The following is a 51872-nucleotide window of genomic DNA, read 5'->3' on the forward strand; positions in this document are numbered from 1 at the left end:
TACTCGCCGGGGCGAACGTCAGCTACCTGGAGGCCTACCCGCTCAACGAGCATTCGATGTACGGGGCGGTGCCGCTGGAGGAGATCAAGGGACGGCTGCTGCAACTGCGCCGCGAGGGCCTGCTGCACAAGGTCAAGATGCTGACCTTGACCAACTGCACCTTCGACGGGATCATCTACGACCCGCGCCGGGTGATGGAAGAATGCCTGGCCATCAAGCCGGATTTGGTGTTCCTCTGGGACGAGGCCTGGTTCGCCTTCGCAGGATTCCACCCGGTGTACCGCCAGCGCACCGCCATGACCGTGGCGGCCGTGCTCGAAAAGCAGCTGCAGACCGCGGATTACCACCAGCGCTACGCCGCGCAGCGTGCGGCCCTTCCATCACCGGGCACCGTGGAGCACCCGGAGAATGACCAGGCCTGGCTGGACACCCGGTTGATTCCGGATCCGGAGCAGGTCCGTTTGCGGGTGTACTCCACCCAGTCCACGCATAAGACCCTGACCTCGTTGCGCCAGGGCTCGATGATCCACATCTACGACCAGGACTTCGCGGTGCGCAACCTCAACGCCTTCCGCGAGGCCTACATGACCCACACCTCCACCTCGCCGAACTACCAGATCCTCGCTTCGCTGGATATCGGCCGCCGCCAGGCCGAGCTGGAAGGCTACGCGCTGGTGCAGCGCCAGGTCGATTTGGCGCAGTCGATTTCGCGGGCCATGGCGCGCAACGAGCTGCTGGGCAAGTATTTCAAGATCCTGCACTCGACGGACCTGATCCCGCAGAAGTACCGCCGGTCCACCACGCAGAACCCGGTGCGCGACGGCCTGGCAGCCTGGGACGAAGCCTGGGCAGAAGACGAGTTCGTGGTGGACCCCTCACGCCTGACCTTGGACATCAGCCGCACGGGCGTGGACGGGGACACATTCAAGCACGAGTACCTGATGGATGGGCATTCGATCCAGGTCAACAAGACCAGCCGCACCTCGGTGCTGCTGATGACCAATATCGGCACCACCCGTTCGGCCGTGGCGCACCTGATCGAGGTGCTGGTGAAGATCGCGGAGGAACTGGACCGCAAACGCCGCCTGGATGGGAGAGTGCTGGCGCTGGGCAAGAAGCCTGCGGCCGAACAGATTCCGTTGCCGGACTTCAGTGCCTTCGCTCCTGAATTCGCAGGAGGCGGTGGAAGCGGGGACATGCGCTCGGCCTACTACCTGACCTACCAGGACCCGGCGACGCATTTCCTGTCCTCCGCGCAGATCCGCACCCAGCTGGTGAACGGAGAACGCGTGGTGTCGGCGGTATTCGTCACCCCGTACCCGCCGGGATTCCCGGTGCTGGTCCCCGGCCAGGTCATTACCCTGTGCATTCTGGATTACATGGACCGATTGGACACCCGCGAAATCCACGGTTACCACCAGGATCTGGGCTACCAGGTGTTCACCTGCGAAGCCCTGGAACAGATCGCGGCGCAGCAGCCCTGAACGGGTTGAGCGGCTTGCCTTGAACGCAGCTTGCGAACCCACCCGGCATCCCCGGGTGGGTTCCGGCTTCCGCGGCGAAGAACGCTGCACGCAGGAACAGTTGCCGTCACGACCCGAAAGGCCCTGATTCGCGCACCGAATGCGCAAATCAGGGCCTGAATCGTAAGCAGCCCTAAGGCTGTATTTTCCGTCCGGCCAGATGCGCCGAGATCGCCTCGAACGCACGAATGGTCGGGAACAGCTTGGAAGCATCCTGCGGCAGCGGCCAGCTGGAAAGCTTGACCGCGACCAGCTTGGTCGCCGGATCCATATAGATCATCTGGCCATGGATGCCCAGGGCCACCGCGGCCCCGGTGGCAGGGTTCGGGAACCAGATCTGGTTCCGGTAGTGCCCGCCGGGCATCATGTTGTCGCCCGGGGACTGGGCGAACGCCTGGACCAGCGCGGGATCGGTGGCGAAGGTGTCGGCGATCCATGCCTCGGAGAGAACCTGCTTGCCGGTCAGCGCACGCCCGCCATTGACATAGAGATGGCCGAAACGCGCCAAATCGCGCAGGCAGGCGTTGAATCCGCCGTCGAACATTCCGGTGCCGAATTGGTCAACGCCCATCACCAGATCCTGCTGGGCACCGAGCTTGGACCAGACATAGTCCGAAAGCAGTTCCTGCAGCGGGGCGCCGCCGGCGGCTTCCAGCACCCAGCCCAGGGCGTCGGTCTCGCAGGAACGGTATTCGAAGACCCCGCCGTGCGGTCCCTTGGCCTGCAGGGTCAGCAAGAACTCGTACATCCCGATAGGCCCGACGCCGCCACGCGACGGGGCCCAGCCGATGGCCTCCTCCAGCTGGCGCACCTCGGCATTGGGATCCAGATACTCTTCGGAGAATTTGATCCCGGAGCGCATATCCAGCAGGTCGCGCACCCGGGCGCCGGCATAGCCGCTGCGTTCCAACGCCGGCACGTAGGTGGCTACCGCCTGCTCGGCATCAAGCATTCCGGCGTCCACCAGCGCCCCGGCCAGGGAACCCACCAGGGTCTTGCTGACCGACATCAGCAGATGATCGGTCAGCGACGTCATGGTGTTGTAGTACTTCTCCCAGAGGATCCGTCCATTGTGCATGACCAGCACGGCGTCGGTATTGGTCGCGTGCATTACCCCGCGCACGGTCAGCGCCGGGTCGGTAATGCTCGCCTTGGCCACTTCCAGTTTGCCCAGCTTCTCCTCGGCCAGGTGCAGCCTGACGATCGGGCCATCGCCGCGCGAAACCTTCACGGTGGGATGGATCCTGGCGATGTTCTGGAATGAGCGCTTGATATTCTGCGGGTACTGCCAGGTGGCGATGTTCAGCGCCTTGCTGGGAGGACCTGCCAAGTTGGCCGCCATGTGCCCGGCGGCATCAGTCGCTTCAGTTGCCATGCTCTGATGGCGGAACGTCAATTCCCTTGTATTGGGATCGGATGCAGGAGATGAAGTGCTTGGCATCGATGCTGAGCTTGGTTTTCTTCTTGCCTTCGTACTGCAGCTTGGCCTTGGTGACCAGGACCCCAAGATCGGCTCCCTTCCATCGGTAATCCTCTACGCCGTAGATGCGCAGGAAGAATGCTTCCTTGTGGGTCTGCAGCTGGTGCCAGTCCAATGCGGAACGGGAAAATTGCAGCTTGCCGCGCGAGTCGAGGTAATAGTTTCCGGTGCGTGGGGCATGGGTGATGTACTGCAGGATGTCATCGGTTTCCTTGATGATCATGTGGCTCCAGACATCAGCCCCGCTCATCTCTTCCCAGCGAGCATTGATCTCGTCAACGTCCAGCTCGAATTCCACATCAAGGAATTCAAGCAGGTGGAAGAGGAACAGCGGCACGTCGGCATAGGCTCCGGCGGTGACGTTGGTGATGGCGCTGGCCCCGGAGATGCGCGGGTTCAGTTCGCCCAGGTACACCTCGTCGGTGTCGGTGTCCACCAGCACGTCCACCTCGAAGAAGCCGCGGTAGCCGGTGTCCTTCAGACCGTTGCCCACCTTGCGGACCAGATCGATGGCGCGCGAACGCTGCGAGTCGGTGACCACATCCGGGTGCATCTCATTGCCGCACCAGCCGCCCTTGTACGGAGTCAGTTCCTTGTAGCCGGCCAGTTCGGTCAGGATCGGCCCCACCACCGTGCCGCATTCGGTCAGCACTGCCTCAACGGCTACCGGCTGGTTGTTGATGCGCTTCATGATCTTGAGCTGTTCGCCGATGATGTTCTTGGCATGCGCCTTGAACTGCGCCTTCGAGTCGATGAAGAAGGTCGTCTTGCCCGAATCCCCGTAGGGGGTCTGGACCACCAGGTCCTTGCCCAGGCCGGCTTCCCCGGCCAGTTCCATGAGCTCGTCGTAGTTATCGGCGGTGCCCAGCACGTTGGGCACCGATGGTGCGCCGGCGGCATTGCCCAGCTTGGTGGTAACGATCTTCGAGTCCAGTTCGGTGCGCAAGGCGGCCGAGGGCAGGATCAGGTCGTAGCCCAGTTCCTCGCAGATTGATTCGGTTTCCTCGTCGAAGAAGACCATCGCGATCTTCGGCCGGGGACCGCCCGGGGTGCACTGGGAATCGATGTATTCGCGGACCTCGGAGTTCTCCAGCAGCCAGTTGTTGATCTCTTCGGCGCTCTGGAAATCGACATAGGGCTTCTCGGCGGGGGTGAAGACCCGCGGGTGGTGGCCGTCCCAGCCGTCGTAGTAGGTGATGTAGCTGAATTTGCGGACCCATCGGTCAAGGCCCAGCAGATTGACCGGGGTGGCGCCGAGGAAGAAGATCGGAGTGGTATTGGTGCGGAAGAAATGGCGAACTTCGCTCATGTTCTTCAGCTTGCGGTCCATGCGCAGGACCTTGGCCGGGAGATTCTCGGGTTCGGACTCGTTGTAGGCCGCGTCGACGGCGACGTTGGCGCTGAGCTGATCGGTAACAACGCGCGCCTTGTGGCGCAGCTTGTCCAGATCGCTGGGTTTGGGTATGCGGTGGCGAGAAGCCGGGGCGTGGGCTTCAAGAATGTTGGCCATGATGTGGAGATGTCCTTTGAAACTGTCCGAAGAAGGGCGGTTGCACGGCACAATGCGTGACAGTTTCATGCTCAGCGCTCATCGTAAGCACCGGCACACGTTCTGCTTAACGCGTGGTGAACATTGAGCCCGCCCCCGCCGATGCGGCCTGTGACTTGGCATGCAACGGCAGGTTCGGGCTCAAAGCTAGGTAAAGGTTACTCCTTATTGCGGTAACTGGCGGCTGCTAGCCAGACACCGTCGATGCGAAATCCAGCTGCTGGAATTCGAATCCGGCCTGCTGCAAGACTTCGCTGGTGACCTTGCGGCCGGTCAACGCGACCCGGGCATTGGATCCCATGACCGCGGCGCCGATCTTGGGCAGCACCGACCCGGTGGGCAGGCCAGGCAGCCCAGCGATGGATCGCAAGGCGGCCATGACCTCGGCATTGCGCAGCGGTTTCGGGCTGGCGGCATGCACCAGGCCGGCAGGGATGGAAGGCTCTTCGAAGCCGAGCAGGCAGCGGATCAAGCGCAGCCAGTCTTCCAGCCCGATCCAGCTGAACCACTGCTTGCCGTCTCCCAGCGGACCGCCCATGCCGGTATTCACCAGCAGGTTCAGCGGGCCAAGCAGGGGAGCGTCGGGGTGCATCACCAGCGAGGTGCGCAAGAGATAGCGCTGCTCGGCGTTGACCGCGGCCTCGGCGAAGGCCTGCTCCCATGCCGAAGCGACCCCGGTCATTTCCGGCAGGGCGCGCTGGTCGCTGGGAACGGGGCTGGACTCGGTCAGCTCTTCCTCGCCGGCGTCACCGAAGATGGCGGTGGTGCTGGCCTGGATCCAGGTGGCCAGCTGGGGCGCCGAGGCTGCGGCTTCGGCCAGGGTCTTGGTGGAGGCCACGCGCGAGTCGGTGAGCGCTGCGATGTTCTCCGGGGTGTTGCGCTTATCGACGCGCTCGCCAGCCAGATTGACCAGGTGCACCGGATTCTTGCTGGACAGCGCGCGGGCCCAGGGCCCCTGGTGCACGCCATCCCAGCTGTACTGCTCGGCAGGGAAATCATTTTCCGGGTTGCGGGTCAGCACCGATACGGAAATGCCGCGGCAGACCAGATCGGCGACGAGGTTGCGGCCAAGGAATCCGCGACCGCCGGAGATCACCACATGGGCATCGCGCTTGCGGTGCGCACCCGGGGCGATGATCCGGTACAGGCGGGCCGCCGCGATGGCGAAGTCCTTGCACAGGGCGTTGGCCACGGTGAATTTGAAAGCGGTGGTGCCCGGGCCGTTGAGCTCAGCGGTGAAGTGCAGTACGGATCCGTGCTCATGGGGCTCTACCTGCCAGCGCAAGACCATTTCACCGGCCGGCTGCGGTTGGGTGAACTCCACCATGAGGGTGTCCTGGTTGCGCCGGGTGATGGAGCCCGAAGGCGCGGTGCTGCGGTGCAACGGGCCGAAGAACTTGCCCGGCGGCAACAGATCCACCTTGGTGCCCACGCCGCGCTGGTCGTCATGCACGATGAAGCCGTCGAAGCTCTTCATCCACTGGCCGGTCTGCGACAGGTTGCCCACGATCGAGTAGACGGCCTGCGGGCCAGCGGCCAGGAACTGCGACTCGGTGCGCTGCCAGTGCGTGAATTTACTCGTGGTGCTCATCTTGGAATAGTTCCTTCCAGCTCGGTTTCTCGGGCATAGCTCTAGGCTACTGTGCCCGGTGCACTTCGGCAGGATAGACATCGAAGCCTGCCTGAACTGTTACACCAGGGTCCTGGAACGGGAAAAGCTCCCTTGGTCCATGCGGACCAAGGGAGCTTCGGATCGGGGCGTTGGCTAGGCAGTAACCTTGGCGCCGACTTCCTGTTCCATTTCGGTGAACTCGCCATCGATGGTCGGGTTCGGGCGGTAGGTTGCCCGGGAAACCAGCCATGCGACAACCAGTGCGGCGAGGAAGCCCGGGACGATCTCGTACATGGCCGAGGCCAGCACGTCCACGTTGCCCCAGATAAACACCACGACGGCGCCGGTGACCATGCCGGCGAAACCGCCCACGGCGGTCAGCTTGCGCCAGTACAGGGCCAGCAGGACAACCGGGCCGAAGGCGGCACCGAAGCCCGCCCACGCGAAGGAGACCAGCTCAAGGATGGAGGAGTTCGGGTTCAGCGCCAGCAGGGCGGCGACGACGGCCACCAGCAGTACGCCGGAGCGGCCCAGCATGACCAGGGCCTTGGGCGAAGCCTTGCGGCCGGTGATGTTGTACAGGTCCTCCACCAGTGCCGAGGAGCAGACGATCAGCTGCGAGGACATGGTGGACATGATGGCCGCCAGCACAGCGGCGAGCACCAGTCCGGCGATCAGCGGGTGGAAGAAGATCTGGCTCAGCAGCAGGAAGACAGTTTCGCTGCTGGCCTTGTCCAGCGGCTGATCGGCGAAGTACGCGACGCCGATGAACGCGGTGGCGATGGCGCCCAGGGTGGTCAGGAACATCCAGCCAATGCCGATGCGCCGTGCGGTCTTCGCTTCGCCCGGGGTGCGCAGCGCCATGAAGCGCACGATGATGTGCGGCTGGCCGAAGTAGCCCAGGCCCCACGCTGCGGTGGAGAAGATGGCCACGGCGGCCAGGATCGCGCTGTTGTCGCTGAAGGAGGAGAACAGGTTGAACGCTTCGGGATTGACTTCGGTGACCTTCGAGGTGATGTCCCCGATGCTGCCGATCTGGATGACTGCCACAATTGGCACGGCAATCAGTGCGGCGAACATCAGCACGCCCTGGACCATATCGGTCAAGGATGCTCCGAGGAAGCCGCCGAACAGGGTGTAGAGCAAGGTGATTCCTGCCACGAAGAACATGCCCGCAAGGTACTGCCAGCCGAAGGAAGCCTCGAAGAACTTGCCTGCAGCCACCATTCCCGAGGATACGTAGAAGGTGAAGAACACCAGGATGATCACCGATGCGCCGATGCGCAGCAGGTGGCTGTTGTCCTTCAGGCGCTTTTCGAAGAAGCTCGGGATGGTGATGGCGTTCTGCGAGATCGCGGTGTAGGAACGCAGCCGCGGGGCGACGAACTTCCAGTTCAGCCACGCGCCGATGAGCAGACCGATGCCGATCCATGCTTCGTGCAAGCCACCGAGGTAGATGGCGCCGGGCAGGCCCATGAGCAGCCAGCCGGACATGTCGGATGCGCCTGCGGAAAGGGCTGCGACCCACGGCTTCAGGCCGCGGTCGGCCAGCATGTAATCGTCAATGTTGTTGGTGCGGCGATATGCAATATAGCCGATGCCAAGCATGGCGGCCATGTAAATTGCGATCGCAATCATCTGGAAAGTCTGGTCGGACATTTTTCCTCATTACCGTTTGTGCCTGGGGCTTTTCTCAGCCGCCATAGGCGCGGATTTCTGTGGTGCGAGTCACCACTATGGCACTAATTCTCCGGTTTGTCGCCGGGTGCCATTTGGTCTGTGATCATTCTGTTATCTAGTCGACCGTATCGAAGTCTGCAGGGGTAGCCAAAATCGCGGAGTTGCTTGCATCACTCATTCCGGGCTGCGCGTGCAGCGATTTCCGCACCGCGCGGATGGCCGGGGATTGGGTGGAGGAATGCCGCATGGCGGTGAAGATGGTGCGCTCGGGAGAGCCGGGAAGATCCACCGTGCGCAGGCTGCTGCGCTGGTCGCGCAGGACCAGCTCGGGGAGCATCGCCACAGCGTTGCCTGAGGCGACTAACTGCACGTGAGCCTGCAAATCAGCGGTTTCGTAGCGCAGGTCTGGCTCGAACCCCGCAAGCCGGCAAGCCTGCAAAGCCCAGTGCCGGCTGGCGGCACCCGCCGGTTCCACCACCCAGGGCAGGGAGTTGGCATGCTCCAGGGTGTGTACCCGGTCGAATTCGGCGTTCCCGGCCGCACCTCGTGCCGGCAAGGCCAGGCGGATCGGATCGTGAGTCAGAACACGCCGATCGAGGTTGTCGTAGTGCGGCGCGGAATGCCCCGAGTACTGCTCCGCGACCACCAAATCGAAACTTCGGCTGCTGGTTTCATTCAACGCGTCCGCCGGTTCCTGCTGGCTCATTTCCACCCGCAGGTTGGGGTGCTTGGTGCGCAGTTCGCGCAGTACCGGTGGCATGAGGCGGAGCATGGCCGTCTGGAAAACCGCTAGTCGGACGGTTCCAGAGACGGTGGACATGGCCGCGGACAAATCCGCTTCGGCGCGTTCCATGGAATCGAGCAGTTCTTCGGTATGGGCCACCAGGATCTGGGCCTGAGGGGTGAGCTTGAGGGTGCGCCCGGTGCGCCGCAGCAGCTCCACTCCGGTTTCGGATTCCAGCTGGCTCAGTTGCTGCGATACGGAGGAGGGGGAGTAGCTCAGTGCATCGGCCACCTCGGCAATGGTTCCGCGGATATGCAATTCGCGAAGCAAGCGCAATCTTCTCAGTTCAAGCACGGTTTTCCCGCCATTCAGCTAGTGGGGACTCTCGGAGTCTAGACACTTCGGCAAAACCGAACGAACATCTTCGGTTTTGTTCACTTTTGCTTAAGACAATATAGGTTCATACTCGATCTTGCACACAGCTTTTCTTGGCGGTTCTCTGGCAACAGCAGACCACCGGATTAGCCATAACGACATCAGCGTTCGGTGCCGAACCACAAGTACGAATTGCATCGAAGGGACCACCAGTGTCTTTCACCTCCACCCAGCACGTAGTGCCAGCCGCACTAGATGCCGACGGCAACCCGCTCACCTCGCCGGCCGAACTCGCTGACGACGTCATCAAACTGGTGCGCCGCTGGCTCACCGAAGCTTCCGAATACCCTGTAGATGCTGCCGCTGCCCGTCTGGCCGGTGTGCTCAAGGACCCCAAGGGCCTGGACTTCACCGTAGGCTTCGTCGATGGCGTGATCCGCCCCGAAGACCTGAAGGTCGCAGCAGCCAACCTCAAGGCGCTGGCTCCCATGGTGCCAAGCTTCCTGCCCTGGTACATGCGCAAGGCCGTCGCAGTAGGCGGCGCCATGGCCCCAGTCGTGCCGCAGGTAGTAGTTCCCATCGCCCGCAAGGTCTTGCGCGAGATGGTAGGCCACCTGATCATTGACGCCTCGGATGCCAAGCTCGGCGGCGCGATCTCCAAGATCAAGCGCGAGGGCGTGGACCTGAACGTCAACCTGCTCGGCGAGGCCATCCTCGGCGAAGGCGAAGCAGCCCGCCGACTGGATGGCACCACCAAGCTGCTGGAACGCAACGACGTGGACTACGTGTCGATCAAGGTCTCCTCCACCGTCGCCCCGCACAACCACTGGGCGTTCGATGAAGCCGTGGAGCACATCGTGGAAAAGCTGCAGCCGCTGTACGAGCTGGCTGCCAACAGCCCGAAGAAGAAATTCATCAACCTGGACATGGAAGAGTACAAGGACCTGGAGCTGACCATCGCGGTCTTCACCAAGATCCTTTCCAAGCCGGAATTCAAGGACCTGCCCGCCGGCATCGTGCTGCAGGCCTACCTGCCAGATGCCCTGGGTGCAATGATCCAGCTCCAGGAATTCTCCGCGGCCCGCGTGGCCGAAGGCGGCGCACCCATAAAGGTCCGCGTGGTCAAGGGCGCCAACCTGCCAATGGAAACCATGGAAGCCGACATCCACGGCTGGCCGCTGGCCACCTGGCACACCAAGCAGGACTCTGACACCAGCTACAAGTCCGTGCTGGAATACGCGCTGCGCCCCGAACACGTGAAGAACATCCGCATCGGCATCGCCGGGCACAACCTCTTTGACGTTGCACTGGCTTGGCTGCTGGCCAAGTCGCGCAATGCCACCGACGGCATCGAATTCGAAATGCTGCTGGGCATGGCTACCGGCCAGGCCGAAGCGGTGCGCAAGGACGTCGGCTCGCTGCTGCTCTACACCCCGGTGGTGCACCCGCAGGAATTCGACGTGGCCATCGCCTACCTGATCCGCCGCCTCGAAGAGGGCGCCAGCCAGGAAAACTTCATGTCCGCAGTCTTCGAGCTGGCCAAGAACGAGGCCTTGTTCGAACGCGAGAAGAACCGCTTCCTCGCTTCCCTGGAAGCCATGTCCAATGTGGTCCCTGCCCCGCACCGCGTGCAGAACCGCCAGGTCCAGGATCCGGCGCTGAGCACCCGCGTGGCCGGTTTCGCCGATGGCTCCACCGAATTCTTCAACACCCCGGATACCGACCCGGACCTGAACCAGAACCGTGCCTGGGGACGCGAGATCCTGGCCAAGATGCAGGAATCGCCGCTGGGCAAGGAACTGGTCAAGAACAACACCCTGAACAGCGCCGGCGAACTCGACGAGTCCATCGCCATGGGCGTGGATGCCGCCGCCGGCTGGCAGCAGCTGGGCTCGGCCCAGCGCGCGCAGATCCTGCACCGTGCCGGCCTGCTCTTCGAGGAGCGCCGCGCCACCTTGCTCGAAGTCCTGGGCTCCGAATGCGGCAAGACCATTGACCAGGGCGATGTAGAAATTTCCGAGGCCATCGACTTCGCGCACTACTACGCGGAACTGGGCCGCGAACTGGATGCCGTGGATGGCGCGAAGTTCGTCCCGTCGAAGCTGACCGTGGTCACCCCGCCATGGAACTTCCCGATGGCGATCCCAGCCGGTTCCACCCTCTCGGCGCTGGCCGCCGGTTCCTCAGTGATCATCAAGCCTGCCAGCCAGGCCGCCCGCGTGGGCGCTGTCATGGTGCAGTGCCTGTGGGATGCCGGCGTGCCCAAGGACGTGCTGCAGCTGGTCTTCGTGGGCGATCGCTCCCTGGGCCAGCAGCTGGTCTCCGATGAGCGCGTGGACCGCCTGATCCTCACCGGCGGCTACGAGACCGCGGAACTGTTCCGCTCCTTCCGCAAGGACCTGCCGCTGCTGGCCGAGACCTCCGGCAAGAATGCCATCATCGTCACCCCGAACGCCGACCTGGATCTGGCTGCGCGCGACGTCGTGCAGTCGGCCTTCGGCCACGCCGGCCAGAAGTGCTCGGCAGCCTCGCTGGTGGTGCTGGTGGGCTCGGTGGCTGAATCCCGCCGCTTCAACAACCAGCTGATCGATGCGGTGAAGTCGCTGAAGGTCGGCTACCCGTGGAACCCCGAATCCCAGATGGGTCCATTGATCGGCGAGCCGGGCGAAAAGCTCAAGCGCGGCCTGACCACCCTGGGCGCCGGCGAGCGTTGGGCCATCGAGCCGAAGCAGCTCGATGACTCGGGCAAGCTCTACTCGCCGGGCGTGCGCTACGATGTGGCCCGCGGCAGCGAATACCACAAGACCGAATACTTCGGCCCGATTCTCGGCGTGATGACCGCCAAGACCCTGGAAGAAGCCGTGGAGATCGTCAACGAGGTGGACTACGGCCTGACCTCGGGCCTGCATTCGCTGGATTCGGCAGAGATGGGCTACTGGCTGGAGAACATCCAGGCGGGCAACATCTACGCCAACCGCGGCATCACCGGTGCCATCGTGCAGCGCCAGCCATTTGGCGGCTGGAAGAAGTCGGCCATCGGCGCAGGCACCAAGGCCGGCGGTCCGAACTACCTGATCGGCATGGGCTCCTGGGTGGATGCCCCAGCCACGCAGGGCGCAGCGCTCTCGGCATTCGACGAGCGCCTGCTGAACACCGCAGAACTGGATTCGGAGCAGGCGCAGTGGCTGGGCTCGGCACTGGCCAGCGACAAGCTGTGGTGGAACAACGAGTTCAACCAGGCCAAGGACCGCTCGGGTCTGGTCGCCGAACGCAACATCTTCCGGTACCGCGCCGTTGACGTGACGGTGCGCTTCGAAGAAGCCACCAGCGGCCACGGACTGGCCGAGGCGCTGCGCGTCATTGCCGCCGGTGTCACCGCAGGTTCCCGCGTGATCTTCTCCGCTGACGTGCAGCTGCCCTTGGGCGTGCGCAACCTGTTGGCCGAGAACTCGGTCACCGTGGTGCGCGAAGACGCTGCGGCATTCGCCGCCCGTGCTGCGAAGCTGGCTGCGAAGACCGGTCCGGAGTCCGCTGCCCGCATCCGCCTGATCGGCGGCTCGATGAAGGCTGTCGCCGAGGCAGCCAACGGCAAGCCGGATGTGGCCATCTACGCATCGCCGGTGACCGCTGCCGGACGGGTGGAGATGCTTCCGTTCCTGCATGAGCAGGCCGTATCCATCACCGCGCACCGCTTCGGCACCCCGAATCACCTCAGTGATTCGCTGATCTAGCAGGCAAGCGCATAAAGCAGTGGCCAGCATCCATTTATTTGGATGCTGGCCACTGCTTTATGCCGGAAATCTCTTTACTTCTTTCGTACCTTGAACTTGGCGACCAGAAGATCCGCGGTGGCGGAGAGGATCGCCGGAAGAATGTAGCGCGCCAAGGTCACCAGGGTAAAGGCGAGTACGGATCCGCTGGCCGAACCAGCCACGGACAGGGCCGCAAATCCCAGGCCCACCGCCGAGAGCAGGCCGACGATCCAGCCAGCGAGCTTGCGGGGACGCAAGACGAACCAGCCAACCAGCGAAAGCACCGGCAGGAGCAGGCCCCAGACGGTGAAGTAGCCGGTGTACATTCCTTGCAGATCCAGCGCGGAGACCAGGAACCAATCGCCATATTCCACGGTGTCCAGTACCGGCAGCTTCAGCAAGATGTCCAGGACCAGCGACAGCAGGACCAGCAGCATCGCGAAGACCTTGGTGTCCTTGCGCGCTTCGAGCAACCAGAAGCTGCCGATGGCCACGAGCCTGATCACCCACAAGGCGATCAGGGAGAGCAGGCTGCCGCCGGTGACATAGTCGGCGGTGGACAGCAGCGTGGATCCGGTGATGCCGGCGATCAGCACCAGCCAAACAATGATCAGGCGGGCCGGCAGATGCAACAGTGGTTTTTCTTCGCTCACTTAGCCAAGTCTAATGAAGCTGGCTGTGCATCGACTTGGTTTCACCCTAATGGAGTACCGATTAGTAGGCCAATACAGGGCTAGGATGACTTGCATGGCGCGTTCATTCACTCTGATCCAGTTGCGGTATTTCATTGAAGTTGCGCGGTTCGAAAACATGCGTGCCGCAGCAGCGTCCTTGAATGTCTCGCAATCGACATTGTCTGCCGCGATCAACCATTTGGAACGCGATTTAGGCGTGCAGCTGTTCCTGCGGTTACCAAACCGTGCGTTGAACCTGTCCGAGGACGGGAAGCGACTTGTGGCAGGTGCCCGGAACCTTTTGGAAAATGCGGAGATCTTGCACTCGTCATTGAGCGGAGCGAGCCATGAACTTAGCGGAAGACTGCGCGTCGGAATTTTCGCGCCGTTGGCACCCTTCGTTGCACCGAGGTTGTTCGCAGCATTCAAATCCGCATTCCCCGGTATCGAATTGCAATTTATCGAAGGCGAGCAACAACAAGTTCTAGATGCCTTGCGCAAGGGCGAATGCGAAATAGCGCTCATGTATGACCTCGGCGTCGGAGCAGAATTCTCGATGGAGCAGGTAGACCGGTTAGGTGCGCACGTCATCGTGGCCCACGAACATCCGCTGGCGCAAGGCAACGGAACTGTATCGCTAGAGGACCTCGTTGACGAGCCGCTAGTTCTGCTCGATCAAGAACATTCAAGAGAGTACTTTCTCAAGCTCTTCTCCTCGTTGGGACTCCAACCCAATGTGGCCCATTGGGTTTCAGGATACGAGACCGTCCGTTCCTACGTGGCCATGGGGTTGGGATATTCGGTTCTGAACCGGCGTTTGTCGCATGACCTGACCTACACCGGCAAAGCCGTAGTGCCCCTGCAAATCAGTGATCCGGTCATTCCCATTTCAATTGTGGTCGCCTATCCGAAGGAGATGCAGATGACGCGGAAAGCTCGGGCGTTCGCAGACCTTGCGGGCGAGATCCTGAACGACGGGTAACTTCTGATCGCTTTTAGCGATCACGCCAATAAAACTTTTGCGTTGGACGACATGACGTGGATCACAGATGGTTGAGTACTAAGAGGCCGGACTGCTCGTCCGCTCCTTCCACAGCAGCTTCCTGAGAATTCGGCGGAGCTTAGCCCGAAAGAAGGCAGACTCGTGACCCTGAATAGCATTGATGCCGGCGCGGTGCCGTCGACGACGAAATCCGACATGAAACAGAAGCGTCGCGTGCTGGCCGGTGGCAGCATCGGACAGTTCATCGAATTCTACGACTTCACGCTCTACGGGTTATCGGCAGTCACGCTGTCCGCACTCTTCTTCCCATCAGACAGCCCGCTGGCAGGCCTGCTCGCGACGTTCGCGACGTTCGGTGTCGCCTTCTTCGTCCGGCCGCTTGGCGGAATGTTCTTCGGCGTGCTGGGAGACAAACTCGGTCGCCGTAAGGTCTTGTTCATCACCTTGATGACTATCGGACTGGCAACATTCGCTATCGGACTGTTGCCGACCTTCGCGCAAATTGGAGCTCTGGCTCCAGCACTTCTGGTGTTGTGCCGACTCGTCCAGGGATTCTCGGCCGGCGGCGAATCTGTCGGTGCACCTGCCTTCGTCTTCGAACATGCGCCAATTGATAGACGAGGCTTCTGGCTGAACATCACTCTGGCAGCTACAGCATTGCCGTCGGTGATAGGTGGAACCCTGATCCTGGTGCTGTCCACGACGATGGACTCCGAAGATTTTGCATCCTATGGCTGGCGTATACCATTCCTGCTCGCCCTCCCGCTCGCACTCTTCGGCCTTTGGATTCGCTCCAAGACCGAAGAGTCGGAAGCATTCCAGCAGGTGCTCAAGAAAAACGAGCACAAGGAGTACAGCCCTTTGCGCCAGACGTTCGCAGAGAACAAGCTCCGGATGCTTCAGGTCATCTTCGTCATGGCGCTGACAGCCATGGGGTTCTACTTCCTCTCCGGATACTTCGTTTCCTATGTCCAGGTAACCGGAAACCTGAGCCTGGAAATGTCGCTAGTGGCAAATGCCGTAGCCATGGCCAGCTACGCGATCCTGCTTCCTATTGGCGGACGGTTCAGCGACCGCTTCGGACGCAAGCCGATGCTCATCGCAGGTTCCGCAGCGCTGATGATACTCAGCATTCCATGCTTCATGCTGGTAACCAGCGGTTCACTCGCCTTGGCAATCATAGGGCAACTGCTCTTCGTGGTTCCCATGTGTATTTATGGCGGCGGTTGCTACACCTTCTTCGTGGAAATATTCACCACCAGAACTCGGTACACTTCCTCAGCCATCAGCTACAACGTTGCCTACGCAATCTTTGGCGGCACTGCTCCATTCGTCGGGACGTGGCTGGTCTCGGGCACCGGTATTGCGATGATCCCAGGCGTGTACATGGCCACAGCCGCACTTATCGTGCTGTGTCTGCTGGTCTTCACCCCAGTGCCGGAAACCCATCCGCTTTATGCCAAGTCTTCGCCAGCCACCGGCCAGTAAAAGCGCCGTACTCTAACTTCACAGAAAGGAATTCACCATGCACAACGAATTTCTCGTTGACTTCCACCACGTTGCCGAATTCGGCGCAACGGATAAAAACGGTGTCGACCGGCAAGCAGCCACACCCGAGGACAAACTCAGTCGAGATTGGTTCGCGCGATTCACCAGGAACCACGGCTGGGAACTTCGCGTCGACACTATCGGCAACATGTTTGCATTGATCGAACTTACGCCAGGGGCCCCCTACATACTGCTGGGATCGCATATGGATTCGCAACCACTGGGTGGACGCTTCGATGGTGCCTACGGTGTCCTCGCAGGCCTGCATGCTGCCAAAGCCATTGAGTCAAGGTTGAAAGCGGAATTACAGCAGCCAGCCTTCAACATAGGGGTAGCCAATTGGTTCAATGAAGAAGGCGGCCGGTTCGCCCCGTCCATCATGGGCTCTTCTGTGTTCGAGGGCTCCATGGACGAACAACAGATGCTGCAAACCCGGGATTTGGCGGGGATCAGCGTCGCAGAAGCCCTGGAATCTATTGGATACCTCGGCCACGATCAACGTCCTGACGTGGCAGGCTACGCGGAGATCCACATCGAACAGGGACGCATCCTGGAACGAGAGTCGATCAACATCGGAGCTGTCGATTTTTCCTGGCACACGCAGAAGCTGGACGTCGAAGTGCTTGGGGAACAATCCCATACCGGTGCAACGGCCATGGCCGATCGTCATGACGCACTTGTCGCTGCGAGCAAGGTGATACTGAAAGTCCACGACGTCGTAGGACACTTTGCTGAGGGCAGCATCGTGTCGTCGGTCGGGCAAATGACGTTGGAACCGAATTCTCCGATTGTCGTAGCTCGTCGGGTGCACTTGGTTGCTGACCTTCGCGCCGAGATGAAAACGGACGTATTGCGAGCGCGACAAATTCTAATTGGGCAAATTGCGGAGATTGCCCGTGAACACGACATTCGGATCAACGTCAATGATTTCGACGTGCGCGAGATTCAGTACTATCCGGAGTCTGGCCTTGAATTAATCGAGAAAATAACCGCCAATCTGGGCAAGAGCGTTCGTCGTATACGCACGATGGCTGGGCATGACTCGGTAGCGATGAACCGAATGGTGCCGACGGTCATGCTCTTCATTCCCTCAATCGACGGCGTCAGCCATTGCGAACGAGAATTCTCTACTGACGAGGACATGATCCACGGGTTGGAAGTCCTCACTGAGATTGGCTGGGAAATGATCTTTGGCGCCCTAGATGAGAATGCAGCGTTGGCTGGCAACGAGAGCAAAGCAATCCATGGGATTTCCGCATGATGGATGATCTAGCCTTCCTCAGCGCAACAGAGCAGTTATCAGCTTTCCACAGTGGAGAAATCTCTCCTGCAGAGGTCCTTGAAGCACAGTTTGAATTGATCAATGCCGACAGGGACCGTGGGGTCGAAAGAATCAACGCGCTGACCGAGACGATGGAAACCGAAGCATATGCTGAAGCTGCCAGAAACACGGAGGCGTACGCCAAAGCCCGTCGCGCAAATGAAGTGCAACAGTTGCCGGCATTGTTAGGCATCAGTGTCGTCGCGAAGGAAAAACACGGGCTAGCCGGGCACAGCCTTTCGATGGGACTGCTCTCGCAGAAACAGTCTGTTGCCGAGGTCGACCATCCGATCATCGAACGGCTCCGAACTGCCGGAGCCATTATCCACGGCCGAGCGACGAGTCCTGAGTTCAGCTGCGCCACTGTAACGCACTCTCCTATCTGGGGAGTTACCCGCAACCCTTGGAACCCCCAAATGTCACCGGGCGGATCCTCCGGGGGATCGGGTGCAGCGTTGGCAGCCGGATTTACCACGTTGGCTACCGCCTCGGACATTGCAGGATCAACTCGAATTCCGGCTGCCTTCACCGGAACCGTTGGGTACAAGGCCCCATACGGAAGGATCCCCGGGGCTGGGGAATTGGCCGCTGATCGTTACCGCGGCGATGGGCCGATGGGACGAACCGTCGCGGATGTTCTGCTTATGTCATCAATCATCAGCGGTACGCACCCGGCTGATTCGAACTCTTGGGGATCGACAAATCCCAGCCAAGAATTTGAAGAAGCGTCTCTCGCCGACTTGAAGATCGGGGTCTCCCTGGAGCTGGGCAATTACCCCGTAAGCCAAATGGTTGCCGCAGCGTTCGCCTCGACGATCCAGCGGCTGCGGGATCTGGGAGCGAATATTGTGGAAGTCGACCTGCCCTGGACAACAGACCAGGTCAGGGAAACAAGCTTCGCCCATTTCGGACAAATTCTTGCCCCGGCGATGACCCAGATCATCGGGAACTCTAAAAATCCGAGAGCTGCTTATACCGATCAATTCATTGCCGACGCGCTGGCTCAGGCGGAATCAGTGTCATTGGTCGATTCCCTTCGCTTGGACGCACTGTTCAATCAGCAATTGAACACGGCTATGTCAGGCGTGGATGTCTTGCTTTGCCCGACGAACGCAGTCGATTGGCTGCAGGCCGACGGAGACTACCTGGACGGGATCAGCGTGGCAGGACGGAAGCTTAAGCACTATTGGGAGGGCCATATGACCAGTCCTTTCAACATCGCCAATCATCGACCGGTGATGAATCTTCCGTGCGGTGTGGGTGAGGCCAACGTTCCGATTGGACTGCAGATTGTCGGTCAGCCATGGGATGAAAGGACCGTATTCCAGGCTGCGCTCGCTATGGAACGAGTCATCCAGTTTACCAGTGGTAATCCATACCCAGCACTGGCAGGAACACCGACCGGCTAACATCAGGGAATATGCGGGGACCAGTCCAGAATGGACTGGACCCCGCCTATTCTTGCAGGCTCAGACCTCGAGTTTCAGTGCCTTGCGCAAGGTCAGCGCGCCACCGGTGTGCATCACTGCCCTGCCGTAGATCTTCTCGGCAAACAGCAGCACGAGCCAGCAGGCAGCCAGGAGAATTGCCAGCGAAAGAATCGGCTCCCAGAAAGCTACCTCGCCGGAGAGCAGGCGGCTAGGCATCGCCGCCGAGGAGACGATAGGAATGTACGAAGCGACCACCAGGAAGCTGCCCTTGGCATACAACCCGATGAACAGCACCGCCATCAGGAGGCCCACCACGGGCCCGCTGGATTGCTGCAGATCCTCGGTACGGGTAGCCAAGGAGCCCAACGCTGCCCAGATCCCGGCCAGAAGCAGGAAACCGCCGAAGAAGAACACCACGAACCACCCGGCCACCTGGGTGACAACTCCGAGGAACGGGATCTGGATCGGGGAAATGTAGGCAGCCAGCAAGCCAATGCTGAGGAAGGCCAGGAGCTGGATCATTGCGAGAACGACATTCCCGATGATTTTTCCTGCCAGCAGCTGGCGCAGCCGGATGGTGCTGGCCAGGATCTCGACCACGCGGTTCTGCTTCTCCTCGATGACCGAATTGGCGATGGGCATGCCGAAGAGGAATGCGGCCATGTAGAAGAGGAATGAGAAGACCAGCGCCATGGCACTGGCCATCGCGGCCCGTTCGGAATCGCCATGGAGCTGATCGAGAATGAGGTCCTCGTTATCGGGCAGGCCAGCTGATTCCAGTCCGGCCTCGGCCAGCAGCTGATCGGTCTTCACGGTTTTCATTGCTTCGCGGACCAGAGAACTGAGCTCTTGGTCGACCGCGTTGAAACCGGTCAGCGTGAATTCCTGCGCATCGGCCGAACCGGACAAGGTCGCGTTCAGCCGCTCAGCGGATAGCTGCTGCTCCGCCTGTTCAGGAGCGAGCCTGGAAATGCTCAATTCCACGTCTTCGGGGCGATCCTGGATCACCTGCTCCAGCACCCGGAAACTGGCATCGTCGGTGGCCGCCACGGCGAAATTCGACGTGCGATTGGCGAGGAAACCGGTAAGGGCGACCGATCCGATGATGAATAGCAAGGTCACGATGGTGCTGATGATGAAAGCTTTGTCGCGCAGCTTGGTTTCGACTTCGCGCAAGGCGACAATGAGCCATGGAGCCGTGGTGGTGTTCACTTGATGATCTCCCGGTAGATGTCGGCCAGCGAAGGGCGATGGATTGCGAACTCTGCGACGGGCCCGCGGCTCATGGCGGTGGCGAGCACGCGTTGAGCATCGGATTCGGAGTCGAAATTCACCAATGCGTCATGGCCTGAAATATCGATAACGGTGACCCCCGGTTCATTGCGCAGCCAGCCCGTGTCGGAGCCCAGGGACAACCGGTGCCGGGATGCCTGCGTCGCACGGAGCCAGGCTGCCGATGAATTGGCCAGGATCCTGCCGTCCTGGATGATCACCAGATGGTCCACCAGCACATCGAGCAGATCCAGCTGATGCGAAGAGAAGAGCACCGGTACGCCACGCGCTGCATAGTCGCGCAGGATGGAGCTCATTGCGTCCACCGCGATCGGGTCAAGTCCGCTGAAAGGTTCGTCGAGGATGAGCACGTCGGGTTCGTGCAGCAGTGCTGCGGTGACTTGAACGCGTTGCTGGTTGCCTAGGGACAGGGATTCGAGTTTCGACTTGGCGCGGTCAGCCAATCCGAAACGGGCCAGCAGTTCCATGGCCCGTTTGCGTGCTCCGGAGCGGGACAGGCCATGGAGCTGTCCGAGGTAGACCAGCTGGTCTATGACCGGCTGCTTGGGATACAGGCCGCGTTCCTCGGGCATGTAGCCGAAGTTGGGGCGGGTGGCTCCATTGAGCGGTTGGCCGTTGAGCGAAACAGAACCGGAATCGGCGCTGAGCAATCCCATGATGATGCGCATGGTGGTGGTCTTGCCGGCACCGTTGGCACCGACGAATCCGGTGAGCGCGCCGCCAGGTACGGTGAAGCTGATGTCATCGAGCACCAAATTCTGTGCAAATGACCGTGACACATGGTTTAGCTCAAGCATGTTTTCCTCTGCCAAGTATTGTTTCTACTCATCAGCTTAGGAAACGAAGCAGCATTTGCGCTCCGTCTGGAGAATGAAACTATTGGATGAGTCCGGCGCGGTGGGCGAATAGCACGCCCTGCACCCGGTCGCGCAGGTGCAGCTTCGCCAACAGGTTCGACAGGTGGGTTTTCACCGTGGCTTCCGACAGGGAGAGCACTGCGGCGATTTCCTGGTTGTTCTTGCCCTGGGCCAGTTCGCAGAGTACCTGGCGTTCGCGTTCGGTGAGTTTTTCCAGCTGCTGGGCCTCGGTAGTTGCCGTTGCCGAATCCGCGGCAGGGACGGCGCCGGTGCCACGCTGGATGAGCTTGAGCGTGACTTCGGGGGAGAGCAGCCCGTGGCCGGCGGCCACCTGGTGCACGGCGGCAACCAGCATTTCAGGCTCTGCATTCTTCAGCAGGAACCCGCTGGCCCCGGCATCCATGGCCTCGAAGAGGTAGTCGTCGCGGTTGAAGGTGGTCAGCACAATGACCTTGGTCTGGGTGGTGGTGGCGATGAGCTTCGTGGCTTCGATGCCGTCCATCCGCGGCATTTGGATATCCATCAGCGCCACCGTGGGGTTCAGCTCGCGAACCATTTCCAGGCCCGCTTGGCCGTTGCCTGCCGTGCCGATGACCTGGATCTGCGGATCGGTTTGCAAGATCAGTTTCAGCGACGAGAGGATCAGCGACTGGTCATCGCAGATCACCACGGTAATTTTGCTCATGTTGCCAGTCTAGTTGCCGCGTCGGAAACCACGCGCAACCGGGCCCGGGTACGCCAGCCGTGCGGAATGCGCGGGCCGATTTCCACTAGCCCGTGATGCAGCTTGGCGCGTTCGCGAATGCCACGCAGGCCGTAGCCGCCACCGGCGGAATCCGGCCGGGGACGGCCGCTGTCGGTGACCTCGACTTCTATCCATGCGCCATCGGCATCGGTTCCCGAACGCAGCGACAAGGTAGCTGTGCGGGCCGTGGAATGCGCACGGACATTGGCCAAGGCTTCGCCGCTGATGCGGTAGAGCGCGAGCGACAGGCCTGCCGGCAGAGCGGAAATGAAGCCGGGCTGGTGTTCATCGCGGGAGATCTGGATGCTCAGTCCCTGGCGTTCATTGGCTGCGATCAGCTCATCGAGCTGCGCCATGGAGGGTTCGGGGTTCCGTGCCCCCTCAGCGCTGTTCGGCGAATCCTCCGGTCCGCGATGTTCGCGCAATACGCCCAGCAGTGCCCGCGTTTCGCTGACTGCACTGCGTGCCGAGGACTCGATGCCGCGCATCAGTTCGATGGACTGCTGGGGATCGCGCTCATGCACCATGCGGGCGGCCGAAGCCTGGATTCCCACCGAGGCAATGTGGTGGGCAATGACATCGTGCAGCTCGCGGGCGATGCGCAGCCGTTCCTCGTTGACCGCACGGTCTGCCAGCTGCTGGGACTGGTCGGCAATGCGCTGGGCCTGGGTTTCCACTATTTGGCTGGCGTAGGCATTGGTCCAGCTGACCATGCCCAGGAAGATCGCGCCGCCGAAGTACAGCAGGTTCATCAGCAGGTTGTAGAAGATGAAGGCCGTTGACGTCGGCAGCACGCCTGCTGGATCCTCGACCATGGAAGTTCCGGTGGCCGTGAGCAAGTCGGAAGTGAAGAAGGTGACGATCACCCAGGTGGCCATGAACAGCAGCACCACGCTCATCGCTATCCACAGTCCCCGGCGGTTCTTCGACCACGTGACCGCGGTGTAGATGCCGATGAAATAGGCCAGCTGCGCGCAGAGCTCCATGCCGACTTGGTAGGTATTTTCGCTTCCGGCGCCCACGAAGGCAGCCGAACCGATGAGCATCATGGTGATGGGCCAGCGCCGGCGGAACATCAGCGGCACGATCAGGGACACAAGCACGAGATAGGCGAGAAGGGGATCGGGCGCGTTTTCTTGCTCGGTCAGGGAGAGCAGGAGTTCGTGCATGGCCAGCGCCAGCAGGAGGAAGCCCGAAGCGACGATAATGTCGCGGCGCAAGCTCTTCTTATCCGGAGACGGACGTTCCCAATCCATCGGAGGCAGCGTTGGGAGCCTCCGGTGTACTAGCTCAGGGAGTCGGTACATGGTGTTCCTTGATCATCTCGTTGGCCAGGCATTGGAAACGACTTTACCGGTCTGCGGTTTTCCGGGCATGAGCCTGGAGGCTTACCCCTGGCGTTGACCCGGGAGGAAATGCGCTAGGCAGAAAGGTTACTAGGCAGTAATGTGATGGTATGCACATGATTTTCCGAATCCTCATGGTTTACCTCAACAGCAAGAAGGCTTCCAAGCTGTCCATGTTCGACACCAGCTCAGTGGGCATGCGTGCCACGCTGACCGATATCGACTTTGCCGGCCACATCAACAACGGCATGTACTTCTCGATCTTCGATCTCGGACGCTTCGACTTGATGTTCCGTTCCGGTGTCTGGGACATCATGTCCAGGAATAAATGGGTTCCGGTCGTGCAGACCGAGACCATCACCTTCCGCAAGTCGGTGCGCCTGGGAACCAAGTTCTCCCAGGAAACCCGGCTGATCGGCATGGACGACAAGTGCATCTTCTTCGAGCAGCGCATCGTCGTGAAGGGCGAAATCTACGCTCGCGCCTATGTCGCCACCCGGATGACCTCGAAAAAGGGTGCGGTTTCCAACGAGGAAATCCTGGCAGCAGTCGGCTTGGAACTGCCAGCAGACATGGTGCTGCCCGAGTGGCTGCACCAGTGGCGCCAGGACGGAGCGCTGCCCAGCACCCGCAAGCCGGCCCCGCACAATTGGATCCGCTGAATCAATTCACTCGCGCAATTCCTGCTGGACCGTGCCGGGGGACTCAATGTGCGGGATTCGGCGAAGCCTTGGCCGCATCAATGAACATGGCGATCAGCTCGGGATCCTTGACTCCGCGCGATGATTCGACGCCCGAGGAGACATCGGCGCCGAAAGCGCTGGACGCAGCCAAGGCATCAGCGACATTCTGCGGGGACAGTCCGCCGGCCACCAGCCAGCGCCGACCAGCGGCCAGATCCTTCACTGCCGCATAATCCCAGCTTTCGCCGCTGCCGGGGACCGAGGCGTCAATGAGCAGCAGATCTTCGCCCCAATCGGCAAACTGCTCCTCCGGGTCATCGCGCCGCACCGCGCGGATGACCTTGAACCCGGCCTCATGGGCGGTGCTGACATCCGTTGCCGTGCGCTGCCCGTGCAGCTGCACCCAGCTCACGCCGGCGTCCGCAGCACGCTGAAGCACCGTCTGGATCTCTTCGCCGCGGAATACCGCCACGGTGGCAATGCCTGCAGGAACTGCCTTCACCAATGCGGCGGCGCGCTGCGCAGAAATTTCCCGGGCACTGGGCGTGAGCACGAACCCGATGGCGTCAGCGCCATGGGCCGCAGCGGTTTGCACGTCCTGGGCCGTGGACAAGCCGCACACTTTTACGAAGGGCTTTGCTGCACTCACTTGGCGTTCTCCTTGGCCATATGGATTGGGGTGTAACCGCCAGGCGCGTTGGCGCGGATGGCCAACAAGTCGCGGGCGTGATTCCACAGCCGCTTGTCCTCCCCGGTGACGGGCACCCAGGGCTTGACCGGAACAGCGGTGCCGGTTTCATCGCGGGTCACCATCACGGTCAGGCAGTAGGTCGTCAGCTGCATTTCCAGGGTCTTCGGATCGCCAGAGCGCACATGCACCGCAACGTGCATCCCCTTGTTCCCGGTGTAGACCAGTCGGGCCTCGACCTCCACCAGGTGGCCGATCAGCAGCGGGCGGTAGAAACGCACGCCGCCGGAGAACACCGCAACGGTTTCCTGCTGGCAGTAGCGGGCCGCGCACAGCTCAGCGGCATCGTCAATCCACTTCATCACGATGCCGCCGTGGACCTTGCCGCCCCAGTTCACATCGGTGGGCGCCGCCAGGAAGCGCAGCGTCACGCGTTCGGCGGTTCCCTCATCGGTGTATACCTGTTCATTCATGGACGCGACGATCTGCTCGCGGATCTCAATGCGCGCCAGCGCATTCTCGCGCATGGCGATTTCCCTGGCCGTCCCCGGGGTGAATGCCGGAACCGGGGTTGGCTTGCCATTCTCGCCGACGGCTACGAAGATCACCAGGCAGCTGCTGGACTTCACCGGACGCAATTCGCGCGGATCGCTGAAGGACACCTCGGTATGGATGTGCATGGAGCTGGTTCCGGTGTACACCACCGAAGCGGTCACTTCCACCAGATCTCCGGAGTGGATCGGGTCTTCGAAGTGGATATTGCCTACATAGGCGGTGACGCAATAGCTGGAGGACCATCCCACCGCCGCAGCGTAGGCGGCCTTGTCGACCCACTCCAGAACGGTGCCCGCAGGAACAATCCCGGTGACATCGACGTCGGTCGGTGCCGCGAGGAATCGCAAGGTGACAGAATGCGGACGTTGTTTCAGCTCCGGGGTGCTCATGCACTCCAGTTTCGCGCACAACGCGCATCACGGGCAATGTATGACGCTTCACGGCCCAGCCTTGCCGGCAAGCCCCACGGCGCGGAACTGCCGGTGGGCTCTGCCCTAGGATAGGAGGGTGCGTAGGGTCTTTGGAATATTTTCGGCTGCAACAGCCATCGTGGTGGCACTGAGCCTCAGTGCCGCGGCTGGAACCGCCGGCTTGGTGATCGTCGTGGGCCAAGGCCTGGATGAACTCATGGCCCATCGGCCGCTGGGCACCCAATGGTATGCCAGCGCCTTCGGCGAACTGCTAATCATGGCGGTTGCCACCTTCTTGATCCCGGTGGTGATCTCGCGCAACAGCCTCGACCTGATCGAGTACCACCGCATGAAGCTGCTCAAGCACTATCTGTCCATCGGCCCGCTGGCGGTGCGCGCCTCCGGCGACGGGGAGCTGCTGCATGCGGCGATGGACTCGGTGGAGCGGTCCGTGAAATACCGTTCCAGCTTCATCGGCCCGGCCATCTCCGCGGTAGCCACCCCGGTATTGATCCTGTGCTTCATCGCCTTTGCCATCGATCCGCTCAGCGCACTGGTGCTGCTGGTTCCCACCGCGCTGGTCCCGGTCATCGTCCTGGGCTTCCAGCGGCGCTTCGGCTCCTCGAACGGCGAGTACCGCCGAGCCCAGGGCATCCTTTCGGCGACCTTCCTGGACGCACTGCGCTCGCTGGGCATGCTCAGGCTCAACGGCGGCAGCCGGTGGATGGGATCGCGCATCGAGCAGGCCACCGAACGCGTACGCCAGCAAGTGATGAAGCTGCTGGCCCGCAACCAGTTGATCTTGCTGGTCATCGATTCCAGCTTCGCCGTGCTGCTGCTCGCCAGTGCCGCCCTGCTGGCCTGGTGGCGCGCCAGCTCCGGGGCCATCACCCCGGGTTCTGCCCTGTCGCTGGTGATCCTGAGCTTCCTGATGCTCGCCCCGGTCAACTACGTCGGCAGCTTCTTCTACATCGGGATGACCGGCAAGGCTGCCGAGAAGAAACTGGCCGAAGTCGCCGACATCCCCATGCACCGTTCCATGGCCAATCCGCTGCACGTGGACCTGCGCCACCGCGATCTGATCCTGGAAGAAGTCAGCGCCAGCTACGACAGCGGGCACCACGCGCTGGACAAAATTTCCTGGCATTTCCCGGCCGGTTCGCGTACTGCCATCATCGGCCCCTCGGGCAGCGGCAAGACGACGCTGCTGCGCGTGCTCCAGGGCCAGCTCGAAGCTTCCTCCGGCACCATCCGCGATGCCCGGCAAGCCATGGGCCCGGCAACCTTGAAGGCCAATACCGCCGTAGTGGAACAGCACGCCACGCTCTTCGGCATGAGCCTGCGCGAGAACCTCCTGCTCGGTGCGCCCCAGGCTGCCGACGGCGAACTGCTCCTGGCGCTGCGCCAGGTCGGCATGGGAGCGTGGTTCGAGGCGCAACCCGGGGGATTGGCCCAACGCCTGGGCGAGGGCGGGGCACGGCTTTCTGGCGGCCAGGCCCAACGCCTGTCGCTGGCCCGCGCCCTGCTGGCGCAGCGTCCCGTGCTGCTGCTCGATGAGCCCACCAGTGCCTTGGACGTCCAGACCGAAGCGGACGTGCTCGGGACCCTGCGCTCCTTGGACCGCAGCACCACGGTCATCACCGTCACCCACCGGCTGGGGTTGCTGGCCGACTACGACTACGTGCTGGTCATGGACCACGGGCAGCTCATCCAGGCCGGACGCCGTGACGAGCTGCTGGCCGCCGACGGCTATCTCAAGGAAGCCATGGACGGATTCCGCCAACGCGCTGATGCGCTGCATGCCAGCGGCCGGAGCCAGCTGGGGGAGGGGAACTAATGCGCACGCAGAAAATCTCCACGATCAAAACCGTCGCCTGGCTGATTGGCAGCACCAAGGACCTGCTCCCGCCGTTGCTGCTGGCCTGCGTGCTGGCCTGCGCCACTCGCCTCGCTTCGCTGGGGATCTACGCCGTGGCCGGGTTCGGCCTGGCCAAGGCCCTGCACCTGGGCGGTGCGCAGCTGCCTATGGACCTTGGCTGGGGACCGCTGATCGCTGTGGTCATCCTGCTGGGGCTGGTCAAGGGCGCGGTGCGCTACCTGGAGCAGTATGTAGGGCACCGTGTGGCCTTCCTGTCCCTGGCGCGGCTGCGCAACCGCATGTACCAGGCATTTGAACGCCAAGCGCCCTTCGCCGCGGACAGCAAGAATTCCGGCGGTATGCTCGCCAAGGCCACCAGCGACATCGACAAGGTCGAAGTGTTCTTCGCCCACACCCTGCCCCCGGCCGTGGCGGCAGTGGCAGTCAGCGGCCTGGCAACCTGGGGAACCTGGGCGGTATTCGGCATGCAACCGGCCCTCGTGCTGCTCGCCGGCTATGTGCTGATCGGGCTGGCCATCCCGGCCCTTGGCGTCGGCGCCCTGCGCCGTACCGCGCGGGCCACCGCCAGTGCTCGCGGCACCCAGAACCAGCTGCTGGCCGACGCGCTTGCCGGCATCGACGTGATTCACGGATTCAATGCCGGCAAACCCGTCATGGCGCGGATGCGCGAAAGCCTGCACGAAAGCCGGCAAGCGGCGCGCTCGGCCGGAACCGTGAGCGCGGTACGGGCCACGCTGACCCAGCTGGTGGTCTGGGGCAGCCTGCTCGCGCTCTTTGTCCTGCTGGGAACCGCCGGGCAGTTCGGCACGCTGATCGTGCTGTGCTGTGCCCTGGTCCCTTCCTATGAAGCGGTGCGCGCGGTAGACGGGTTCATCCTGGGCCTGCAGGATTCGCTGGCCAGCGCTCGCCGGCTGTACGCCACCGCGATAACCAGCCATCCGGTTTCCGAACCCGCCAACCCGGTTCCCCTTCCTGCTTCCGGCACCTTGCGCGTGGCGGATCTGTCGGTTGCCTTCGAGGGCCATCGGGTAGTTCGCGGCGTGGACTTCGAACTGGAACCAGGCTCCCTGCTCGCATTGGTGGGCGAAAGCGGCTCCGGCAAATCGTCGGTCGCAGCAGCCCTGGTGCGCTCGGTGGAAGCTGCCGGCACCGCCAGCTTCGGCGATGTGCCGCTGGAGGCCGCCAGCTTGGCGCAGCTGCGCACCCGGATCATCCTGGTCTCACAAGAGGCGGTGATGATCCGTGGCACGCTGCGCGAGAATCTCTTGCTGGGTGCGGAAGGGATCAGCGACGCCGAGATGGAGCAGGTCCTCGACGAGCTGGGCATGGGCCCCTGGCTGCGCCAGCAGAAGGCCGGATTGCAGACCCGGTTGGGGGATCGCTTTGCCCGGCTTTCCGGTGGCCAGCGCCAACGCGTGGCCCTGGCCCGGGCGCTGCTGCGCAACCCCGCGGTATTGATCCTCGATGAATCCACTAGCGCCCTGGATGCACGCAGCGAACAGCTGGTCCTGGAAGCAGTGGAACGCCGCCGCGGTGAAGGGATGGCGGTGCTGATGATCAGCCACCGGCTATCGATCCTGGCCCGGGCGCAGAACGTGCTGGTGCTCCATGAAGGAGTGGTGCTGGAACGCGGTGCGGCGCCAGCGCTATTGGCCGATGGGCAATCCTTGTTCTCCCGCATGGCCGTGCGCGAAGCGGACCGGATTTTGCCAAGCTGATCCACGCCCCGCCCAATGGATGGAACTGACAAGGCAGCGGGGAGGTACTAGGCTCGCATCATGATGCGAATAGTGGTTCTCCTGTTCCTGGCTGTCCTATTCACTGGCTTCGTGGTGACCGCAATCCTTGCCGGCACCTCCGGGGAATGGGTGTGGTGGATCCTCGTCGTGCTCACCGGTTTGCTGGTGCTTCTGGGCATCAGGGACCTGCTGCAAAAGAAGCATGCGATCCTGCGCAATTTCCCGATTGTCGGGCACGCCCGCTACCTCTTCGAATTCATCCGCCCCGAGATCCAGCAGTATTTCATTGAGCGCAATACCGATGGCCGTCCTTTCAACCGCGACACCCGCTCGCTGATCTACGCGCGGGCCAAGGGCGCCGATAGCCATAAGGCTTTCGGCACGGAGCTGAATGTCAATGAAGTCGGCCACGAATACCTGCTGCATTCGGCAGCTCCGGTAGCCCCGGTGGCATCGCAGCACCGCGTACGGGTGGGGTCCAGCCAGTGCTCGCAGCCCTATGAGATTTCGCTGATGAATATCTCCTCGATGAGCTTCGGCTCGCTTTCTGCCAACGCGGTGCTGGCGATGAACAAGGGCGCCGCGATGGGCGAATTCGTCCATGAAACCGGTGAGGGCGGGCTGACCAAGTACCACCTGGAATACGGGGCGGACTTGTTCTGGGAAATCGGTTCAGGCTACTTCGGCTGCCGTACCGAGCAGGGCCGCTTCAACCCCGAAACCTTCGCTGCCAAGGCGAACCATGAAAAAGTCAAGGGCATCACCATCAAGCTCTCCCAGGGCGCCAAGCCCGGGCTCGGCGGCGTGCTGCCGGCGGCCAAGGTCACCGCGGAAATCTCCGAGGCCCGCGATGTCCCGATGGGCGTGGACTGCATTTCACCGGCCAGCCACGCCGAATTCTCCACCCCGCGCGAATTGATGCACTTCGTAGCGAAGCTTCGCGACCTCTCCGGCGGCAAGCCAGTGGGCATCAAGTTCTGCGTTGGTTCCCGCACCGACGTCATGGCCCTGTGCAAGGGCATGCTGGAAACCGGCATCCTGGTGGACTTCATCACCATTGATGGCGCTGAAGGCGGCACCGGAGCTGCGCCGCTGGAATACGAGGACCATGTTGGCGCCCCGCTGACCGAAGGCTTGATGCTGGTGCACAACACCTTGGTGGGTGCCGGACTGCGCGACGAAATCCGCCTCGCCGCGGCAGGCAAGGTCGCCAACGGCTCCGACATCATCAAGCGGCTGATCCAGGGAGCGGATTTCACCTTCTCGGCGCGTTCCATGATGATGGCCACCGGCTGCATCCAGGCCCAGCAGTGCCACACCAACCACTGCCCCGTAGGCGTAGCCACGCAGAACAAGCGCCTGATGCGTGCCCTGGATGTGGAGGACAAGGGCCACCGCGTCTACAACTACCATCGCTTGACCGTCACCGAATGCGCGCAGATCATGGCATCGATGGGACTGACCAGCCCGGAGCAGCTGAACACCCGGATGCTGCGCCGCCGGGTGAACCTGCAGTCCACTCGCTCCTACGCCTCGCTGTTCCAGTGGTTGCGTCCCGGCGAGCTGCTCGAGGATATTCCAGGTTCCTGGAAGGAAGACTGGAATGAAGCAGACGCGGACCACTTCGGCGAGCACGCACCGCTGGACTACGCGGCACCCAAGAGCGTGGATATCACCCCATCGGTGGTTCGCGAACCAGCCGATGCAGTGAACGCACCGCGCATCGAGCCCAGGGATTCAGCCAAGGTGCGCCCGGTACATGCAGATGTCACCCGGCCAGAAGGCAAGCCGGGAGCTGACAGCTAGCCTTCCGAATCAGCAGCCAGAGACCGCAACGCCTCGTGGTCCACTTCCTCCAGCGAAGCCGGAATCCACGTGGGGTTGCGGTCTTTGTCGATGACCTGGGCACGGATGCCCTCGGCAAGATCGGCACGGTGCATCAGGTAGCGAGCCAGGCGCAGTTCGCGGTCCAAGGCCGAACGCAGGTCCTGCTCCTCACGTGCAGCCCGCACGTTGTAGAACGCGCTGGCCACGCTGGTCGGGGAATTCGCTGCCAGCATCTGCGCGGCACGCTGCGCCGAAGGATGGACCATCTGCTCCAAGCGTGCCAAGACTTCCTGCGGGGTGGCGGCACTGAAAGCATGATCGATCCAGCCGCGGTCCAGTTCCAAGGCGAAGGACTCGGGCGCACCGTGCATGACCTCGATAGCAGCCGCGATCTCTCCGGCATTCAGCCCCGCGAACTCAGCGAGCTCATCGAGGATGTTCTGGGCGAAGTCCTCGGTGACAACGGCATCGGCAAAACCGAGAAGTACGGCATCGGCACCGGTGAAGGACTGCGCACTCATCGCAAAGAACTCGCCGAAGTGGCCCGGCGCGCTGGCCAGCAGGTGGCTGCCTCCCACATCCGGGGTGTAGCCGATCTTCGCTTCGGGCATTCCCATGGTGGCGTTCGCGGTCACCAGGCGCACCGGTGCGTGCGAGGCCAGGCCGATGCCCCCACCCATGGTGATGCCATGGGCCAAGCTGATCAGGGGCTTGGGATAGGTGGAGATCAGGTAATCCAGTTCGAATTCTCTCGCGAGCAGATCGATGAAATCCTGATGGCGTCCGGTGGTGACTGCTGCGTGGAAACCGGCGATATCTCCTCCGGCACAGAAGGCGCGTTCGCCGCGGCCGGTGAGCAGCACCAGCGAAATCGACGGGTCCACGGCCCACGCACGCAGCACCCTGCCCAGCTCGATGAGCATTTCCAGGGTCAACGCATTGAGCTTGCTGGCACGGTTCAGCTCGATGTGGCCGATTGGTCCATGCACGGCCGAGATGACTACGCCATCGCTGGAAGATGCAGGGGTCTGGTTCTCCACCGGGACATTCCTCTTTCTTGGGACGGATGCAGGCACCAGTGGCGCCGCGGCGCAACGAATCAGCGGGAGAGCACCTGGGCGAGCCGGTCCAATACCAGCGCGGCCTTCGGCTTCTTGGAATTCTCGGGTTTCAACGCGAAGATGGAGCGGGCCAGGCGAATCTCGGGGGCATCAACTATGCGGATGCCTTCCGGAGCGTTGGCCATGGCCAGATCGGGAACCAAGGCGGCGCCCAGTCCCGAGGAAACCAGGCTCAGCGACGCATTGAAGTCGTCGCAGTAGGCAGCCACCTGCGGGTGGATGTTGTAGGAAGAGAACAAGCGCGAAATCAAGGTGGCATCCGAGGTGCCCGGGTGGTGGAAGATCCACGGCCATTCGGCCAACTGGTCTACGGTCAGCTGGGCGTCTTCAGCGATGGGCCAGGACGCCGGGATCACTACCCGGAACTGGTCATCGCCCAACCAGGTGCGCTCCAGGGACGCTGGCCACGACAGTCCGCCGGGTCCCACCTGGAAGATCAGTGCGAGGTCGAGGTCGCCGCCGGTGCTAAGGCCTGCGACAGTTTGCTGGGGTTCGCCGATCCACAGGCGCAGGTTGATGCCCAAGGAGGACCAATCCGGTGCCTTGAGGATTTGCGGCAGCGCGTAGGTCGCCAGCGAGGGGAAGATGCCAAGCTTGATTTCCTCAAGGTCGGTAGCTTCGGTGGAGATGGTGGCGACGTCTGCCATGAGGGCGTCGAGGTCGGTGAGCACCCGTTTGGCATGGCGCACCATGCGCAGGGCACCTGGCGTCGGTGTGATGGAGCGTGCGCCGCGCAGGAACAGCGTGGTACCGGTGCTTCGCTCCAACGCTGTCATCTGCTGGGAGACAGCGCTGGCCGTGTAGCCCAAGCGGGTTGCGGCCGTGGCAAAGGAACGATGCGCCACCACTTCGAGCAATGTGCGCAGATGAACTGGATTAATCACTTCTAAAGTCTATGGCCTTTAGCCAAAGATTTGCTTAGCCCACGGCCTAGAGTTCGTCCTCAAGGTCATCAAGCTCTGTGCTTTCCTCGTCGTTGTCATCGTCTGCGGCGAATTCGTTGTCGAGTTGGTCTTCGGTTTCCAGGTCATCGTCGTAGAGGTAATTGCGCTGTGCCAGCGGGTCGAGGTTGCGCATGGTTTCCGGCATGTCGCTTGAGCCCTCATAAGCCTGGGAATCGCGTCCGTCATCCGGTTCGTAGATGTCGTTGCCGAACTCCGGCGCAAATTCTGTGGTGTCGAAATCCTTCGTCATTGCGTACTCCTTCGTCGAATACGAGGGATCCGCCGGAAGCCGGGGATTTACCTCGTGACTTCTCGTATCACCAGAGTAGGACGCTGCTTCGGGAAACGAAAGACTTGTTTTCTGCAGCTGACAGTGAATGACTTCTCAGTGGTCATGTTCGGCATAGTGCTCCAGCAGGGGAGCGGCACGGTAGGCCAAGTGCGTATGGAGCGCGAAGGTTGTTTCCGAACGGGTGACACCCTTGACGCGCAAGATCTGGCGCAGTGCTGATTGCAGCTGGTGGGTGTCGGTGGCGATGAGCCGCACCCAGAGATCGCCACGTCCGGAGGTCTCGTGGATTTCCAGCACGCTGGGGATCTGGCGCAGCGCAGTGACCACGGTATCCAGATCGCGGTGGTTCACTTCCAACGTCACGAAGGCCAGGACGTCGTAGCCGAGCTTGCTCAGATCGATGTCGCGGCCGCCGTCGCGAAGGATTTCGGCACGCTGCAAACGGCGCAATCGCGACTGCGCTGTGTTGCGCGCAACACCGACCTCATCTGCGAGTTCAGAGATTTGGATGCGGGGATCCTTGATCAGTGCGAGCAGCACTTTCAGGTCTACATCGTCTAATCGCACTATATGCTCACTCCGGGTTATCTGCGGGGACAAATTTTTGAACAATCTGCTCAAATGCTAGCAAGAAATCTCTCTCGTTGCTTTTAGCAGGCGGATATTAGTGAGTGAACGCTCTGTTGTAGTAGACAAACGCAAGCAGAACGCTCAACTAACCGGTGGGGCAGCGAGTGGCCCCACCGGTAAAAACTCTTTCTGGGCATTCTTCGTGCCCAGCTGGTCTGGACTACTTTGATCCCGGGAGTGAATTTGTCGGTTATCAGCGAGCTGCGCATGCAGCCTATGAACCATCGCGTACTCTCCTGGAACCCCGGGCTGACCGCTCGACTGGTGATCACCGTGTCCGTCAGCTTCCTGCTGCTGGTCGGAGCCAACCTGGCCACCCCGCTGTATCCGGCACTCCAATCCGAATTGCACCTTGGCGCCATGGGAACCACCGTGGCCTTTGCCAGCTACGTCTGTTCGCTGATGCTCTTCCTATCCACCGTGGGGCATTGGTCGGATCATATCGGACGCCGTGCGGCGCTGGTGATCGCGGTCGTTGTTTCTTTCGCTGGAACCCTGGTCTTCGGATCGGCCGGCAACCTGCTGGAACTGTGCCTTGGCCGTGGTTTGCAGGGCGCCGGTGTCGCGCTGGCTACCGGTGCTAGCGCCGCGGCCCTGCGTGAACTTCTTCCTGCGCGGCCTGAGTGGGCTTCGCGCTTCACCCTCTTGGCCTCATCGGGCGGTGTCGCCTTCGGACCGGTCTTGGGCGGACTGCTGGCTCATCTGCCTGGCGGGCGCACTACCGTGTTCATGGTGCAGGCGTTCTTGCTGCTGCTGGTCCTGGTCCCATTGAGCACCCTGCAGGCCCGTCCGGCCATTGCGCTGGCTGAGCGCGGACAGCGAAGCAAGGCCCTGGCCCCACGCCGCTTGGGCGTCCCCAGCTCGGCCCGGGCACCGTTCTGGCTCGCTGCCCTCGTTGGCTTCTTGAGCTTCGCCATCTTCGGCTTCGTGCTGTCCTTGGCACCTGGCTACTTCGCCCAGGCCTTTGGCCTGGATTCGGTGCTGGTCATTGGCCTGATTGCCGGCCTGCCATTGGGCATATCCGCCCTGTCGCAGCTGGTCGTGCGCGGCGGCAAGGCCTTGCTGCCTATCGGTCTGGGATTGATGGCGGCCTCCACCGTAGTGCTGGCCGTGGCTGCCGAGCATCGCCAGCTGCCATGGGCCATCGCGGCATTGGTTTTCGTGGGCCTGGGCCAGGGCATGGCCTTCCGCACTGCCTTCGCTCAAGCGGTGGACGCAGTCAACGACAAGCAGCATGCCCAAACCGTGTCCACCATATACCTGGTGACCTACCTGGGCAGTGCTGTTCCAGTCATCGCGCTGGGCTGGGCCGTCGGGGTCTTCGGGCAGCAGCAAAGCATCCTGGTCTTCTCCATCGGCTGCGCCGTGGTGGCGGCAGCGCTAGCCGTCTGGGCACTGGCAGGACTGCGCAAAGCACGCTAGAACCGGGCGTACTGTGGAGGCATGACTAGTCCACTTCCAGCGCCTGCTAGCCGCGGCGCACAGTGGGCCGTGGCTGCACGCATCTACATTCCTGCACTGTGGCTCGGCCTGATCATCGGCATTTCATTCATCGAGGCACCACTGAAATTCACCGCACCCGGAATCACCATTCCCCTGGGACTGGGCATTGGACGCCGCGTCTTCTTCGCAATGAACATGGTCGAGGTCATCTTCTTCATTGCCCTGGTGGCCGGGTCGGCCAAGCGCGCTGCCGGCAAGGCCTGGGGCTGGGGCGTAGGGCTGGTCGGCCTATTGCTGCTGATTAAAACCGCAGCGATCCGCCCGGGTCTGTCTGCGCGTACCGATGCGGTGCTTGCAGGAGTCTCCGATGGCGGATCGCTATGGCATTACGCCTATATTGGCGTGGAATTCTGCTTGACCCTCGCTCTGGTTGCGCTGCCGCTGATGGCAGCCAAGCGCTGGATCAGAATTACCGGTCGCTAGCCAGCTGGCAGGCCTCGGCGGTAATCATCACCGATTCGAGTCGAGCGTGCTCCTCGGTGGGGTAATGGATGGTGATCAGTTCATCTGCCTGAGCTGCCGAAGCGAAGTGGCGCAGGTATTCGGCAACCTGTTCTCCGGTGCCAACCGCGGTGTAGCGCATCATGTCCAGGATCTGCTGCGCCTGCGGAGTATCCATGAGCATATCGATCTCCGCTTCGGTGAATTCCTTCTTCGCGGAACGGCCGATGAAGCTTGCCACGCGATGGCGCTTGGCAACGTCCAGCAGTTCATGCGCTCGTTCAGCCGTTTCCGCAGCCAGCACGCCTACGCCGGCAATGACATACGGTTCAGCCAGTTGCTCTGAGGGGGTGAACTCCTCGCGGTAGATGCGGATCGCTTCATGCAGCGCAGCCGGTGCGAAATGCGAGGCGAAGGAATACGGCAGTCCCAGCTGGGCGGCGAGCTTGGCACCGAAGAGCGAGGAACCCAGGATGTACAGCGGAACGTTGGTTCCTGCTCCCGGGGTCGCCTGAACGGTAGGAACCCTGGATTCGCCGGCGAGATAGGCCTGCAGCTCCAGCACATCGTGCGGGAAGGAATCGGCGGCCGACGGGTCGCGGCGCAAGGCACGCAGGGTGGTCATGTCGGTTCCCGGTGCACGGCCCAAGCCCAAATCGATGCGGTCGCCGTAGATTTCGGCCAGCGTGCCGAACTGCTCGGCGATCACCAGGGGGGAGTGGTTCGGCAGCATGATGCCGCCTGAGCCGAGGCGAATCTTCTCGGTGTGGTGGGCTATGTGGCTGATCAGCAACGAGGTCGCGCTGGAAGCAATGGTGGGCATATTGTGGTGTTCCGCGTACCAGACGCGTTCATACCCATGGCGTTCTGCAGTTTGCGCCAAGCGGACGGAGGACTTGAAAGAGTCGGAAATAGTTGTCCCGGGTTCAACCGGAGCAAGATCCAGAATAGATAGCTTCACACTGGGTACAACCGGTGGCGTACGGGAAGTATTCCAGTAATTTCCGCCTCAAACGCAAGGAACGGCTATCCGCAGTGCGGATAGCCGTTCCCTGGCTAAGTCTGGCGTTAGCGCCAAAGACCTTCTTTAGAGAGCGCGAATGTCTGCAGCCTGCAGACCCTTTGGACCCTCAACAACTTCGAACTCCACCTTCTGGCCCTCGTCCAGGGTGCGGAAACCCTGGGTCTGGATTGCAGAGAAGTGTGCAAAGACGTCTGGATCGCCGCTGTCTGGAGCGATGAAGCCGAAGCCCTTTTCAGCGTTGAACCACTTGACGATTCCGGTTGCCATTTTCTTATTTGGTCCTTTCAGACGTTTCTCGCCGGTTTAGTTGGCGAGCTTGGTTGTAATCTGCGCACCCTCCGAATTCCAGGATGGAAGACGGATAATGCGAAGCAGCCAAGTCATTCACTTCACGTCTAGAAGGGGGCTCGCGTCAACCGAGGTGGTACGACATTCACAAACTTCTAACGGGTACTTCGCGAATTACTTTGGAACTACATTGCCTAGCCTACGTGTTTGGTGACGACAAATGAATAACTTTGAACCAATTAATCAGAAATTTGGTTAAGCGGTGAGCCGAGTTCACCGAAATGCCGGTTTGATGACGCGGAATACGACCACGGCAGCGATCAGGGACAACGCCGCGGCGATGCCGGAAGTCAGCAGGACTCCGTGGTCGAAGGCCATGGCTGCGGAGCCCAGCAGCGCTTGCGCATCGGCGGCACTCAAATCGGCGGCGACCTGGTGCGCTCCGCCCAAAGTCTCGCCGGCAGTTTGCAGCTGGGCATCGGTCAGCGAGCCGGGCGCGAGCAGCCGCGAGGTGTAGACCGTATTCAGGATGGTACCCAGCACTGCAATGCCCAGTACCGAGCCCACTTCGTAGGCGGTTTCCGAGATCGCCGATGCCGCGCCGGCCTTGGAAGCCGGGACTGCGGAGAGCACCATGTCATTGGACAAGGTCTCGGTCATGCCGATTCCCGTACCGAGGACAGCAAACGCGGTCATGAGCAGGAAGGAATTGGATCCCTCCCCGGCCAGGATCACCAGCAGGTAGGCGACCGCGGAGAGGATCAGGCCGATGGCCATGATGTTCGGCGTGCCGAAACGGCGCGAGAGCGCCACCGAGAGCAATCCGAAGCCCATGGTCAGCACCAGGCCCGGGGTCATCCACAGTCCCGCCACCAGCGGGGAGAACCCTGCAATGAGCTGCAGATGCTGGGAGACGAAGTAGATGAAGCCCACCAGCGAGAAGATGCCGATCAGGTTGACCATCAACGCGCCAGAGAACAGTGCGTTGCTGAACAAGCGGACATCGAGCATCGGCTGTTCGGCCTTGAGCTGCCGGCGTACGAAAGCCGCACCGCAGACAATGGCCAGGACGATGGCCGCGGCCGAGAAGTACCACGGGGCAGTTACCGCAGTCTTGATGGCGTAGACAAAAGGCAGGAGGGTGAAGACCACCAGCAGGATCGAGAACGGATCCACGCGGCCCGGGTTCGGGTCCTTGGATTCGGGAACAAGGATCATGCCGCCGATCAGCAGGGGCAGGAGCATTGGCACGGCCATCAGGAAGACCGAGCCCCACCAGAAGTGCTCGAGCAGCACGCCGCCGACAATGGGGCCAAGCACAGCGCCGCCGGAGAAGGCCGCCGCCCACACCGCAATGGCGGTCCGGCGTTCGGTATCATCCATGAAGATATTGCGGATCAAGGACAACGTGGCCGGCATGAGCATTGCGCCGAAGACGCCAAGCAGGGCACGGGCTGCCACCAGCTGGGTGGCATCCGTGGCGAAAGCGGCGAGGGCGGAAACCAGCGCGAAGCCGGTCGCACCGATCAGCAGCAGCTTGCGCCGGCCGATGCGGTCGCCCAGTGAACCCATGGGGACCAGCAGCCCGGCCAGGATCAGCGGGTAGATGTCGATAATCCACAGCAGCTGGTTCCCCGAGGGGGACAGGGCTCCGGTGATTGCCGGGACCGCGAAGGAGAGTACGGTGTTGTCGACGGAAATGAGCAGTACAGGGAACAGCAGGACCACCAGTGCCGCCCAACGGCGCGGCTTGCTGAGCACTGTAACGCGTTCGGAGATATTCGAGGTCATGACGTTCGCCCTTGGATAGGTAGTGGAATGCGCGGCGATTTGCCCGCAATTGTTAACTGTACCGTCTAGACGGTATAGTTACAATTGTTGGTAAAGTCAGATCGATCACGAACTACACCTTGGAACGGAGAACTATGGCTCGCCCACCTGCTGCCCGCGGCAAAGTGCTTGACGCCTATATCGCGCTCTTGTGCGAAGAGGGGGAGCGGGCAGCCACGCTGGATGCCACGGCCGCACGCGCCGGGGTCTCCAAGGGCGGGCTGCTCTACCACTTCGCCTCCAAGGATGCGCTGGCGGACGCGGTCATCGAGGCCGCGGAGGAACATGTTGCCCGTGATGTCGAGGGGATGCGCACCTCGGCGGAAGGGGCGTCCGTTTATTACGTGCGCACCAGCGCGGAAGTCGATACCGAATTGGATCGGCACCTGGTGGCCCTGCAACGCCTGGCCCAGGCCGGGGTCAAAGCCGCGACGGAAAAAATCGAGAGCACCAATGAGCGCTGGTACCGGTGCATTCTGGATGAAGTCGGCAGCAAGGACATCGCGCATCTGGTGATGCTCGCCGGCGAGGGGCTCTACGCGAACCTGGCCCTGCCCGGGACTTGGTACGAACGCAATTTTGATGGCGAGCTCAATCGCTTACTAGAGTTGGTCTCGAGAATAAAAAAGTTGGGAAACCTCAACGAATAGCGAGCAGGTAGAAATCAATGAAGAACAAGAGCGTTGCTTCTCCAATCAGAGGACGAGTTGGAGCGCTGCTTGGCATCCTGCTGCTGGCACTGTCCCTGCGCGCCGCAGTGGTGTCAGTTTCCCCGTTGCTCTCCCGCATTGAAGCGGATATCGCGTTCACCGAGTTCACCACCGGCCTGCTGGCGATGCTCGCGCCCATTGCTTTCGCAGTCTTCGGCCTGCTCACTCCGCGGTTGATCAAGGCTTTCGGCCTGGAAAAAACCCTGATGATCTCGCTGGGCCTAGCTGTCATCGGCCAGGTCGCGCGGATCTTCATGCCCGAGGTCTATTCCTTCCTCGCCCTGTCCATCATCACCTTGGCTGGCTACGGCATGGGCAATGTGGTGCTGCCGCCGTTGGTCAAGAAGTACTTCCCGGACCGTATCGGCATGGTCACCAGCGGCTACGTCACGATGTTGGCCATCGGCACCTGGATGGCCCCTCAGTTCTCTGTTCCACTGGCCAATCTCAGCGACTGGAAGATCTCCATTGGTTCCTGGGCCGCCCTGTCGGGCATCGTGCTGGTGCCATGGCTGGTGCAGCTGGTTGCCGACCGCGGGACACAGCGCCCGGATAATCCCGTCCACGCCAGCGGGCATCCGCAGCCTATCGCCAAGATCAACCCCTGGAAGTCCAAAGTGGCTTGGGGTCTGGCAATTTTCCTGGCCGGGAACTCGGCGCAGACCTATGTCTACTTCACCTGGCTTCCGCCCTACCTGCAGAACCGCGGCCTCGACGAAATGGCAGCTGGCAACATGCTGGCGCTCTTCGCGATCCTCGGCCTGCCGGTCAGCCTGCTGGTTCCGCTCTGGGTGCCTCGGCTGAAGCACCCGATCATTGCAGTCCTGGTCTTCACCATGTGCTGGATTGCCGGGCACCTTGGCATCTACCTGTCGCCAACGCAGAACACTGCGTTATGGATCTGCCTGGCTGGCCTCGGGCAGGGCACCTTCGCCATTGCGCTGCTGATGATGAACCTGCGCTCGCGCACAACCTACGGTTCAGGCGTGCTCTCGGGCTTCGCCCAGGGCCTTGGCTATGCCGGTGCCGCGGTGGTTCCCATGCTCTTCGGCGTGGTGCAGAAAGCCACCGATTCATGGGGTGCGGCCTTTTCGATGCTCGGCGGCTGCGTCATCGTGATGCTGGTCGGCGCGATCATCATCAACCCGCCGCGCACCATCGAAGATGATTCGCCAGGCACCGAGGACCTGGGCAAGCTCGAGCGCATCGACTAGAAGTGGCGCTGCGGACCTTCGCTGGACGGTGGCGTGGGGCGGGAGCGATGCCAATGGCCCGCGGCCAACGGGACCGACCAGCCGAAGCGGATGGAAGCCACGCGGATGGCAAAAGCCAAGGCGGCAATGCCGGCGCCCACCGGAACGTTCATCAGCGCCAGATGCCAGGCCACGGCGGTGAGCGCGGCACCCACCATGGCGGCCAACGCGTAGATATCGCGCGGGTTGAACAAATCAGGGGTGACGTTGGAAATGACATCGCGCATCAAGCCGCCGCCTACGCTGGTGATGACACCAAGCAGGACCGCGGTGACCGGATTGAAGTCGTGTTCCAGGGCCTTGAGCGTACCGGTGACGCAGAACAGGCCCAGGCCTGCCGCGTCGAATAGCTGGACCAGGCGGTGCAGCTTCTGCACCGCGGGGGTAAACGCGTAGACGCACAGCGCCGCGAGCACCGGAGGCACAAAGTAGACCGGATGCGCGAAAGTCGCCGGGGACTGATTGAGAATCAAATCCCGCACCACTCCGCCGCCCAGACCGCAGACCCCGCCGAGGAAGGCCGAACCGAGCAGATCGAAGCCACGGCGCGCGGCCATCAATGAACCCGCGACGGCGAAGAAGAAAATGCCAATGAGCTCGATCAGGATGTACATTCCGGGCCTTTTGCAGGTCAATCAGTGGGTCAAGGCTCAATTATTGCTCACCGGCGATCTCAGCCAAGAATCTTGGCGAGCTTGACCAAGGTGTTGTGGTTACGGGTCGTCACAATGCGTTGCTTTGCCTGTGCGGCCATGAGCTTCCCGATGGGATTCGCGGTGCTTTCGCCCTTGCGGACAATCCACGCTACGGCACGGCCCTGGACCAGATAGGCTCCTGGCCCAGCGAGTCCCTGGATAGCGGCGCCCACCGCTTGGGCATCCTCAGCCGATTCGCAGAGCGTGAAGTAGCCATGGTGTTCGCTGGCCGGATCAGGCAAGGGCAGCGGGAAGGGCTGGGACAGCTGCTGGATTTCCGCGACGGTGCAGACAAGCGTGGGAATCGGCCGCTGGTAGTGCCCGGCCAGAACCGCATTGCAGTGCTCCTGGACTTCCAACGGATCAGAACTGGATGCGCTGAGCACCGCATTGCCGCTGGCCAAAAGGGTTTTCACGTCGGTGAAACCAGCAGCGAGAAGCAGCTGGGCCAGGTCCTTCATCAGGACCTTGACCCCACCGACATTCACCCCGCGCAGGAATACGGCGTATCTAGTCATGGATCAATCCAAGCGCATCGGATTGATGCTTGTCGAGGGTCGTTATGAGTCATAAAGATCGCTAGGATCAAGAATATGCCTACGCACTTACCCTTTGGATCATGGCCATCATCGATTTCCGCGCATGACGTCGCTGCCGGAACCAAGCCGCTGGGCGGAGCCTGCTTCTTCTCGGACAAGCTCATTGTCCAGGAAGGCCGTCCTGCCGAAGGCGGGCGCATCACGCTGATGGAATACGGCACCGACGGCACTGCCGGTGCAGAGCTCATCCAGGCACCATTCAACGTGCGCTCCCGGGTCCACGAATACGGTGGCTCCAGCTGGATGCTCATCGAGGGCGGCACCTCGGCCATTGTTTTTGCGAACTTCGCTGACCAGCGGGTTTACCGGCAAACCGTAGGGGAGCACGATGCCGCGGCCCTGACCCCCGCCAGCGGAGTCGACGCAGACCCGCAGCTGCGCTTCGCCGAATTCACCCCTGGTCCAGAAGGCAGCATCCTGGCCATCATGGAAGACCTGCGGGCAGAACCAGTACGCCACATCGTGCAAATTCCCCTGGACGGCAGCGCAGCCGAGGACCCGGGCAAGATCCGCATCCTCAGCGCCCCGGCGCGATTCGTTGCAGCGCCACGGCTGAACCCCGCGGGAACCCGGCTGTCCTGGATCAGCTGGGAACATCCGAATATGCCGTGGGACTCCACCGAGCTGCACGTGGCTGACTTTACCGAAGAAGGCGTACTGGAGGACACCGTCATTGCCGGTGGAGCAGAAGTCTCGGTCATGCAGCCGGAATGGCTCGATGATGACCAGTTGGCTTTCATCTCCGATGCCAGTGGCTGGTGGAACCCCTACCTCTACCAAGACAGCTCGGCACGCACCACCCGGCTGGTTGACCGTGCCGCAGAATTCGCCGGCCCGCTCTGGCAGGTGGGCACGCGATGGTACCTGGCAGAAAGCGCCCGCACCCTGCTGTGCTCCTACGGCACCGGCACCACCAAGCTGGCACGCTTGCACGCGGACACCGGGGGATTGGAAGACCTCGCGCTGCCATTCACCGGCATCCGCCCGTTCGCGCTGCGTGACGGGTGGCTGCTCGCCGGCACGTCCTCGATGACCCAGGGCGAAGAAATTACCTTGATCAACCTCGACACCTTGGAACACCACCCGGTGACCCGTGCGATTGCGCAGCTGCCGGATCCAGCGGTGCTTCCGGAGGTTGAAGAGTTCGAGTGCAAGAACCTCGCCGGCCAGTCCGTCCACGCGTTGCTCTACCGGCCTTCCCAGGAAGGCTACGCAGGGATGGAGGGCGAACTGCCGCCCTTCGTCACCTTCGTGCACGGAGGCCCGACCAGCCAGGCTTCCCCGACGCTCAGTGCCACGGTTGCCTATTACACCTCGCGCGGGATCGGGGTAGTCGACGTGAACTACGGCGGCTCCACAGGCTATGGCCGCGAATACCGCAACCGCCTGCGCGGCTCCTGGGGCGTAGTCGATGTTGCCGATACCGTCGCGGTGGTCAACGCGCTGGTAGCGCAGGGCATTGCCGACCCCGCACGCATCGGCATCGAAGGCGGCAGCGCCGGCGGGTGGACCGTGCTGTGCGCGCTGACCTTCTCCAATGCCTTCACCGCGGGCATCAGCCGCTACGGTGTTTCGGATCTGGTGGGCCTGGTGCAGGACACCCACGACTTCGAATCGCAGTACATGTTCACGTTGGTCGGACCGTACCCGGAAGCTGCCGATCTGTACGAGAAGCGCGCGCCAATCAATCACGTGGCGAAGATTTCCTGCCCCGTATTGCTGTTGCAGGGGGATGAAGACAAGGTGGTGCCGCCGGCGCAGTCCCAGATCGTGGCGGACGCGCTGGCCGAACGCGGCATTGCCCATGCCTACATTCTCTTCGAAGGAGAACAGCACGGGTTCAGGAAGTCGGAGAACATCATCAAGGCGTTGGAAAGCTCATTGGCCTTCTACGCGCAGATCTTCGAATTCCAGTCGGACGTTCCGGCGATCGTGCTGTCCTAGGACAGATCAGGACCTGGATCCGGGGCCTGCCAGGAATCCCGCAAGCGATCCATTTCGCGGCGGTCCTTCTTGGTGGGCCGGCCGGCGCCGCGTTCGCGGATCGGTACCTGGGGAATGACCAGGCGTTCGCGCGGCGGGGTGTGGTCGATGTAGCATTTTGCGGCAACTGGCGCGCCGACGCGCTTGGAGATCAGCCCGCTGACTTCCAGCTCGCGGTCGAAACCGTCTTTGCGCACACGGATGCGATCACCGGAGACAACGGTTTGCGAAGCCTTCACCGGATCGCCGTTCAAGCGAACATGTCCGGCACGGCAAGCAGTGGTCGCGGACGAACGGGTCTTGTAGATGCGTACTGACCACAGCCACGCATCGAGACGTACTTTGCCGCTTCTTGGAATTTCGACCATGGGAAAATTCTAAATCAGCAGATGGCTAGTGCCGCTGAAGCTGCTAAACCGTAGCCTCGTCGCAAATCCCGATCAGGCGCTGCTGCAGCGCTTCGGGTGCTTGGTCTCCTGAATTGGCGAGCTCCTGGAGCACATCGACCAAGTCTTGCGGCAGGCCACCGCCCTGGACCGACTTCACAATGGACGAGAGGACACGAAGTTCGCTAGCGTCAATGGTGCCGTCCTGTACCGGTGCGCAGGCCTGGCGCACGATTTCCTTGGACGCTGCATCGGTCAGCTGGTTAGCCGCGTCGGCCGCGGTGTCTTCAACAAATGCGCATCCGGTGCTCAATAGAGCCATACACGAAATCGCAACGAGCGCTGTTGCTTTTCGAACTTTCTCAATCCCCATAACAATAAATCATAGCCATGGAGATTGAGTTTCTGCTGAATGCCAACCGAGTCGATCATCTGAAGATCGGATGGCATGATGCACAATGGATCGGTGACTAGCGAGCAGAAGAACACCGCAAATGACAGCGCAACGGGGCAGCAAATCATTGCCCAACTGGCCCGGGAACTCTCCGAGGAATCCGCGGTAGCCCCCTGGCAGGTCAAGGCAGCGATCGAGCTCCTGGACTCCGGATCCACCGTTCCCTTTATTGCCCGTTATCGCAAAGAGGTTACCGGCATGCTCAGCGACAGCCAGCTGCGCCTGCTCGAAGAACGGTTGCGCTACCTGCGTGAATTGGAAGACCGCCGCGCAGCTGTACTGGAAGCCATCGCCGAAGCCGGCAAGCTGACCGACCAGCTTGCCGAGGCGATTCGCGCCGCCAGCACCAAGGCGGAACTCGAAGACCTGTACCTGCCATTCAAATCCAAGCGCCGCACCAAGGCCCAGATTGCCCGCGAGGCTGGCCTGGAAGCCTTGGCCGATCTGCTGCTCGCGGACCCAATGACGGATCCGGTGCAGGCGGCTGCCGACTACCTGAACCCGGATGCAGGATTTGCCACCGACGCAGATGCGCTTTCCGGCGCGCGTTCCATCGTGACCGAGCGCGTATCCCAGGATGTCGTTCTCGCCGGTGAACTGCGCGAACGCCTGTGGAACACCGGCAAGATCGGTGCCAGCGTCGCCTCGGGCGCCACCGCAGAGGGCCAGGGAAAGTACTCCGATTATCTGGACTATGTGGCACCACTTGATCGCTTGCCATCGCACCGGGTCCTGGCACTGTTGCGCGGTGAACGCGAAGGCGTGCTGAATCTGCAGCTCGCTGAAGCTGATCCACGCGACGAACAGGCCTTGGACGAAGCGCGCAGCGCCTACGAGAACGCTATCGCCTCCTCCCTGGGGCTGAACGTTCCCACCGGTGCGCCTGCTGCCAAATGGATTACGCAGACCGTGCGTTTGGCGTGGAAAGCCCGCCTGCTGACCCGCTTTGAATCAGACCTGCGCTCACGCCTGTTCGAAGCCGCTGAAGATGAATCGGTGAAGATTTTCGCGGCGAACCTGCGCGATGTGCTGCTGGCGGCGCCGGCCGGCAACAAGGCCGTGCTGGGCTTGGACCCGGGCCTGCGCACCGGTGTGAAGGTTGCAGTGGTGGACCTGACCGGCCAATCGGTGGAAACGGCAACGATCTATCCCCATGCGCCAGCCAATAAATGGAATGAATCCATCGCAGTACTGGCCAAGCTAGCCCAGAAGCACGGCACCACGCTGATTGCGGTTGGCAACGGCACAGCGGGGCGCGAAACAGACCGTCTGGCTGCCGAGGTCATCAAGGTGCTTGGCGGCGAGGGCGTCAGCAAGGTCATCGTCTCGGAAGCCGGCGCTTCGGTCTACTCGGCCTCCGAATTGGCCAGCCAGGAATTGCCGGATATGGATGTGTCGCTGCGCGGCGCGGTATCGATCGCCCGCCGCTTGCAGGACCCGCTGGCCGAGCTGGTGAAGATCGATCCGAAGTCCATCGGCGTGGGCCAATACCAGCACGATGTCACTGCCTCGAAGCTGGACCGCGCACTGGATGCGGTGGTCGAGGACTGCGTGAATGCCGTCGGCGTCGACGTGAATACCGCATCCCCTGCCTTGCTGGCCCGTGTAGCCGGCGTGGGACCGCTGCTGAGCCGCAACATCGTGGATCACCGTAACGCCAACGGCCCTTTCGCCACCCGCAAGGATCTGCTGAAGGTACCGCGTCTGGGAGCCAAGGCCTTTGAACAGTGCGCAGGCTTCTTGCGCATTACCGGCGGCAAGGAGAAACTCGATGCTTCCTCGGTGCACCCCGAAGCTTATGTCCTGGCCAAGACCCTGCGGAGCAGCGCCGAGGCGCAGGGCCGCCGGCTTGAAGAGCTGAACCCGCAGGACTTCGCCACGGACCAATTTGGCGAGCCAACCATTCGTGACGTGATTGCCGAGCTGCGCCGCCCTGCCCGCGACCCCCGTGGCGAGTTCGTGACGGCCACGCTCAAGGAAGGCGTCGAGACCATCAAGGACGTCAAGCCGGGGATGATCATGGAAGGCACCGTCTCCAACGTTGCCGCCTTCGGTGCGTTCGTGGACCTGGGCGTCCACCAAGACGGCCTGATCCACGTCTCGGCCATGAGCAGCAAGTTCATTTCGGATCCTCGCGAAGTGGTCAGTTCCGGCCAGATTGTCAAGGTCAAGGTGCTGGAAGTGGATACCGTGCGCAAGCGCATTTCGCTGACTCTGCGACTGGATGACGAACTGCCTGCTGCTGGCGCGGAGGCCAGGAACTCCGGACCAGGCGAACGCAAGGGACCGGGAGCTGGCCGTTCGGCGCGCTCGGGCCAGAACCGCACTGGCCAGAACCGCAAGGCCCAGCCCGCGCAGGGCAAACCGGCTGCACCGGGCAACACCGCGATGGCCGAGGCGCTGCGCAGAGCAGGACTGGGCAAGTAGGTTAGCATCGTATCGGCATGCCTAAGTTAGGTTAGTATCGGCTACATTAACTCGATCCCAACTTGGGATGATTCCCTAATTCAGGTTTGACTAAGTGAGTCCGAACTTCGGTGACAAGGTGGCAAAACAGGTTTAGTCTGATGACATGGAACTTACAGGAAAACTGGCAGAAGCCTTCAGCACCCAGGTAACTCTCGAACTAACCGCAGCAACGGTTTACCGTCAGCTGGCAGTTGAAATGGACGTATTGAGCCTTCCCGGCATTGCTGGCTGGTTCCGCGCCCAGGCCGGCGAGGAAATCGTGCACGCGGAAAAGTTCATGACCCACATGACCGACCGCTCGGCCCACCCGAAGATTGGCGAGCAGCCTGCCCCGACTGTGAATGTGAACAGCGTTGCAGATGCCTTCGCAGCTTCCTTGGCCCACGAGCAGAAGGTCTCCGGAGCGATTCGCGAGCTGTACCGTTTGGCACAGACCGAGGGCGACATCGACTCCCTGCCGCTGCTGCACTGGTTCATCGATGAGCAGGTTGAAGAGGAAGCCACCGTTGGTGAAATCCTGGATCGAGTCAGGATGATCGGCAACGATGGAAGCGGTCTGCTGCGACTGGATGCAGAGCTCGGCTCGCGTTCTTCCGCATCCTAAGAGGCGGCGAAGCACGCATCTTCAAAAAATGGAATAAACTTAGGGAAGCAACCGGTGGTTGCTTCCCTAAGTTTTTTCATTTGAGGTGGTTGTGAACCAGGTGGGCTATCCACATCAGTCGGCTCGGACGTCGTCCATTGCCAATACCCACCGGACGACTGCCTCGCTCAAGCTGCGCAAGGGCGCCGGCCGCCACTACGTAGTGCAGAGCCATTTGGAGCAAGGCACAGAGCTGGTCCTGATTGAGGTCAACGGCTCGTGGGCGCATGTTCTCGTGCACCAGATCTACGGTTGGCTGCCGAATATCTATCTTGAAGCGATCCCGGCGGTCTTTGACGAGCCGGTAGTCGCTGAAGACGATGACGAGCTGGCCGAGCCAGTTCTTTCACGCTATTCATTGATCGAAGCCACCCATGCTACGACGGCAACGTTGAATCTGCGCAAGGGAAGCGGCACTGGGTATCCGGTGCTCAAGGTCATTGACCAGGGGTCCAAGGTCCGCTCGATGCTCCAGCAGGGATTGTGGTCCCAGGTGCAGTGCGGCAAATTGCTGGGCTGGGTTCCCAGCATGTACCTGCAGGAGATTCCCTCCCGTCCAGCCAAGGGCGGGCTGATCGCCGTCCCCAACCAGCGGGCACTGACCACCATCGGATTGAACGCGAGACGCGGTCCTGGCGACCATTACTCGCTAGTGCGGATTCTTCCGGCCGACACGGCCGTGGTCATCGTCGCGCGCCAGGGCGCGTGGCGGCAGATTGACCGTGACGGCGAAGAAATGTGGATCCCTGCCAGCCAGCTTCGTACGGTGTACTGACCAGATTCGATTCTGTTTCAGGCGATCTGCAGATCCGCAGACGAAACCAATCCGGATTCTGTCGCCACTACTGCCAGCTGCACACGATTGGTGACGCTCAGTTCCTCCATGATGCGCGCCAAGTGGAGCTTCACCGAGCCCTCGGAGATGTGCGCGATGCGGGCGATCTGGGAATTGGTGAGCCCGGCCGCGACGAGGCGCACCAGGCTGCGATCGCGTTCGCTGAGCTTGCGCACGACGGATTGCTGGCCTGAGCGGCGCACGATTTTCGCGGTCGATTCCCAGCCGTCCGACGGCTGGGCAAAAAGTTGGTAGCCTGCAGCGAGCATGCGCAATGCGCTGGGCAGTTCCGAGCTGATGGAGCTTTTCGAGATCAGTCCCGAGCTGCCAGCATCGTAGGCCTTGGAGATATCGTCCCGCTGGTATCGGGCAGCCAACACCACGATCTTGGTATTCGGTGCACTCTCGGAGATTTCCCGAATCGAGCAATACAGATCCGTCCCATTCAGCGACGATTCCAGGACGACGAGGTCCGGCTCCAACTCGGTTGCAGCTTGAACGGCCTCGGACATGCAATCCGAAACATGCTCGATCACCATGTCGCTGGCCTCGGCTAAGACTCCAGCAATCCCGGCCCGTGAGAAATGGTCACTATCAGCCAGATGAATGCGGATGTGCGACATACAAGAATCCTCCATCACTACGAACTGGTGTTGTCCTGGCCAATCCTTCCTAACCCGTTCTGCGGTGGGGAAAGCTAGCAGGTGATTCACAGTCTATGGCCAACTAGTCAAATCCCTTGGCTTGACAGATAGCATTGCGAGGTTGTTGTCATATTGTTACATCACTGTTTGGGTAAATTTTCAGGTCAACTGTTGTAAGTGCATTATTTTCTCTAATGGTAAGAAGTTAAATTACCGCTCAGTATTACCTGCTGGCCATCGATTCTGACCGCGTGGCTAAGAAATTTGACCTGAGTATGCAAAGAAATGGCTGAAAGAAACCTGTGAGTCAGGGTTCATCAACCGTAGAGTCAAACGTGGGCTTTTACGAGTTTCCTGATCACAACCATCTTTTGGAGGATAGTGGTGCAAGCAAATAATTTGTCACCTAAGAATGGTAAGAAACCGCGTGCCGCACGCCGAGTTCTTGCCGGTGCAGTCGTTGCCAGTCTTTTCGTGGCTCCTACGGTAACTGCCGCTTTTGCGGCTCCTGACGATCTGTCGGAAGCATTCGGCAAGGTCATTAACGTCGACGGCTTGACCCTAGACGTGGCCGATGCTGGTTACTCCTACTCGGCAAACCCAAGTTCGCCTGATGCTCAGGAGAACCCGCTGAACCTTGCATTGCTTAACGAATCACTAGGCATCGACCTGGGTTCCCTTAGCCTGCCGGTCATCGGCGATGATGGAACTGGCCTCATTCAGCTGGGACAGGCTGGCCTGTTGTCCTCGTACGCAATCGCGGACACCGCTACCCACGCCAAGGCTTCTGCAGGCGTCTTGGGTGGCGACGGTGCCTTGGCGGTTGACGGCAATACCGCAGAACTAGCTTCGATCGACCTGACTAAGCTGTTCAACCAGGTTGGTGTAGCCGGCTTGACTAATGAAGTCCTCGATGTTGCTGAGCTCCAGTTGGGCGCACTTGGCTCCACCACCGAGCGCACCGACGGCGCTGACCCTACTCACGAATACAAGGTCGCTTCCGCGACTGTAGACCTGCGTAGCCCGCTGATTTCCCAGCTGAGTTCAGACTTGACCACCACTACCACCGCTCTCGGCACTGCGCTGGATGGGGTTGTTGGAGACGGCGGCTTGACCGATACGATCAGCAGCTCGCTGAACGCTGTCAATATAAATCTCCTCCTTGCACAGATTGGCCTGTCGAACTCCAACCTGGTTGTCAACGGCTTGGATGACGTAACCGGCACCCTTAGCACCGTACTTGCTCAGGAGCTGGTTTCTGACACCGGCGCGGTTTCGCTGAACTTGGGCGAAGGTACCGTAAACATTGATCTGTCCAAGATCATTACCGGTGGCCTGAACGACCAGCCTGCAAACACGCCGCTGCTGGACGACGCAACCGCAGCGCTCATTACCGCTGAACTGACCGGATTGCTGAACGAAGTCACCACCAACCTCACTGATGCCGTTAACGAAATCCTTGCTGAAGCAAGCTTCACCCTGACCGCAGATGTCAATGCTGTGGTGCTCGGTGCTGATCTCGTTACAGGTGGCGTTGATATCGGTGGTTCGTTGAGCGACCTGCTCAACGGCAACACTGATGCCTTCACTCTTGCAAATGACCTGACCCTCCTGCCAGGTCTCGGTGGCATCAACCTTGGATCGCTGCTCGACAGCGTTCTTGAACTGGTTCTTGGCGTGACCGGCCCAGCTTTCCAGGGAGTAAACGCACTGCTTGATGGCTACCCAGAAGGCATCCAAGCACTTGTCACTGAAGTTGTCGCGCCAGTAGTCAATGGTGCAGTCGAGCCGCTTCTTGAAGAGGTTCTGGAAATCACCATCAACGAACAGGGCACCGTAGCTTCGACTGAAGTGACTGTTCCTGCTACGACTGCCAACGTTGCTGCTCCGGCTGCTGCGCAGGTTGTAGATCCAGCTGTAGACGGTGAACTGAACTACGTAACCGCTCTCGCAATCGATGTTCTGCCGGTCCTTGGTACAGCAGCTGTTGGCGTTGACCTAGGCACCTCAGCAGTTCGTGCAGCAGCTGAAGCGCCGGCAGTAGCCGATGTCGATATCCTGACTCCTGCCGACGGCGATGAACTTCCTGTTGGCCCCGTTGAGGTAACGGGTACCGGTGAGGCTGGCACCGAGGTAACTGTCTCGATTCCGGGCCAAGATGATCAGGTGACCACTGTTGACGGAGACGGAAACTGGTCTGTCACGTTCCCTAACGTGCCAGCCGGTGACCACACAGCTACTGCAACGGACGAGAACGAATCAACCGATTCCGTGAGCTTCGTGGTAGTTGAGAACAGTGATGAGAATACTGCAGATAACACGGACGCGAACACCGATGCGAACACCGATGTGAACACTGCGGATAACGCTGATGCGAACACCGATGCCAACACGGATGCGAATACTGACGCGAACACCGATGTGAACACTGCGGA

General features: G+C 61.4%; 43 protein-coding genes (1 of these 43 cut by a window edge). 19 read left to right on the forward strand and 24 right to left on the reverse strand.

Annotated elements, in window-relative coordinates:
* Positions 1–1484: the 3' portion of an aminotransferase class I/II-fold pyridoxal phosphate-dependent enzyme gene (locus ACIP6G_RS08880; RefSeq protein ID WP_400289555.1), read on the forward strand. The gene continues 1252 nt to the left of window position 1, outside the view; 1484 of the gene's 2736 nt are visible here — the last part of the coding sequence; the start codon falls outside the window, past its left edge; it ends in the stop codon at positions 1482–1484.
* A gap of 172 nt (positions 1485–1656) precedes the next feature.
* On the opposite strand, the gene ACIP6G_RS08885 is transcribed toward ACIP6G_RS08880, so the two are convergent.
* The 5 genes from ACIP6G_RS08885 to ACIP6G_RS08905 form a co-directional block, all read right to left on the reverse strand.
* The gene (locus ACIP6G_RS08885) at positions 1657–2898 is read right to left on the reverse strand and encodes a serine hydrolase domain-containing protein (RefSeq protein WP_400289558.1); all 1242 of its coding nucleotides are present in this window, start codon (positions 2896–2898) and stop codon (positions 1657–1659) included.
* The gene (locus ACIP6G_RS08890; RefSeq protein ID WP_400289561.1) at positions 2888–4513 is read right to left on the reverse strand and encodes a biotin carboxylase; all 1626 of its coding nucleotides are present in this window, start codon (positions 4511–4513) and stop codon (positions 2888–2890) included. The genes ACIP6G_RS08885 and ACIP6G_RS08890 overlap by 11 nt, the downstream gene beginning before the upstream one ends.
* Before the next feature lie 226 nt (positions 4514–4739).
* Positions 4740–6143 carry an NAD-dependent epimerase/dehydratase family protein gene (locus tag ACIP6G_RS08895; RefSeq protein ID WP_286134710.1) on the reverse strand — a complete coding sequence of 468 codons (1404 nt, stop codon included), beginning with the start codon at positions 6141–6143 and terminating at the stop codon, positions 4740–4742.
* 174 nt (positions 6144–6317) lie between these two features.
* Positions 6318–7823, reverse strand: coding sequence for a sodium/proline symporter PutP (gene putP / locus ACIP6G_RS08900; RefSeq protein WP_400289564.1), 1506 nt, complete (start codon positions 7821–7823; stop codon positions 6318–6320).
* Positions 7824–7959: 136 nt separating this feature from the next.
* Positions 7960–8922 carry a LysR family transcriptional regulator gene (locus tag ACIP6G_RS08905; protein WP_105658876.1) on the reverse strand — a complete coding sequence of 321 codons (963 nt, stop codon included), beginning with the start codon at positions 8920–8922 and terminating at the stop codon, positions 7960–7962.
* A 233-nt stretch (positions 8923–9155) separates the two neighbouring features.
* On the opposite strand from ACIP6G_RS08905, the gene ACIP6G_RS08910 reads away from it, so the two are divergent.
* Complete coding sequence (locus ACIP6G_RS08910; protein ID WP_400289566.1) at positions 9156–12674, forward strand: proline dehydrogenase family protein; 3519 nt, start codon at positions 9156–9158, stop codon at positions 12672–12674.
* Between the two features lie 74 nt (positions 12675–12748).
* Here the strand turns inward: ACIP6G_RS08910 and ACIP6G_RS08915 are convergent, their stop codons facing one another.
* Positions 12749–13348 carry a hypothetical protein gene (locus tag ACIP6G_RS08915; RefSeq protein ID WP_133834889.1) on the reverse strand — a complete coding sequence of 200 codons (600 nt, stop codon included), beginning with the start codon at positions 13346–13348 and terminating at the stop codon, positions 12749–12751.
* 94 nt (positions 13349–13442) lie between these two features.
* Between ACIP6G_RS08915 and ACIP6G_RS08920 the strand changes: the two genes are divergently transcribed.
* The 4 genes from ACIP6G_RS08920 to ACIP6G_RS08935 all read left to right on the forward strand — a co-directional run bounded on the left by ACIP6G_RS08920 (position 13443) and on the right by ACIP6G_RS08935 (position 18650).
* Entirely contained in the window at positions 13443–14351 is a 909-nt protein-coding gene (locus ACIP6G_RS08920) for a LysR family transcriptional regulator (protein ID WP_400289568.1), read from the forward strand.
* 162 nt (positions 14352–14513) lie between these two features.
* Positions 14514–15860: an MFS transporter gene (locus ACIP6G_RS08925; RefSeq protein WP_359192590.1), complete on the forward strand. Its 1347-nt coding sequence runs from the start codon at positions 14514–14516 to the stop codon at positions 15858–15860.
* Positions 15861–15897: 37 nt separating this feature from the next.
* On the forward strand, positions 15898–17181 hold the full coding sequence (locus ACIP6G_RS08930) for a M20 family metallo-hydrolase (RefSeq protein WP_400289571.1): 1284 nt from the start codon (positions 15898–15900) through the stop codon (positions 17179–17181).
* The gene (locus ACIP6G_RS08935; RefSeq protein WP_400289572.1) at positions 17178–18650 is read left to right on the forward strand and encodes an amidase; all 1473 of its coding nucleotides are present in this window, start codon (positions 17178–17180) and stop codon (positions 18648–18650) included. Before ACIP6G_RS08930 ends, ACIP6G_RS08935 begins: the two co-directional genes overlap by 4 nt.
* Positions 18651–18710: 60 nt before the next feature.
* On the opposite strand, the gene ACIP6G_RS08940 is transcribed toward ACIP6G_RS08935, so the two are convergent.
* From ACIP6G_RS08940 to ACIP6G_RS08955, 4 genes are all read right to left on the reverse strand, one after another.
* Positions 18711–19883, reverse strand: coding sequence for an ABC transporter permease (locus ACIP6G_RS08940; protein ID WP_105658873.1), 1173 nt, complete (start codon positions 19881–19883; stop codon positions 18711–18713).
* A complete protein-coding gene (locus tag ACIP6G_RS08945) occupies positions 19880–20761 on the reverse strand; it encodes an ABC transporter ATP-binding protein (protein ID WP_400289574.1) in 882 nt (293 codons plus the stop codon). Before ACIP6G_RS08945 ends, ACIP6G_RS08940 begins: the two co-directional genes overlap by 4 nt.
* 79 nt (positions 20762–20840) lie before the next feature.
* A complete protein-coding gene (locus ACIP6G_RS08950) occupies positions 20841–21506 on the reverse strand; it encodes a response regulator (RefSeq protein WP_400289577.1) in 666 nt (221 codons plus the stop codon).
* The gene (locus ACIP6G_RS08955; RefSeq protein ID WP_400289579.1) at positions 21503–22822 is read right to left on the reverse strand and encodes a sensor histidine kinase; all 1320 of its coding nucleotides are present in this window, start codon (positions 22820–22822) and stop codon (positions 21503–21505) included. Before ACIP6G_RS08955 ends, ACIP6G_RS08950 begins: the two co-directional genes overlap by 4 nt.
* Before the next feature lie 200 nt (positions 22823–23022).
* On the opposite strand from ACIP6G_RS08955, the gene ACIP6G_RS08960 reads away from it, so the two are divergent.
* Complete coding sequence (locus ACIP6G_RS08960) at positions 23023–23574, forward strand: thioesterase family protein (protein ID WP_105658869.1); 552 nt, start codon at positions 23023–23025, stop codon at positions 23572–23574.
* A 43-nt stretch (positions 23575–23617) separates the two neighbouring features.
* Here the strand turns inward: ACIP6G_RS08960 and ACIP6G_RS08965 are convergent, their stop codons facing one another.
* Positions 23618–24244 (reverse strand): phosphoribosylanthranilate isomerase, encoded by a 627-nt coding sequence (locus ACIP6G_RS08965; RefSeq protein WP_400289581.1) that lies wholly within the window; start codon positions 24242–24244, stop codon positions 23618–23620.
* Complete coding sequence (locus ACIP6G_RS08970) at positions 24241–25227, reverse strand: acyl-CoA thioesterase (RefSeq protein ID WP_400289583.1); 987 nt, start codon at positions 25225–25227, stop codon at positions 24241–24243. Before ACIP6G_RS08970 ends, ACIP6G_RS08965 begins: the two co-directional genes overlap by 4 nt.
* 118 nt (positions 25228–25345) lie before the next feature.
* Here ACIP6G_RS08970 and ACIP6G_RS08975 point away from each other — a divergent pair, with 118 nt between their 5' ends.
* Genes ACIP6G_RS08975 through ACIP6G_RS08985 form a run of 3 tightly spaced genes read left to right on the forward strand, consistent with a single transcriptional unit; the run spans position 25346 to position 30672 of the window.
* A complete protein-coding gene (locus ACIP6G_RS08975; RefSeq protein WP_400289585.1) occupies positions 25346–27085 on the forward strand; it encodes an ABC transporter ATP-binding protein/permease in 1740 nt (579 codons plus the stop codon).
* Entirely contained in the window at positions 27085–28845 is a 1761-nt protein-coding gene (locus tag ACIP6G_RS08980) for an amino acid ABC transporter ATP-binding/permease protein (RefSeq protein ID WP_400289587.1), read from the forward strand. The genes ACIP6G_RS08975 and ACIP6G_RS08980 overlap by 1 nt, the downstream gene beginning before the upstream one ends.
* A 60-nt stretch (positions 28846–28905) precedes the next feature.
* Positions 28906–30672 carry an FMN-binding glutamate synthase family protein gene (locus ACIP6G_RS08985; protein ID WP_400289589.1) on the forward strand — a complete coding sequence of 589 codons (1767 nt, stop codon included), beginning with the start codon at positions 28906–28908 and terminating at the stop codon, positions 30670–30672.
* Here the strand turns inward: ACIP6G_RS08985 and ACIP6G_RS08990 are convergent.
* From ACIP6G_RS08990 to ACIP6G_RS09005, 4 genes are all read right to left on the reverse strand, one after another.
* Positions 30669–31733 carry an enoyl-CoA hydratase/isomerase family protein gene (locus ACIP6G_RS08990; RefSeq protein WP_400289592.1) on the reverse strand — a complete coding sequence of 355 codons (1065 nt, stop codon included), beginning with the start codon at positions 31731–31733 and terminating at the stop codon, positions 30669–30671. The two genes, ACIP6G_RS08985 and ACIP6G_RS08990, sit on opposite strands and share 4 nt — an antisense overlap.
* Before the next feature lie 59 nt (positions 31734–31792).
* On the reverse strand, positions 31793–32698 hold the full coding sequence (locus tag ACIP6G_RS08995) for a LysR family transcriptional regulator (protein WP_400289594.1): 906 nt from the start codon (positions 32696–32698) through the stop codon (positions 31793–31795).
* A gap of 46 nt (positions 32699–32744) precedes the next feature.
* The gene (locus ACIP6G_RS09000) at positions 32745–33008 is read right to left on the reverse strand and encodes a hypothetical protein (protein WP_400289596.1); all 264 of its coding nucleotides are present in this window, start codon (positions 33006–33008) and stop codon (positions 32745–32747) included.
* A gap of 135 nt (positions 33009–33143) precedes the next feature.
* Positions 33144–33620: an Lrp/AsnC family transcriptional regulator gene (locus tag ACIP6G_RS09005; protein WP_133834920.1), complete on the reverse strand. Its 477-nt coding sequence runs from the start codon at positions 33618–33620 to the stop codon at positions 33144–33146.
* Positions 33621–33857: 237 nt separating this feature from the next.
* Here ACIP6G_RS09005 and ACIP6G_RS09010 point away from each other — a divergent pair, with 237 nt between their 5' ends.
* Positions 33858–35102, forward strand: coding sequence for an MFS transporter (locus tag ACIP6G_RS09010; protein ID WP_400289598.1), 1245 nt, complete (start codon positions 33858–33860; stop codon positions 35100–35102).
* Positions 35103–35123: 21 nt separating this feature from the next.
* Positions 35124–35606 carry a hypothetical protein gene (locus ACIP6G_RS09015; protein WP_400289600.1) on the forward strand — a complete coding sequence of 161 codons (483 nt, stop codon included), beginning with the start codon at positions 35124–35126 and terminating at the stop codon, positions 35604–35606.
* On the opposite strand, the gene ACIP6G_RS09020 is transcribed toward ACIP6G_RS09015, so the two are convergent.
* The 3 genes from ACIP6G_RS09020 to ACIP6G_RS09030 form a co-directional block, all read right to left on the reverse strand.
* Positions 35593–36585: an LLM class flavin-dependent oxidoreductase gene (locus tag ACIP6G_RS09020; RefSeq protein WP_400289603.1), complete on the reverse strand. Its 993-nt coding sequence runs from the start codon at positions 36583–36585 to the stop codon at positions 35593–35595. The genes ACIP6G_RS09015 and ACIP6G_RS09020 overlap by 14 nt on opposite strands.
* A 126-nt stretch (positions 36586–36711) precedes the next feature.
* Complete coding sequence (locus ACIP6G_RS09025; protein ID WP_013349999.1) at positions 36712–36915, reverse strand: cold-shock protein; 204 nt, start codon at positions 36913–36915, stop codon at positions 36712–36714.
* Between the two features lie 294 nt (positions 36916–37209).
* The gene (locus tag ACIP6G_RS09030) at positions 37210–38727 is read right to left on the reverse strand and encodes an MFS transporter (protein WP_400289605.1); all 1518 of its coding nucleotides are present in this window, start codon (positions 38725–38727) and stop codon (positions 37210–37212) included.
* A 134-nt stretch (positions 38728–38861) separates the two neighbouring features.
* Between ACIP6G_RS09030 and ACIP6G_RS09035 the strand changes: the two genes are divergently transcribed.
* Entirely contained in the window at positions 38862–39416 is a 555-nt protein-coding gene (locus ACIP6G_RS09035; protein WP_105658857.1) for a TetR/AcrR family transcriptional regulator, read from the forward strand.
* A 17-nt stretch (positions 39417–39433) separates the two neighbouring features.
* Positions 39434–40690 carry a CynX/NimT family MFS transporter gene (locus ACIP6G_RS09040; protein WP_400289607.1) on the forward strand — a complete coding sequence of 419 codons (1257 nt, stop codon included), beginning with the start codon at positions 39434–39436 and terminating at the stop codon, positions 40688–40690.
* Here the strand turns inward: ACIP6G_RS09040 and ACIP6G_RS09045 are convergent.
* A complete protein-coding gene (locus ACIP6G_RS09045) occupies positions 40687–41343 on the reverse strand; it encodes a trimeric intracellular cation channel family protein (RefSeq protein WP_400289609.1) in 657 nt (218 codons plus the stop codon). The two genes, ACIP6G_RS09040 and ACIP6G_RS09045, sit on opposite strands and share 4 nt — an antisense overlap.
* Positions 41344–41402: 59 nt before the next feature.
* Positions 41403–41942, reverse strand: coding sequence for a DUF1697 domain-containing protein (locus tag ACIP6G_RS09050; protein ID WP_400289611.1), 540 nt, complete (start codon positions 41940–41942; stop codon positions 41403–41405).
* Positions 41943–42017: 75 nt separating this feature from the next.
* On the opposite strand from ACIP6G_RS09050, the gene ACIP6G_RS09055 reads away from it, so the two are divergent.
* Entirely contained in the window at positions 42018–43967 is a 1950-nt protein-coding gene (locus ACIP6G_RS09055) for a prolyl oligopeptidase family serine peptidase (protein ID WP_400289613.1), read from the forward strand.
* Here ACIP6G_RS09055 and ACIP6G_RS09060 read toward each other — a convergent pair.
* Positions 43964–44374 (reverse strand): RNA-binding S4 domain-containing protein, encoded by a 411-nt coding sequence (locus ACIP6G_RS09060; protein ID WP_133834871.1) that lies wholly within the window; start codon positions 44372–44374, stop codon positions 43964–43966. The genes ACIP6G_RS09055 and ACIP6G_RS09060 overlap by 4 nt on opposite strands.
* A gap of 43 nt (positions 44375–44417) precedes the next feature.
* Positions 44418–44714, reverse strand: a complete 297-nt coding sequence (locus tag ACIP6G_RS09065; RefSeq protein WP_286172318.1) for a hypothetical protein — start codon at positions 44712–44714, stop codon at positions 44418–44420.
* A 129-nt stretch (positions 44715–44843) separates the two neighbouring features.
* Here ACIP6G_RS09065 and ACIP6G_RS09070 point away from each other — a divergent pair, with 129 nt between their 5' ends.
* The 3 genes from ACIP6G_RS09070 (at position 44844) to ACIP6G_RS09080 (ending at position 48733) form a co-directional block, all read left to right on the forward strand.
* Positions 44844–47273: a Tex family protein gene (locus ACIP6G_RS09070; RefSeq protein WP_400289627.1), complete on the forward strand. Its 2430-nt coding sequence runs from the start codon at positions 44844–44846 to the stop codon at positions 47271–47273.
* 145 nt (positions 47274–47418) lie between these two features.
* Positions 47419–47919, forward strand: coding sequence for a ferritin (locus ACIP6G_RS09075; RefSeq protein WP_133834868.1), 501 nt, complete (start codon positions 47419–47421; stop codon positions 47917–47919).
* Between the two features lie 100 nt (positions 47920–48019).
* Entirely contained in the window at positions 48020–48733 is a 714-nt protein-coding gene (locus tag ACIP6G_RS09080) for an SH3 domain-containing protein (protein ID WP_146112337.1), read from the forward strand.
* A 17-nt stretch (positions 48734–48750) separates the two neighbouring features.
* Here the strand turns inward: ACIP6G_RS09080 and ACIP6G_RS09085 are convergent, their stop codons facing one another.
* Positions 48751–49416: a LuxR C-terminal-related transcriptional regulator gene (locus tag ACIP6G_RS09085; RefSeq protein WP_400289616.1), complete on the reverse strand. Its 666-nt coding sequence runs from the start codon at positions 49414–49416 to the stop codon at positions 48751–48753.
* 495 nt (positions 49417–49911) lie between these two features.
* On the opposite strand from ACIP6G_RS09085, the gene ACIP6G_RS09090 reads away from it, so the two are divergent.
* Positions 49912–51872 (forward strand): choice-of-anchor G family protein (locus ACIP6G_RS09090; protein WP_400289618.1); only part of this gene is annotated, 1961 nt, incomplete at its 3' end.

Origin of the sequence: Glutamicibacter sp. NPDC088483, assembly GCF_044753145.1 — a bacterium.
Taxonomy (GTDB): domain Bacteria; phylum Actinomycetota; class Actinomycetes; order Actinomycetales; family Micrococcaceae; genus Glutamicibacter.

Bases quoted from the DNA above. Each gene is read 5' to 3' on its own strand.
- ACIP6G_RS08885 (WP_400289558.1), bottom strand. From the start codon at position 2,898: ATGGCAACTGAAGCGACTGATGCCGCCGGGCACATGGCGGCCAACTTG.
- ACIP6G_RS08890 (WP_400289561.1), bottom strand. From the start codon at position 4,513: ATGGCCAACATTCTTGAAGCCCACGCCCCGGCTTCTCGCCACCGCATA.
- ACIP6G_RS08895 (WP_286134710.1), bottom strand. From the start codon at position 6,143: ATGAGCACCACGAGTAAATTCACGCACTGGCAGCGCACCGAGTCGCAG.
- putP (WP_400289564.1), bottom strand. From the start codon at position 7,823: ATGTCCGACCAGACTTTCCAGATGATTGCGATCGCAATTTACATGGCC.
- ACIP6G_RS08920 (WP_400289568.1), top strand. From the start codon at position 13,443: ATGGCGCGTTCATTCACTCTGATCCAGTTGCGGTATTTCATTGAAGTT.
- ACIP6G_RS08930 (WP_400289571.1), top strand. From the start codon at position 15,898: ATGCACAACGAATTTCTCGTTGACTTCCACCACGTTGCCGAATTCGGC.
- ACIP6G_RS08935 (WP_400289572.1), top strand. From the start codon at position 17,178: ATGATGGATGATCTAGCCTTCCTCAGCGCAACAGAGCAGTTATCAGCT.
- ACIP6G_RS08945 (WP_400289574.1), bottom strand. From the start codon at position 20,761: ATGCTTGAGCTAAACCATGTGTCACGGTCATTTGCACAGAATTTGGTG.
- ACIP6G_RS08950 (WP_400289577.1), bottom strand. From the start codon at position 21,506: ATGAGCAAAATTACCGTGGTGATCTGCGATGACCAGTCGCTGATCCTC.
- ACIP6G_RS08955 (WP_400289579.1), bottom strand. From the start codon at position 22,822: ATGGATTGGGAACGTCCGTCTCCGGATAAGAAGAGCTTGCGCCGCGAC.
- ACIP6G_RS08960 (WP_105658869.1), top strand. From the start codon at position 23,023: ATGCACATGATTTTCCGAATCCTCATGGTTTACCTCAACAGCAAGAAG.
- ACIP6G_RS08970 (WP_400289583.1), bottom strand. From the start codon at position 25,227: ATGAGCACCCCGGAGCTGAAACAACGTCCGCATTCTGTCACCTTGCGA.
- ACIP6G_RS08980 (WP_400289587.1), top strand. From the start codon at position 27,085: ATGCGCACGCAGAAAATCTCCACGATCAAAACCGTCGCCTGGCTGATT.
- ACIP6G_RS08985 (WP_400289589.1), top strand. From the start codon at position 28,906: ATGATGCGAATAGTGGTTCTCCTGTTCCTGGCTGTCCTATTCACTGGC.
- ACIP6G_RS09000 (WP_400289596.1), bottom strand. From the start codon at position 33,008: ATGACGAAGGATTTCGACACCACAGAATTTGCGCCGGAGTTCGGCAAC.
- ACIP6G_RS09015 (WP_400289600.1), top strand. From the start codon at position 35,124: ATGACTAGTCCACTTCCAGCGCCTGCTAGCCGCGGCGCACAGTGGGCC.
- ACIP6G_RS09025 (WP_013349999.1), bottom strand. From the start codon at position 36,915: ATGGCAACCGGAATCGTCAAGTGGTTCAACGCTGAAAAGGGCTTCGGC.
- ACIP6G_RS09030 (WP_400289605.1), bottom strand. From the start codon at position 38,727: ATGACCTCGAATATCTCCGAACGCGTTACAGTGCTCAGCAAGCCGCGC.
- ACIP6G_RS09035 (WP_105658857.1), top strand. From the start codon at position 38,862: ATGGCTCGCCCACCTGCTGCCCGCGGCAAAGTGCTTGACGCCTATATC.
- ACIP6G_RS09040 (WP_400289607.1), top strand. From the start codon at position 39,434: ATGAAGAACAAGAGCGTTGCTTCTCCAATCAGAGGACGAGTTGGAGCG.
- ACIP6G_RS09045 (WP_400289609.1), bottom strand. From the start codon at position 41,343: ATGTACATCCTGATCGAGCTCATTGGCATTTTCTTCTTCGCCGTCGCG.
- ACIP6G_RS09050 (WP_400289611.1), bottom strand. From the start codon at position 41,942: ATGACTAGATACGCCGTATTCCTGCGCGGGGTGAATGTCGGTGGGGTC.
- ACIP6G_RS09055 (WP_400289613.1), top strand. From the start codon at position 42,018: ATGCCTACGCACTTACCCTTTGGATCATGGCCATCATCGATTTCCGCG.
- ACIP6G_RS09060 (WP_133834871.1), bottom strand. From the start codon at position 44,374: ATGGTCGAAATTCCAAGAAGCGGCAAAGTACGTCTCGATGCGTGGCTG.
- ACIP6G_RS09065 (WP_286172318.1), bottom strand. From the start codon at position 44,714: ATGGCTCTATTGAGCACCGGATGCGCATTTGTTGAAGACACCGCGGCC.
- ACIP6G_RS09070 (WP_400289627.1), top strand. From the start codon at position 44,844: ATGCACAATGGATCGGTGACTAGCGAGCAGAAGAACACCGCAAATGAC.
- ACIP6G_RS09075 (WP_133834868.1), top strand. From the start codon at position 47,419: ATGGAACTTACAGGAAAACTGGCAGAAGCCTTCAGCACCCAGGTAACT.
- ACIP6G_RS09085 (WP_400289616.1), bottom strand. From the start codon at position 49,416: ATGTCGCACATCCGCATTCATCTGGCTGATAGTGACCATTTCTCACGG.